Source organism: Vibrio sp. THAF64 (assembly GCF_009363455.1).
Classification (GTDB): domain Bacteria; phylum Pseudomonadota; class Gammaproteobacteria; order Enterobacterales; family Vibrionaceae; genus Vibrio; species Vibrio coralliilyticus.
The window spans coordinates 1210229-1267899 of sequence record NZ_CP045356.1 but is presented as its reverse complement, the minus strand read 5'-3'; the positions used below and the strand labels follow the sequence as shown (position 1 = coordinate 1267899).

The 57671-nt window shown below is 46.5% G+C and carries 50 protein-coding genes (2 of these 50 running past the window's edge); 24 read left to right on the top strand and 26 right to left on the bottom strand.

The annotated features are described in order from the left end of the window. Together FIU99_RS22255 and FIU99_RS22250 are read left to right on the top strand one after the other, a co-directional pair. Window positions 1-118: the final stretch of an alpha/beta hydrolase gene (locus FIU99_RS22255; protein ID WP_006961795.1), read on the top strand. The gene continues 752 nt to the left of window position 1, outside the view; the window shows 118 of its 870 coding nt (coding positions 753-870); its start codon lies beyond the left edge, outside the window; it ends in the stop codon at window positions 116-118. 141 nt (window positions 119-259) lie between these two features. Then, a complete protein-coding gene (locus tag FIU99_RS22250; RefSeq protein WP_038160401.1) occupies window positions 260-730 on the top strand; it encodes an N-acetyltransferase in 471 nt (156 codons plus the stop codon). Window positions 731-791: 61 nt separating this feature from the next. Here FIU99_RS22250 and FIU99_RS22245 read toward each other — a convergent pair whose 3' ends face one another. Further along, complete coding sequence (locus FIU99_RS22245) at window positions 792-1697, bottom strand: LysR family transcriptional regulator (RefSeq protein ID WP_236612191.1); 906 nt, start codon at window positions 1695-1697, stop codon at window positions 792-794. Between the two features lie 286 nt (window positions 1698-1983). On the opposite strand from FIU99_RS22245, the gene FIU99_RS22240 reads away from it, so the two are divergent. Then, entirely contained in the window at window positions 1984-3186 is a 1203-nt protein-coding gene (locus tag FIU99_RS22240) for a hypothetical protein (protein WP_006961798.1), read from the top strand. A gap of 52 nt (window positions 3187-3238) precedes the next feature. On the opposite strand, the gene FIU99_RS22235 is transcribed toward FIU99_RS22240, so the two are convergent. Further along, window positions 3239-3664 carry a VOC family protein gene (locus FIU99_RS22235; RefSeq protein ID WP_006961799.1) on the bottom strand — a complete coding sequence of 142 codons (426 nt, stop codon included), beginning with the start codon at window positions 3662-3664 and terminating at the stop codon, window positions 3239-3241. Between the two features lie 133 nt (window positions 3665-3797). Between FIU99_RS22235 and FIU99_RS22230 the strand changes: the two genes are divergently transcribed. Beyond that, window positions 3798-4433 carry an START domain-containing protein gene (locus FIU99_RS22230; RefSeq protein ID WP_006961800.1) on the top strand — a complete coding sequence of 212 codons (636 nt, stop codon included), beginning with the start codon at window positions 3798-3800 and terminating at the stop codon, window positions 4431-4433. A gap of 3 nt (window positions 4434-4436) precedes the next feature. Here FIU99_RS22230 and FIU99_RS22225 read toward each other — a convergent pair whose 3' ends face one another. From FIU99_RS22225 to FIU99_RS22185, 9 genes are all read right to left on the bottom strand, one after another. Beyond that, a complete protein-coding gene (locus tag FIU99_RS22225) occupies window positions 4437-5585 on the bottom strand; it encodes a DUF1501 domain-containing protein (protein WP_006961801.1) in 1149 nt (382 codons plus the stop codon). 11 nt (window positions 5586-5596) lie between these two features. Next, window positions 5597-6955, bottom strand: coding sequence for a DUF1800 family protein (locus FIU99_RS22220; protein WP_006961802.1), 1359 nt, complete (start codon window positions 6953-6955; stop codon window positions 5597-5599). A 128-nt stretch (window positions 6956-7083) separates the two neighbouring features. Beyond that, window positions 7084-7398, bottom strand: a complete 315-nt coding sequence (locus tag FIU99_RS22215; protein ID WP_006961803.1) for a DUF2834 domain-containing protein — start codon at window positions 7396-7398, stop codon at window positions 7084-7086. A gap of 17 nt (window positions 7399-7415) precedes the next feature. Then, window positions 7416-8420 carry a S66 peptidase family protein gene (locus FIU99_RS22210; protein ID WP_086026965.1) on the bottom strand — a complete coding sequence of 335 codons (1005 nt, stop codon included), beginning with the start codon at window positions 8418-8420 and terminating at the stop codon, window positions 7416-7418. A gap of 98 nt (window positions 8421-8518) precedes the next feature. Continuing rightward, window positions 8519-9160: an alanyl-tRNA editing protein gene (locus tag FIU99_RS22205; RefSeq protein ID WP_006961805.1), complete on the bottom strand. Its 642-nt coding sequence runs from the start codon at window positions 9158-9160 to the stop codon at window positions 8519-8521. Window positions 9161-9162: 2 nt separating this feature from the next. Then, on the bottom strand, window positions 9163-9627 hold the full coding sequence (locus FIU99_RS22200; protein WP_006961806.1) for a GNAT family N-acetyltransferase: 465 nt from the start codon (window positions 9625-9627) through the stop codon (window positions 9163-9165). 110 nt (window positions 9628-9737) lie between these two features. Next, the gene (gene glgB, locus FIU99_RS22195; protein WP_006961807.1) at window positions 9738-11918 is read right to left on the bottom strand and encodes a 1,4-alpha-glucan branching protein GlgB; all 2181 of its coding nucleotides are present in this window, start codon (window positions 11916-11918) and stop codon (window positions 9738-9740) included. 253 nt (window positions 11919-12171) lie between these two features. Next, window positions 12172-14352 (bottom strand): 4-alpha-glucanotransferase, encoded by a 2181-nt coding sequence (gene malQ / locus FIU99_RS22190; protein ID WP_006961811.1) that lies wholly within the window; start codon window positions 14350-14352, stop codon window positions 12172-12174. 100 nt (window positions 14353-14452) lie between these two features. Next, complete coding sequence (locus FIU99_RS22185; protein WP_006961812.1) at window positions 14453-16906, bottom strand: glycogen/starch/alpha-glucan phosphorylase; 2454 nt, start codon at window positions 16904-16906, stop codon at window positions 14453-14455. A gap of 556 nt (window positions 16907-17462) precedes the next feature. Between FIU99_RS22185 and malT the strand changes: the two genes are divergently transcribed. Further along, window positions 17463-20171, top strand: a complete 2709-nt coding sequence (gene malT, locus FIU99_RS22180) for an HTH-type transcriptional regulator MalT (protein ID WP_039952207.1) — start codon at window positions 17463-17465, stop codon at window positions 20169-20171. Window positions 20172-20218: 47 nt separating this feature from the next. Here malT and FIU99_RS22175 read toward each other — a convergent pair whose 3' ends face one another. Next, a complete protein-coding gene (locus tag FIU99_RS22175; protein WP_006961815.1) occupies window positions 20219-21142 on the bottom strand; it encodes a LysR family transcriptional regulator in 924 nt (307 codons plus the stop codon). A 15-nt stretch (window positions 21143-21157) separates the two neighbouring features. Then, window positions 21158-21655 carry a GNAT family N-acetyltransferase gene (locus tag FIU99_RS22170; RefSeq protein ID WP_039952209.1) on the bottom strand — a complete coding sequence of 166 codons (498 nt, stop codon included), beginning with the start codon at window positions 21653-21655 and terminating at the stop codon, window positions 21158-21160. 319 nt (window positions 21656-21974) lie between these two features. On the opposite strand from FIU99_RS22170, the gene FIU99_RS22165 reads away from it, so the two are divergent. Beyond that, window positions 21975-24851 carry an alkaline phosphatase family protein gene (locus FIU99_RS22165; protein ID WP_006961818.1) on the top strand — a complete coding sequence of 959 codons (2877 nt, stop codon included), beginning with the start codon at window positions 21975-21977 and terminating at the stop codon, window positions 24849-24851. Window positions 24852-24918: 67 nt separating this feature from the next. On the opposite strand, the gene FIU99_RS22160 is transcribed toward FIU99_RS22165, so the two are convergent. Continuing rightward, the gene (locus FIU99_RS22160) at window positions 24919-25275 is read right to left on the bottom strand and encodes a YibL family ribosome-associated protein (RefSeq protein ID WP_006961819.1); all 357 of its coding nucleotides are present in this window, start codon (window positions 25273-25275) and stop codon (window positions 24919-24921) included. 73 nt (window positions 25276-25348) lie between these two features. Further along, entirely contained in the window at window positions 25349-25987 is a 639-nt protein-coding gene (locus FIU99_RS22155) for a CatB-related O-acetyltransferase (RefSeq protein ID WP_006961820.1), read from the bottom strand. A 257-nt stretch (window positions 25988-26244) separates the two neighbouring features. Here FIU99_RS22155 and FIU99_RS22150 point away from each other — a divergent pair, with 257 nt between their 5' ends. The 3 genes from FIU99_RS22150 to FIU99_RS22140 all read left to right on the top strand — a co-directional run bounded on the left by FIU99_RS22150 (window position 26245) and on the right by FIU99_RS22140 (window position 29315). Further along, window positions 26245-26994 carry a DUF4344 domain-containing metallopeptidase gene (locus tag FIU99_RS22150; protein WP_236612194.1) on the top strand — a complete coding sequence of 250 codons (750 nt, stop codon included), beginning with the start codon at window positions 26245-26247 and terminating at the stop codon, window positions 26992-26994. Between the two features lie 38 nt (window positions 26995-27032). Next, window positions 27033-27419, top strand: a complete 387-nt coding sequence (locus FIU99_RS22145; protein ID WP_006961822.1) for a thiol-disulfide oxidoreductase DCC family protein — start codon at window positions 27033-27035, stop codon at window positions 27417-27419. A 234-nt stretch (window positions 27420-27653) separates the two neighbouring features. Continuing rightward, window positions 27654-29315 (top strand): methyl-accepting chemotaxis protein, encoded by a 1662-nt coding sequence (locus FIU99_RS22140; RefSeq protein ID WP_006961823.1) that lies wholly within the window; start codon window positions 27654-27656, stop codon window positions 29313-29315. A gap of 43 nt (window positions 29316-29358) precedes the next feature. On the opposite strand, the gene FIU99_RS22135 is transcribed toward FIU99_RS22140, so the two are convergent. Then, window positions 29359-30276, bottom strand: a complete 918-nt coding sequence (locus tag FIU99_RS22135) for a GlxA family transcriptional regulator (RefSeq protein ID WP_006961824.1) — start codon at window positions 30274-30276, stop codon at window positions 29359-29361. 106 nt (window positions 30277-30382) lie between these two features. Here FIU99_RS22135 and FIU99_RS22130 point away from each other — a divergent pair, with 106 nt between their 5' ends. The 3 genes from FIU99_RS22130 to FIU99_RS22120 all read left to right on the top strand — a co-directional run bounded on the left by FIU99_RS22130 (window position 30383) and on the right by FIU99_RS22120 (window position 34489). Then, window positions 30383-30901 (top strand): cysteine hydrolase family protein, encoded by a 519-nt coding sequence (locus FIU99_RS22130; protein ID WP_006961825.1) that lies wholly within the window; start codon window positions 30383-30385, stop codon window positions 30899-30901. Between the two features lie 344 nt (window positions 30902-31245). Beyond that, window positions 31246-32826 (top strand): S8 family peptidase, encoded by a 1581-nt coding sequence (locus FIU99_RS22125; protein WP_021455271.1) that lies wholly within the window; start codon window positions 31246-31248, stop codon window positions 32824-32826. Window positions 32827-33058: 232 nt separating this feature from the next. Continuing rightward, on the top strand, window positions 33059-34489 hold the full coding sequence (locus FIU99_RS22120) for an amidohydrolase (RefSeq protein ID WP_006961827.1): 1431 nt from the start codon (window positions 33059-33061) through the stop codon (window positions 34487-34489). Between the two features lie 60 nt (window positions 34490-34549). Here the strand turns inward: FIU99_RS22120 and FIU99_RS22115 are convergent, their stop codons facing one another. After that, complete coding sequence (locus tag FIU99_RS22115) at window positions 34550-35455, bottom strand: helix-turn-helix transcriptional regulator (protein WP_006961828.1); 906 nt, start codon at window positions 35453-35455, stop codon at window positions 34550-34552. A 190-nt stretch (window positions 35456-35645) separates the two neighbouring features. Between FIU99_RS22115 and FIU99_RS22110 the strand changes: the two genes are divergently transcribed. The 3 genes from FIU99_RS22110 (at window position 35646) to FIU99_RS22100 (ending at window position 38121) form a co-directional block, all read left to right on the top strand. Further along, window positions 35646-36620 carry an alpha/beta hydrolase gene (locus FIU99_RS22110; protein ID WP_039952212.1) on the top strand — a complete coding sequence of 325 codons (975 nt, stop codon included), beginning with the start codon at window positions 35646-35648 and terminating at the stop codon, window positions 36618-36620. Window positions 36621-36631: 11 nt separating this feature from the next. Further along, window positions 36632-37183 (top strand): nuclear transport factor 2 family protein, encoded by a 552-nt coding sequence (locus FIU99_RS22105; protein ID WP_006961830.1) that lies wholly within the window; start codon window positions 36632-36634, stop codon window positions 37181-37183. Window positions 37184-37473: 290 nt separating this feature from the next. After that, window positions 37474-38121 carry a hypothetical protein gene (locus tag FIU99_RS22100; protein ID WP_006961831.1) on the top strand — a complete coding sequence of 216 codons (648 nt, stop codon included), beginning with the start codon at window positions 37474-37476 and terminating at the stop codon, window positions 38119-38121. Between the two features lie 49 nt (window positions 38122-38170). On the opposite strand, the gene FIU99_RS22095 is transcribed toward FIU99_RS22100, so the two are convergent. Beyond that, complete coding sequence (locus FIU99_RS22095; protein WP_006961832.1) at window positions 38171-39400, bottom strand: RNA polymerase sigma factor; 1230 nt, start codon at window positions 39398-39400, stop codon at window positions 38171-38173. Between the two features lie 3 nt (window positions 39401-39403). After that, complete coding sequence (locus tag FIU99_RS22090) at window positions 39404-39763, bottom strand: YciI family protein (protein ID WP_006961833.1); 360 nt, start codon at window positions 39761-39763, stop codon at window positions 39404-39406. Window positions 39764-39990: 227 nt separating this feature from the next. Here FIU99_RS22090 and FIU99_RS22085 point away from each other — a divergent pair, with 227 nt between their 5' ends. Beyond that, window positions 39991-40620 (top strand): helix-turn-helix domain-containing protein, encoded by a 630-nt coding sequence (locus FIU99_RS22085; protein ID WP_050778641.1) that lies wholly within the window; start codon window positions 39991-39993, stop codon window positions 40618-40620. Between the two features lie 58 nt (window positions 40621-40678). On the opposite strand, the gene FIU99_RS22080 is transcribed toward FIU99_RS22085, so the two are convergent. Then, entirely contained in the window at window positions 40679-41074 is a 396-nt protein-coding gene (locus FIU99_RS22080; RefSeq protein ID WP_006961836.1) for a hypothetical protein, read from the bottom strand. 166 nt (window positions 41075-41240) lie between these two features. On the opposite strand from FIU99_RS22080, the gene FIU99_RS22075 reads away from it, so the two are divergent. Further along, on the top strand, window positions 41241-41456 hold the full coding sequence (locus FIU99_RS22075; RefSeq protein ID WP_006961837.1) for a TIGR02450 family Trp-rich protein: 216 nt from the start codon (window positions 41241-41243) through the stop codon (window positions 41454-41456). An 86-nt stretch (window positions 41457-41542) separates the two neighbouring features. Here the strand turns inward: FIU99_RS22075 and FIU99_RS22070 are convergent, their stop codons facing one another. Continuing rightward, a complete protein-coding gene (locus FIU99_RS22070) occupies window positions 41543-42016 on the bottom strand; it encodes a peroxiredoxin (RefSeq protein WP_006961838.1) in 474 nt (157 codons plus the stop codon). Between the two features lie 388 nt (window positions 42017-42404). Between FIU99_RS22070 and FIU99_RS22065 the strand changes: the two genes are divergently transcribed. The 6 genes from FIU99_RS22065 to FIU99_RS22040 all read left to right on the top strand — a co-directional run bounded on the left by FIU99_RS22065 (window position 42405) and on the right by FIU99_RS22040 (window position 50465). Next, window positions 42405-43136 carry a GntR family transcriptional regulator gene (locus tag FIU99_RS22065; RefSeq protein ID WP_006961840.1) on the top strand — a complete coding sequence of 244 codons (732 nt, stop codon included), beginning with the start codon at window positions 42405-42407 and terminating at the stop codon, window positions 43134-43136. A 312-nt stretch (window positions 43137-43448) separates the two neighbouring features. Continuing rightward, the gene (gene xdhA / locus FIU99_RS22060) at window positions 43449-44894 is read left to right on the top strand and encodes a xanthine dehydrogenase small subunit (RefSeq protein WP_006961841.1); all 1446 of its coding nucleotides are present in this window, start codon (window positions 43449-43451) and stop codon (window positions 44892-44894) included. Then, a complete protein-coding gene (gene xdhB, locus FIU99_RS22055; RefSeq protein WP_006961842.1) occupies window positions 44887-47277 on the top strand; it encodes a xanthine dehydrogenase molybdopterin binding subunit in 2391 nt (796 codons plus the stop codon). The genes xdhA and xdhB overlap by 8 nt, the downstream gene beginning before the upstream one ends. Before the next feature lie 37 nt (window positions 47278-47314). Continuing rightward, entirely contained in the window at window positions 47315-48166 is an 852-nt protein-coding gene (gene xdhC / locus FIU99_RS22050; protein ID WP_006961843.1) for a xanthine dehydrogenase accessory protein XdhC, read from the top strand. A gap of 30 nt (window positions 48167-48196) precedes the next feature. Next, on the top strand, window positions 48197-49534 hold the full coding sequence (guaD, locus tag FIU99_RS22045) for a guanine deaminase (protein ID WP_006961844.1): 1338 nt from the start codon (window positions 48197-48199) through the stop codon (window positions 49532-49534). 196 nt (window positions 49535-49730) lie between these two features. Further along, the gene (locus FIU99_RS22040; RefSeq protein WP_006961845.1) at window positions 49731-50465 is read left to right on the top strand and encodes a bifunctional 2-polyprenyl-6-hydroxyphenol methylase/3-demethylubiquinol 3-O-methyltransferase UbiG; all 735 of its coding nucleotides are present in this window, start codon (window positions 49731-49733) and stop codon (window positions 50463-50465) included. A 10-nt stretch (window positions 50466-50475) separates the two neighbouring features. Here FIU99_RS22040 and FIU99_RS22035 read toward each other — a convergent pair whose 3' ends face one another. The 3 genes from FIU99_RS22035 to FIU99_RS22025 form a co-directional block, all read right to left on the bottom strand. Next, window positions 50476-52578, bottom strand: a complete 2103-nt coding sequence (locus FIU99_RS22035) for an ATP-binding protein (protein ID WP_039952213.1) — start codon at window positions 52576-52578, stop codon at window positions 50476-50478. A gap of 5 nt (window positions 52579-52583) precedes the next feature. Next, the gene (locus tag FIU99_RS22030; protein WP_039952214.1) at window positions 52584-53084 is read right to left on the bottom strand and encodes a hypothetical protein; all 501 of its coding nucleotides are present in this window, start codon (window positions 53082-53084) and stop codon (window positions 52584-52586) included. Window positions 53085-53207: 123 nt separating this feature from the next. Then, on the bottom strand, window positions 53208-53660 hold the full coding sequence (locus FIU99_RS22025; RefSeq protein ID WP_006961848.1) for an Lrp/AsnC family transcriptional regulator: 453 nt from the start codon (window positions 53658-53660) through the stop codon (window positions 53208-53210). A 122-nt stretch (window positions 53661-53782) separates the two neighbouring features. Between FIU99_RS22025 and FIU99_RS22020 the strand changes: the two genes are divergently transcribed. Continuing rightward, window positions 53783-54448 (top strand): glutathione S-transferase family protein, encoded by a 666-nt coding sequence (locus FIU99_RS22020; protein ID WP_006961849.1) that lies wholly within the window; start codon window positions 53783-53785, stop codon window positions 54446-54448. Between the two features lie 43 nt (window positions 54449-54491). Here the strand turns inward: FIU99_RS22020 and FIU99_RS22015 are convergent, their stop codons facing one another. Both FIU99_RS22015 and FIU99_RS22010 read right to left on the bottom strand, forming a co-directional pair. Next, a complete protein-coding gene (locus FIU99_RS22015; protein WP_006961850.1) occupies window positions 54492-56414 on the bottom strand; it encodes a methyl-accepting chemotaxis protein in 1923 nt (640 codons plus the stop codon). 344 nt (window positions 56415-56758) lie between these two features. Then, a protein-coding gene (locus FIU99_RS22010; RefSeq protein WP_006961852.1) for a urate hydroxylase PuuD crosses the window boundary here: on the bottom strand, window positions 56759-57671 show its 3' portion. Its footprint extends 398 nt past the window's final position; 913 of the gene's 1311 nt are visible here — the last part of the coding sequence; its start codon lies beyond the right edge, outside the window; it ends in the stop codon at window positions 56759-56761.

The window sequence follows — 57671 nt, the reverse complement described above, 5'->3', positions numbered from 1 at the left end:
TAACGTAAGTGCTATTTGGTTGGAGGGCGTTTCGCAATTCGATTTTTATGATGTGCCCGAGCATGTAGAGAAAGCGACTCAAGCAGTCGCACAGCATTTCCGCAGCCACATTAAGTAAATTCAGCACGACTTCCACTGCATCAAGCCCTGAACTTATCCGGCGGGGCTTTCTTCTCATCTAGTATCACAATTACGACACATCCGAGTTGCCTTTTCTAAGCCAACATCGCTTACTATCAACTCTAATTAAATCAAGGCGTTGAAATTAGTGTCTATTCAGCTACTGCCTATCTCCGAGCAAGAGTTTCCAGAGGTTTTTCCTGTTGTAAAACAGGCGCTTTATGAGCATGTTGATTCTGTGTTTGGCTGGGATGATCAGTTCCAGCAGCATCGGCTGTCTACCGACTATCAACCAGAATGGTTTCATTGGGTCGTTAGCAAACAGAACAAAATCGGGCTAGTGTGCTTCAAACCTTACGACACCGCTTACCACATTCACTTGTTGATCCTCTTCCCTCAGTATCAAAATCAGGGCTTTGGACACATAGTCATGCAGCAGATCAACACTCTCGTTAAAAGTGAAGGCCGCAACAAAATCACGTTATCCAGCTTCACTCGCAACACCAAAGCGATCCAATTTTACACTCGATTAGGCTATCAAGTCACTGAAGAAGATGAATGTTTTGTCTCAATGACATTAGATCTTGAACAGCAAAAAATGGATTACTGATATGCAGATAGAGACCACAAGACTAGTCCTGCGATCACAACTATCCAAGGTATACAATCAATCAATTACCAAGCAGCCGCTCTTTCATTTGCTTACTGTTGAAGTCGTCGATGAGCCGTTCTTTGAACGCACGCAAACGCGCCACTTCTCTCTGCTCTGATTTTGATAACATCCAGATATCGTGTTTGATTTCCGGTTCACATTTGGGAACACGAACCAATGTCGGTTCTTTGTCGGCAATAAAGCACGGCAAGAGCGTAATCCCCATGCTCTGCTTAGCGGCTTCTAACTGCATCGCGCTATGGTTCATTCGACACGAAATAGATAAATGACGCAGAGGGGAGTCATTAAAAATAGGGCTTTCTTTGCCTAGCTCTCCCCAACCTATCAGTTGAGCGCTGGAATCTGACATCCAAGGATCGTGTTGCTCAAGGTAGTGTGGTGTAGCGTAGTAACAGATGGCAATTTTACCTATGATCCGCCCCACTAAGTGCTCGGGAGGCATTTGATTCATTGGCATAATCCGCAGCGCGATATCGACTTCATGATCACCCAAGTCCAGCACCTGACTCGACAAAACCACTTCGGCGTTGATATCAGGATACTGCTGACTGAACATAGCGATCGTCGGCATCAATAAATGGTTGGCAATCGCATCTGCAGTGGTGATACGAATTTCACCGCTGTATTTGGCGTCTTTCCCTTTGAGCTCGATCTCTGCTTGTCGTAGTGACATTTCTGCTTGCTCAGCATAACGCTGCAAGCTCTCCCCTTCAGGAGAGAGTGTGTAACCTGAGGTATCTTTACGAAATAGAGATACTCCCAGACTTTTCTCTAGGCTAGCAATTCTACGAGTAATGGTTGAATGGCTGACATTAAGACTTGCTGCTGCCGAGCGTGCACTGCCAGCACGCATAGTCTGGAGAAAAATCGCCACATCGCTCCAGTCCATGGATGAATTTTGCACCAATATATTCCTAACTAAACGTAACTCATCAATCTATTAACTATAATGCTTTGTTAATAAATTCAGCTAGAACATACTGATGTGATATTGATCCAAGTCTGAATTATCTTTCTCTCCTTGGTTCAAATATGCACCACAGACGTGCATTTTTCTCTCTACTCACTCTCCACAATTATTCCTAATATCAAAAAGCATCAATAAAAACACTCGTTCACTGGCGTATTCGTTACCTAAGAAACTAACTGTTTCCAACCCGCCACAACTGGTCGATATTCAAGGGGGAGAGATGTTCCAAGATTTTTCTAAAGCGCTACTGGATGAAATTCAGCGCCGAGAGATTGCAAAAACTAGAGCTAAAAGCAAGAAATTCCTAGCGCAAATCAATAAGCAAAAAAACCTTAGTCAGGGTTTTCTATTAGTCAATCAATCCCAATACAAACGTGAATTGGCTGAACTGAAAGCAAAACTGAAAAACTCTACTTTCCAACAAACGCCTGAAGGTCAAATGTCCAAACTCACGCTGGCGATTTTGGAGAATGATACTGAGCTGGAAAAATATCTTGATAAAGATGTTGTCGAAGAAATTCACCATAAGGACTTGAGATGGGGTAGTGAAAAGCCTAAGCCAAATACTTCGAAAACCACAAAAGTGGGGACAGGTATACGCTACAGCGATCGCACTCGGAATCAGTTAAGTAGTTTACGTTTCAAGCGCAAACAGTTATTTCTGTTTTACAAACGCATTATTGAAGCTCAGGTTGCTCTGCGTGTCTTATGTGATGATGTTGTCTCAACCGTAGGAGGTAAGGTTTGCGCACCTCCGGGGGCTTTCAACGGTATCAAGAGCTTTAACGGCGCCCTCAACAAAATCACCCAACGTGAACGTAACGATGAGGTTGGAGACCTAAAAGACTGCGCGCGTATGACAATCGAGTTTGATAACCAGAAACAAATGTTATTGGCGAAAGCAAAAATTGCTCAATCTCAGGAGTTCTTGGCCGTCAAGAGCTACCAGAAAGCGCTCAAAGACCGATATTCAAGTGGCACACAGGAAGACGGCCTGCTCAAATTCAACTCCTCTGCACAGAAGTCTGGCTACAAGGATATTAAATTTTTCCTCAAAATGAGCAATGGCGTCATCGGCGAGCTGCAACTTAACACCAAAGACATGCTGATTGCGAAAGAGAAAGAGCATGTGATTTACGATATTTTGCGTGAATCGAAAGATCAAACCAAGCCCTATACCATCAGCAATCCCGACGTGGTGATAAAAATCCGAGAGCACATGAACGATGGGTGGTTCTCATTTATTGAAACTAAAGTCCCTGAGGTAAAGGAAGCATTAGTGCAAGTTAAGCAAATGGTGAAGAATATTCCCATGGGGATCAGCCCGACACTGACTGTGATGCCCAAACAAGCAGAAGCACTCAACAAAGTCAGCCTCGGCTTGTATGCCAAGGGCGAGCTGCCTGGTGCGCTAGTCGTTTAATCGCTTATAAAATAACTCAGCCCATAGCTTTCACTATGGGCTTGTCGTTCGATCAAATCACCAAACTGCCATCTTCATTAAACTCCCAGCAGTCTCCATAAGCGACTTCCCACAAGTACCCATCTGGGTCTGAAAAATAACCGCTGTATCCACCCCAAAAGACATCTTGTGCAGGTTTCTCAAGCTTTCCTCCTGCCTCAACGGCCACACGCAGCACTTCATCCACTTCGTCTTTACTTCGCGTGTTGTGCGCTAAGGTTATTCCGCTAAAACCTTCCCGCTTAGCGGCAAAAGCCGGCGAGACATCGTCAGCTAACGCCTCAAGAGGGTATAGCGCCAAACAGGTTCCACGTGTTTTGAAAAATACGATCCCCTCTTCTGGCGTTTTAGCCGATTCGAGGCCGAGCTTAGTATAAAAGTCGAATGAGGCTTTGAGGTTACTGACGCCAAGCGTAATGATGCTGATTCTAGGTTCCATCGCAGAGATTCCTTTTATTTGTTTGTTCTATAGTAGCGTGGTGAAAACAAATACCCCCAAATGAATCCCATTTTTGTGTTTTCTGTAGCCCAAGTTTATTTTTAATTTATTCCGTGCCTATTTCTAAACAACAATGAAATTCTACCTAGCCACTCTCGCCATCGTTGGGTTTTCAACACCAGCTCAATCTGAGCCTATTCAGCCATGGCAATTTGATAGCAGTGATAATGGCATTTCTATTTACATCAGAGAGCACACGGATGGGTTGGTTGAAGTGCGCGCAGAAATGTTTGCTCCCACCTCCTATGGCGCCTTTCTAACCTTATTGGAAGACAGTGACAATGTTCCAAACTGGATTGATAACGTTAGTCACAGCCGAGTGCTGCGGCAAATCAGCGAGACTGAAAACATCGTCTATACCCAGTTCGCAGCGCCTTGGCCTGCCAAGGATCGCGACATGGTGACTTATTCCAAATTCGTAATCGACGATGCCAGTTTTACATTACGTATCAAGGATGCGCCAAGCAACACCTTAGCTGAGCAGGAGGATTACATTCGGATCACCCGGGTTAAAGCCACTTGGACGCTACAAAAGCTTACTAATGGGACGACTCACATCGAGTACATCGCATTTGCCGATCCCGGAGGTGCGCTACCTGATTGGTTGGCCAATGATCTGGCAAAAGAGAGCGCTCGTAATACTTTCGAAGGCTTACGGCAGCAGCTCCCTCACTACCAGACTGCGACTCATCCAAAAATCAAAGAGTAACACTTAAACGAAATCAAACTTCCACGGTGGTGCCTGCTCACTTTGCGGAAAGATGGTCTCAAGTTTATCAGCACTGACCGATAGATGTTGGCCCAGCACGCCTTTAATCACAGAACGCATGTCAGTGGTTGGCTTGAGGTCTCGGCCTTGATACAGCTCGGCTTCTCCGAGCCCCGGCCAGTCACCAAGCACCTGACCACCATTGATGGCTCCCCCTGCCACCAGCATGACATTGGCTGTTCCGTGATCCGTCCCTTTGGTCCCATTTTCACGCGCGGTTCGGCCAAATTCACTGGCCGCAATGACGACTGTACGTTGCCACTGCTTACCCAAAGCTTGCTTAAGAGCCGCTAAACCGCTGTCCAGTAGTTTCAGTTGATTACTCAACCTTCCATTCACGCTGCCTTGGTTAGCATGAGTATCCCAGCCGCCAATTTCCAAGGCTGCGATGTTAGGCCCTGTTGGGTCAGCCAGAATTTCTCCGGTCTTCTGGGTCAAAGACTTGAACTGCTTACCGACGCCTTCATCGCCGACTAGCTTGTCAATTTTCATCATGCTTTCAAAGTTGGCAGACAAAGTAGCGTCACTTTGAAATAGCTGCTCCAGAAGCTCGGTTTGCCGTTCTCGGGTCTTAAGTCGGTTCGGATACCAGCTATCAACACTCGCATCGCCTTGCATGATAAGCGGTAAGCCCGAATCAATCGCAATACCTTGATTCTGGCTTTCGAGGCTGAGTAATCGGTTTAGCCAGCCTTCACCATAAAACGGGTCTAGAGTGCCGTTCTCTAGTATCTTCTGACCATCAAAATGAGAGCGCTCACGATAAGGTGTGGCACAAGCGTGGACAAAACTGATTTCCCGCTCCTTAAACCACAGATGACATTGATTCAAAGAAGGGTGAAGGCCAAAGTAGGAAGTTAGATTGAGTGACTGCTCCGGCTTGAGCCCAATCGAAGGTCTGAGCGAGGTATACGACTTATCACCATGAGGCACGACGACATTCAATCCATCCATTGCTCCACGCAAAGATATCCAGACAAACAGGTTATCTGAGTTCGTCTTAGCAAACACAGGCATTGGTAACAGTGAACTAATGCTCAGCGCAGCGGCACTCCGGAGAAAACGGCGACGATTTAGCTGTAAATTCGACATCAAACTTCTCCTTAGCGATATTGAAACTGCGGGCTGAGCCAAAGTAGCGACAGCTGTATCATGGGATTCTTGGTTTTATTGAGCACTAAACGCGTGTGCTCATCCAAGTCAGAGTGATAAAGCCGTTTGATCACTTCATCGACCACTTTTTGCGGCTTGATGCCTTTGGTTTTGGCATTTTTTACCGTTTTCGCTGCCAGCATATTGGCGATTTGTAATCGCTGCGTGAGAGCAGATGGGCTGTTGTAATCTTTATCTCTGTCCGGCCACCCCGCCGGAGAGCCTGGTTTGAATGGAGCTTGGCCTAAAGCATTCAGCGCATTAAACGCCTGCTTATCATTGATATCAATTTGTGCGCTCCGCAATACGGCAAACATCCACTCTTTAGGCATCCTGTATCGCATCGGTTTGGCTGATTTCGCCTGCTCACTGTCAATCAAAATCCGATAAACGGGTTGTAAATCACCCTTTGATTTCAGGTAGGCATCCACCATTTTGTCTTGCAGCGAGGGGGGCGTTTCACCAAAGAAATGCTGGCACAGTTTTCGGGTAAGATGTTTCGCCGTATCAGGGTGCAACGCTAACGTTTTTAGGCAAGCCTCACCTTGCTCTGTCCCTTTCTGCGCATAAGTTTTCCCCATGACTGTCACGGCTCCGGGTTCATGCATATTGGGCACAAAGCGGAATCCAACATTGGGGGCTTTTAGCTTAATACTCCAGCCCGAAATGGCCTTTGCTAGCTCAATCACATCCTGCTGGGTGTAACTGCTATCGACACCTAAGGTATGAAGCTCAAGAATTTCTCGCGCTAAGTTCTCATTGAGCCCTTTGCCTCTTCTTTTACCTAGTTTGGAATTGGGCCCTGCTGAAACCTGATTATCCAAGTACATCAACATGGCAGGGTGTTTCGCCACCCTCATCAGCATATCGCTGAAGTTGCCATTCCAGTATTGGCGGACTACATCATTTTCGATTCGAGAAGCGAGTGGCATTAAGCGTCGATTATCCACTGAGATGGCGAAGTGATTACTCCAGAATTGGATTAAGCGTTCTTGAAAGCCGTAAGGGGTATGCAGGCTCTGCTGATGCCTCGCTTCAACCTGCTGTCGATAGTGCTGGCGAAAAAATGCCTGAGTCTGTTTTTGTAGCTCACGCTTTTTCACATCGTCATTTTTAACTTTGGCGCGTTGGATTTGATTGTGACCAAACTGCGCCAGAATCTCTTCGGTGGTTGGCAGTGCCTGAATAGCAGGGTGAATATAGCCTGTTTCATCAAGCTGATTCGCCAGTGGCACCGTCTGTTGACCGAGTCGGGGGCCAAAACCAAACCTTTGTTCCGCAAGGATTTTCGCGTCTGGGTAATAATTCATAACGTACTTCCTGATACGACATACAGTAAGTGTAATCAGAGTCCGTCAGAGAATAATGAGCTTTACATTGTTTTACCCTACGCAATGTAAAAGTTTCGTCTTTTGAAAACGACACCATACCGGTGTCGTTAATCAACCTTTAGCTGGCGCTCACGCAAATAAAGGTAAAGAGGTAAGCCGCAGGAAACACCCACACATAGCGTCGCAACAATAGCCCAATTACGCCCTTTTACTTTGAGACGTTTACCATCAACAAGAATAAAAACAATCAGTGCGATCGCTGCAATGATGACGTCTAGCCAGGCGAACTGACTGAGAGGGTATGCCATTGCCTCAGATATCAACTCTGGAATATTCAAACCATGATGCAATAACCATGGTGCAAAGGCTGCATAGGGAACAGCCACTCCAATAACAGCTAGCACAAGATACAGCCTTGCCATTACTCTTCTCCTGTCAGTTAGTTAACTACCCAAGGAGACGTGAGAGATATAGTTCCTTGATCAAAATCGAGCTCTGCTTCAACACCTAATGGTGTGACCAGCATAGGGTGCGTGTGGCAACTGTCGAAGCTATAAAGGATCGGGACTTTTTGACCGTTCAATACCTCATACAACACATCAAGAGGCGTGCGACCTGTCCCTTTGTCATCAAACAGCTCATGCTTACCAAGTACGATAGCAGCGACACGGTCAAACACACCGCAGAGCTTGAGTAGGTTGAAACTGCGCTCTACCACAGCAATGTTATGAAGAGAATCTTCGATAAGCAGAATGTCGCCTTTACTAATGTCAGGCATATAGGGACTTCCCCAAATCCCATTCATGGTGTTCAGGTTTCCACCAATAATACGACCTCGTACTTTCCCGTCACCAATAAACTGCCATTCATTGGCTGTCACAGGTTTAGCATTCACTTGGGATTCCCAGTCAATCATGACATCTGTCCAGACTTCTGGCATCTGATAGCGATACGGTAGCGAAGGTGCGGAGCATAGTATGGATTCAAACGAAGAAAAAGTGTCGTCAACCAGAGGTGGAAACTCGCCAAATGATGCAACCAAAGCAGGGCCATAAAAGGTGATGAGCCCTGTCTGAGCATAAATCCCCAATAAAAGGGCCGTAACGTCAGAGTAACCAATGATGATTTTCGGATCAGCTTTCAGGGCCTCATAGTCAATATAGGGCAGTAATGCGTTGCTGTTAGAGCCGCCAATGGTCGAAATAATACAGCGGACTTCTGGGTCACGAATCAAGACATTAAGTTCCTCGGCACGTTCTTGAATCGAACCCGAGCGATAGTGATCTGACTTTCCGGTTAACTTCCCGCTTTTGAGCCTGAATCCTTTGCTTTCGAGGTACGTTTTAGCTCGTTGAAACCGACTCGGGGCAAAATAAGTAGCTGGTGACGAAGGTGAGAAAAATCCTATGGTGTCACCTTTCGATAAACGGCGCGGCAATAATATAGACAAAGCGGGTACTCCTTAACCCTAAATAATTTATGCCGAGTGTAACCAATCCTTGTGTTAATTAGCCACCGTTCAAGATAAAAATGTATGATAGATCAAACCACTAGGCGTATTTCTACCCGCTCTTTCCCTCGGCCAATATTCTTACGTTTCAACGCTATTTTTCCCACCTCAGAGGTTCTTCTCAGGTGTGTACCGCCGCATGCTACCTGAGCGAACCCTTCGACGCGCCAAAAGCGCCTTTCACTCGCTTTGTCCTCAAACTGACTCTCAATTAATTGACCTTTATTAATCAGGGCTTGAGCTTTATTTTCAAACTCTGGAAGTAGAGGGGAGAGACTCTCGGGCCAGACGAAGTCAATTCGGCTTTTGTCTTGACCAATATGCGCCCCAATCTTTTCGATATCAGGATAACTTTGTGTAAACAATTCAAGTATCACCTCTGCTGCAAAATGGAGCTTCATCAGAGCGTAGCGACGAGTCCAATTAATCACGGTAATAACCTCGTCACCAACCTGAAATGGCGGTTCTGCTGCTAGAGTGTAGGTAATCTCTGACCCCTGCTTTTGTGCACACTCAACCTGAATGCCTGCGATTGTACCCTCATCACTTTCCTGACCGCCTGACTCAGCATAGAATATGGTTTTATCCAGTCTGAGATTACGGCCCTCAATCCAACTGACGGTAGAAAGCAGCTCAGTTTGATAAGGATTTTCCCAGAATACTTTTACCGTCATGGTTATCGCCTCCATTCATATAGAATGTCCGGCAGTCCTTCTTCGTTTTCTGCATCGCCGCCAATCGCAACAAAACCATGTCGCTCATAGAATTGCTGAGCTCGAATGTTGTTTTCGAACGTTCGTAAACTCAGGCGTCCTGACGACTGCTGTTTCGCCATTGCCAAAAGCTGGCTGCCGATCCCCATTGACTGAAACTTTCGATGGACATAAAGCTGATTGATTTCACTGTCACTAATGGCAACAAAAGCTACCGATAGACGCGTCTCGTTGCTTAGCGCCACATAGATTTTATGCGTTTCAGGTAAGATGTGATTGAGGAAAAATGCTTGTGATTCAAAGGTATGTACCGGGGGGATACCAATCGCCTCCTGCATTGAATCTCGCCACAAAGACACGACATCATGAGTGTGGCCTGGCTTAAAAGTTGTCACTTCAAAGCGCTGTGTGGTTTGCGTCGTCTCCATTCGCTCTCGCAGTCCCTTTAACTATTCCATTCCCCCTACCTTAACGATTTAATCGCCAAAAACAAAAGGGCCAGTCGATTGACTGGCCCTTTCTGTTATCTGCATCAGCATTACTTCAGTTTATAGAACACCGTAGCTAATGGTGGCAGACTGAGGTACAAGGATTGAGGCTGACTTTCACTCTCAACCTCTTCTGTCACCACACTCTGTTTCACCTCATAACCACTGCCGTTATAGCGCTGGTCGTCCGTATTAAGCAGCAGTTCATATTCACCAGCCAATGGTACACCTAATCGGAACTGATCGTGAGGAACAGGGGTAAAGTTGGTGATAACCAGGATACGCTCACCATTATCGCTTAAACGTTCGTGGGCAAGAATCGAAGACTCAGCAGCATCCTGCAAACGCCATTCAAAACCTCGTGGCTCGCAATCCAGTTCATGCATCGCGCGTTCAGAGGTGTAGAGCTTATTGAGATCTCGAGTTAGCGCTTTCACACCTTGGTGGCGTTCAAACTCCAGCAGGAACCATTGTAGCTGATCGTCATGATTCCACTCCGCCGTCTGACCAATTTCAGCCCCCATAAAATTGAGCTTCTTACCTGGCTGAGCGTACATGTAACCAAGGTAAGCACGTAAATTAGCCGTCTGCTGCCACTCATCGCCCGGCATCTTATTGTGAATTGAACCCTTGCCGTACACCACTTCATCATGTGAGAGAGATAACACGTAGTTTTCACTGTGTGCATACACCAGTGGGAAAGTGATGGTGTCATGATGGTACTTACGGTGGACAGGATCTTCCTGAATGTATTGCAATGAATCGTGCATCCAGCCCATATTCCACTTAAAACCAAAGCCTAGGCCACCCATAAAGGTAGGGGCTGAAACCCCTGGGAATGCCGTCGATTCTTCAGCAATGGTCATCGCATTCGGGAAGTATTTGTACACTTCCTCATTCATCCATTTCAGAGTCGCGATGGCATCGTAGTTTTCGTTGCCACCATCGACATTTGGAATCCACTGGTCGTGACTACGCGAGTAATCGAGGTACAACATGGATGCGACCGCATCGACTCGAATACCATCAATATGGAATTGTTCAAACCAGTACAGAGCATTGGATACTAAGAAGCGGCGTACGTGCTCACGGCCTAAGTCGTAAATGTAGGAATTCCAGTCCTGATGCCAGCCTCGGCGTGGATCAGGGTCATGGAAAAGCGGTGTTCCATCGAAATTAGCCAGCCCGTGATCGTCGGAAGGGAAATGAGCTGGAACCCAGTCCAGCACCACACCAATTTCAGCTTGGTGACACTGGTCGACGAAATATTTAAAGTCATCCGGCGAACCAAATCGACTCGTTGGTGCAAACAACCCAACAGGCTGATAACCCCAAGAGCCGTAGAAAGGATGCTCAGAGACTGGCATCAACTCAACATGGGTATAACCCATATCCACCAGATAAGGAATAAGCTGATCAGCCAATTCACGGTAGTTCAAGAAATCGCCATTATCATTGCGACGCCATGAGCCCGCGTGAAGCTCATAAAAAGACAACGCTTCCTTACGCTTTTCCGTGACTGGTCGGCTTTGCCACTGATTATCCTGCCAGTCGTAGCGAGAGTGATCATAAGTCACCGAGGCAAAGGAAGGGTATTGTTCTGCATACGCTCCCCAAGGGTCTGCCTTATGCGGCAGTCCTTCACCATTTGGCCCTTTCAGCTCAAATTTATACTGAGTCCCTTCTTCCAGACCTGGAATGAAAATGCCCCAGATACCGTAATCGAGACGCTGCATCGGTGTGCGTCGGCCGTCCCACTGGTTAAACTCACCGACTAAGCTACAAGCTGAAGCATGGGGTGCATAAACGAGGAAACGAATGCCCGAAATCTGCTTGCCATCGCGCTCAAGCGTAACAAATTGCGACCCCATATGATGGTACATATCTTTAGGCGTATGCAGGTCATCGTACTCTGCGTAGATAGTGTGATACTGATATGGGTCATCGATCAGTTGCTCTTCGCCTCCCCAGTGAACAGCTAACTGATAGTGAGTAAATTTCAGATCGCGTTGTTGCTGCATGATAAAGCCAGACGCATCTTCGCGTACCAGCTCAACACGTTCTTCTCCTTCAATCACCAGCTCTACTTTGTCGGCACCGGGCATCCATACCCGAAGAGCACCGTGTTCCGGATCTAAGAAAGGCCCAATAAACGAAAATGGATCCGCATACGACGCATGTGAAAGTTGGTTATACACTCTGGTTTTTTTGTCTAGTGTTGCCGCTTTCAAGTTATTCTCTCCCTAACCTAACTTTCTAAAAAATCCCGAAAGTCTGCTTACTTTTGAGGTGGATAATTGCGGACAGGAACGCTGGTTGATAAGCGTTAAAATCGAGGCGCAACGTAAACAGCTTCTAGTTTTATAAAACAAAGCCCGCTAATGATTGCGGGCTTAATATAGCGTTCTGAAAGTTTACCGAATTCCGGTTTCACATAGAGTGATAGAGTCGATATTTTTCTATGTTATTCGAGATAAGATCCTGTTATTTACTGACCTTAGCACGCACTTCTGTCAACTTATGCGCAATGCGATTCACCCCTTCCTGAGCAAATACTTCATCTAGATTCATCGACAGTTTACGACGCCAGTTTGGATACTCCTCAACGGTGCCAGGAATGTTGACTGGCTTGTCCATTTCTAGCCAATCTTCTAGCTGAACACTGAGCAGAGTGGAAGAACCCGCAGCAACGTGCAATTGCAGCGCTTCTGCAAGATACGAATCCATTGGAACGTATTGAGCATCACGCCCTACGCCTTCTGGCAGATAACCATGCCATGCCACAGAGTCTAAAATGCCCTGCTTACATTCAAGACGATCAGCAAACAGGCCTTTTAACTGCTCTGGATCTGGGTACAGACCCAGCTCTTCGCCCATCTTTAAGTCGTCACAGTGCCAGAAGCCACGTAAAGTCGGCATATCATGCGTACATAGCGCAGACATAGATTGCTCCGCGTAGTGCGCTGGTGAAATAAAGCCACCATCTTCCTCAGACGTTTCGAAGAAGAATACCTTGTAAGAATGCACACCTGCTTCACGCAGAATTTCGACAATCTCGTCTGGCACAGTACCTAGGTCTTCACCGATCACGCTACATTGATGGCGATGAGATTCCAGCGCAAGAATTGCTAGCATATCTTCAACTGGGTAGTAGATGTACGCGCCTTTCGTTGCGTTTTCACCTTTCGGAATCCACCAAAGTCGTAGCAAACCAAGAACGTGGTCAATGCGCAGCGCACCACAATGCTTCATATTGGCGCGTAACAATTTGATGTACGCATCATAACTGGTTTCCTGAAGCACTTGAGGGTTCAATGGCGGCAGACCCCAGTTTTGACCCAACGGGCCAAGAATATCTGGCGGTGCACCAATGCTGGCATCCATCACAAGGTTACCGTCATCTGCCCAAGTTTCCGCACCTGAGTCAGCGACACCAACCGCTAAATCACGGTATAGGCCAACGGACATGCCTTTCTCTTCAGCTAACGCCTGAGCTTCATTAATTTGGATATCCGCTACCCACTGTAGGTACATGTAAAGGTGTACTTGGTCGTGGTTCTGTTCAATAAACTTCTGAACCGCTGTATTTTCAAAACGACGGTACTCATCAGGGAACACAGGCCAACCCCAGACGTTGGAATCTTCAGCGTGCAGAGAAGCATGCAGAGCATCAAACGCTGCTTGATGCATCAGGCTGTCACCGCCTTCCTCCACAAACGCAAGGAACGCTTGAGCGCGCTCAGTGTTCTTGTCTAAGTGGCGCTTTTTGAATTCACTGAACAGCAATGGTAATACGCTCAGCTTGAGATCCGCCACTTCGGTGTAATTGACCCAATGCGATTCGCGAGCTTTTTGCAGACGTTGCTGGAATTCCGCGCTGCCGACACGTTGCTGAGCTTCAATACTCAATGCAAACTCAGGAACAGAACTGACATCAATGTACATGATGTTCAACCAACGGCGTGAAGACGGGCTGTAAGGGCTCGCCCCTTCTGGGTTCGCTGGGAATAGAGAATGAATCGGGTTCAAACCAACAAAATCACCGCCACGGGACGCAATATCAGCCACCAACTGTTTCAGATCACCGAAGTCACCGATACCCCAGTTGTGCTGAGTGCGTAAGGTGTAAAGCTGAACACTCGGGCCCCACATTTTTTTACCACTGTCGATCTCGTCTTGCTTGAAACAAGATCTCGGCGTGACAATCAGAGTCATCTCATAAGGGGACTTACGACGCTTACGAGTGATGGTTAGCTTGTGGTAACCCCACGCTAAATCACTCGGCAATGCAAACACTAAAGGGCCACCCTCTTTACGCTCATCACGAACGATTTGAGACTGAAGATAGCCTTCAAGTACCTCTCCCTGCTCGGTATCTAAACGCCAGCTGAACTCGCTTTCACGAGCGCTAGCACCAAGATTTAGTGCCACTTCAACCGGATCACCATCACGTACTACCAGTACCGGATCCAGGACATCCTTCTTGTGTTTTTTCTCTGCCGATTGCAGAAGAGTTTCATCATTTGTCGTGTCGTAGCCTAAAGACGCCAGTAGGTAACGAATCGTTTCATCGTCAACTTTTGCCTCATCTCCCCACGCGCTAACGTAGCTGTCGACAATTTTTGCCATTTCAGCGACTTGTTTTAATGCGTTTTGTTCTTTCATCGCTCTCTCCGAAGGACTGAATACCTTCAACATGTAGGGTTTTTATTAATATGTAATTAAGAGAGCCAAGGCTTTGCAGCCTTGGCTTTATTGTTAGGAATTAGCGTTTAACGCTTTCTAATTTCCAGATGTTATTGACGTAATCTCGAATAGAGCGGTCGGAGCTGAACTTGCCAACTAATGCCGTATTCAGAATCGCTTTCTTCGCCCAACCCGCTTGGTCACGGTATTGCTTATCCATGTCTTCGTGCGCCTTCACATAAGATGCAAAGTCGGCCAGACATAGGTACGGGTCACCACCATCAAGTAGGCTATCGTATGTTGCACGCAGTTTACCTGGTTCACCCGGAGTGAATTCTTCACCTAGCAATAGCTCCAGAGACGCTTTCAGTAGTGGGTCTGCGTGGTAGTAATCAAATGGGTTGTAACCTTGTGCTCGTAACGCTTCAACACCATCAACTTCTAGACCGAAGATGTAGATGTTGTCGTCGCCGACTTCTTCACGGATTTCAACGTTTGCACCATCCATAGTACCGATAGTCAGTGCACCGTTTAGAGCCATCTTCATGTTACCTGTACCTGACGCTTCTTTACCCGCAGTAGAGATTTGCTCTGATACGTCAGCAGCAGGAATGATGATCTCTGCCATGCTCACACGATAGTCAGGGATAAACACAACTTTTAGCTTGTTGCCGATACGAGGATCGTTGTTCACCTTCTCAGCAATCTTGTTGATCGCATAGATGATCTCTTTCGCTAAGTGGTAACCTGGTGCCGCTTTAGCTGCGAAGAACACAACACGTGGCGCCATATCGAAATCAGGATCGTTCAATAGACGGTGGTAAAGTGACAGAATGTGCAGCATGTTTAGGTGTTGACGCTTGTACTCGTGCAGACGCTTGATCTGAACATCGAAAATCGCGTTGGTATCAAGTTCGATACCCATGTTTTCAGACACCCAGTCCGCAAGACGCTGTTTGTTCTCTTTCTTCACAGCCATGAATTCTTTCTGGAACTTCGCGTCATCCGCAAACTTAGCGATTTGCTCTAGCTGTTCCAGTTTTGCTGGCCATTCTGTACCAATCTTTTCTGAAATCAGTGCAGACAGACCTGGGTTACAGAATTTCAGCCAACGGCGTGGCGTGATACCGTTAGTCACGTTGTGCAGACGAGTTGGATACAGTTCATCAAACTCAGGGAACAAGTCACGTTTAACCAGTTCAGAGTGCAGCGCAGCTACACCATTCACCGCGTAGGAACCGATCACACACAAGTTCGCCATACGCACCATACGGTGGAAACCTTCTTGGATAATCGATAGCTTTTGCTGTTTAGCGACATCACCCGGCCACTTCTGACGTACTTCCTGCAGGAACAGGTGGTTGATGTGGTAAATGATTTCCATATGACGAGGAAGCAGACGTTGAATCAGAGACTCACTCCACGTTTCCAATGCTTCTGGAAGCAATGTGTGGTTGGTGTAAGCAAACGTCTTTGAGCTAATATCCCAGGCTTCATCCCAACCTAAACCTTTTTCATCGATCAGGATACGCATCAGTTCAGGAATCGCGATAGTCGGATGAGTATCGTTTAGCTGAATGGTTTCGTATTTTGGAAGCGATGCCAGTGTGTGGCCAGCTTCTTCGTGGCGACGAAGAATGTCACGTACCGATGCTGCTGAGTGGAAGTACTGCTGCATCAAACGCAGCGTTTTGCCTTTCTCGTGGTTGTCGTTCGGGTATAGAACTTTAGTGATGTTGCCTGCATCGATTAACGAGTGCTGAGCTTCGAAGTAGTCACCATTGTTAAAGCTCGCTAATGAGAATGGCGCAATAGCCTGACATTCCCAAAGGCGCAGTGGGTAAACCGTATCAGATTCATAACCCACAATTGGCAAATCCCATGGCATTGCTTTTACAGACATGCCTGGAACCCAACGACGCTTCTCTTTGCCGTCCTCATGGTAAACTTCAACGTGACCGTAAAAACCAATTTCCTGAGCTAGCTCAGGACGTGCAACTTCCCACGGATAGCCTTCAACACCACGCCATGCGTCTGGCGCTTCTTGCTGATGACCTTCTTGGAACGACTGTTTAAACAGGCCGTACTCATAGTGAAGACCGTAACCTACGGTTGGGAATTCTTGTGCCGCTAGAGAGTCCATGAAACACGCAGCCAGACGACCCAGACCGCCATTACCCAGTGACGGGTCACGCTCTTCTTCAAGCAGGTCTGTTAAATTTTGCCCCATCTCTTCCATTGCTGCTGTGATTTGCTCGTACAAACCAAGGCTGATCAAGTTGTTGCCTGTCAAACGGCCAATCAAGAACTCAAGAGATAAGTAGTTAACGCTTTTTGCGTTAAGGATTTTGTCATCCTGCTCCGTTTGCAGCATATCAAACGTAGTCAGCTCAGCCAGAGCTCGGCCCATTGCCAGATACCAAGCGCGGCTGTCAGCTTTTTCAACCGTCGTAGCGTACGTCGCGGTCAGATGCTTCTTGACGCTTTCCTGGAATGACGCCTTATCAAAATTTTTCTGTTGCGTAGGTTTCATTAGAGAAATCTCACTTATTGGGTTTAATCCATCTGAGACATATCGTGCATTGACACGACAACCAAAACATCCTCCCAAATACACGGCTTATTAGGAGGAGGATGAAGGGCGTAGAGGGCGTATGACCAGAGGCTCAGTGATCTAACTCTCAAATCAATTGGGCTCACACCTAAGCTCTGGTGATAAAGATCACACCATCAACGGATTTCACCTTAACGCTGATGTATGAATGTTAGGTGTCTGGATTCTCAATAAAATAATCAATATGTTCATCTGATCACATATTGAGCGGAAGATTTACGCAACTTTCATTGTTTTTGGTGCAGAAGGAGCGATAACTCTCACTTATAAAATCAACATAAAGTGACAAACATCACAAATAAAGGGCGTAGAGGCAGGCAAAGTGTGAAATACGCGAAAATCTGGTGGTTGATCAATAACTGTCGCTATTGTTCTCAAGTAACATCCCTGTCATTAGGTCTGATTGACTAAGTTTTAATCAACACACTCCGAGTAGAATCTGGATTCGAGAGTGTTTAAGAACAGGGAAAAGAAGATGTGGATTCCTTCGAAATTAACCCGTCCGGGACGTTTACACAACGCAATTGTCCGCCCAAGAGTTCTCGATTTATTACAGCAAGCCCCCTGCTATAAACTGGTCCTATTCCGCTCGCCAGCGGGTTACGGGAAGACGACTATGGCCTCGCAATGGCTGGCTGATAAAGCCAATGCGGGCTGGTACAGTATTGATGAAAGCGACAACGATTCGTTCCGCTTTATCAACTACCTGCTACAGGCATTGAATAAAGCTACACATAACGCTTGTCCAAATTCTCAGAAGCTGGCTGAAAAGCGCCAGTTCTCTTCACTTCACTCCCTTTTCAGCGAAGTGTTTGCCGAGTTCGCCAATTTTCATCAAGAGTGTTATCTGGTCCTGGATGACTACCATCTTATCTCTAACGATGATATCCATGAGGCGATTCGCTTTTTCCTCAAACACATGCCAGACAACCTAACTCTAGTTGTCACCAGTCGTGCGACACCGCCGCTCGGTACGGCTAACTTACGTGTTCGCGATCTGATGATCGAGATTGGTGACGAATTACTGGCATTCGATACAGAAGAAACCACCCGCTTCTTTAATCAGCGAGTCGCAGATGGGATTGATGATACGACTGCTGACAACTTAAGAAACTATGTCGAAGGCTGGCCTTCAGCATTGCAACTGATCGCGCTTCAGGCTCAACACCAGCACAAAACACTGGCTCAATCCGCCGAGTCATTCTCTCAGTTTAATCATGCCCATCTTTGGGATTATCTGGTGGAAGAGGTGTTTGACCTACTGGATGCAGAAACACGCCTGTTCCTGCTGCAATGTTCTGTTCTCGATCACTTCAACGATGTGTTGGTTTCTACTCTGACAAAACGTGATGATGCGCTTAGCATGATTGAGTCACTCAATCGCTACGGCCTATTCATCCACCCACTTGAAGGCGAACAGAACTGGTATCGCTTCCACAACCTGTTTGCTGAATTCTTATCCCATGAGCGCTCGGCACGTATTCCTCAGCAAGAGCAAGAACTGCATCAAACCGCTGCCAAGGCGTGGTTGAATTTATCTTCTCCACATCAGGCGCTTCGTCACGCACAAAAAGCGGGGAACCGTCAGCTTACTGCAGACATCTTGAGCCAATATGGCTGGAAAATGTTTAACGGTGGTGAGTTACAAACGGTAGAAAAAGCGATCAACACCCTCGCCCCTGAGCAGCTCTATAGTGAGCCAAAATTGTGCATGCTTCAGGCATGGTTAGCGCAAAGTCAGCACAGATATAATGATGTTGGCGATCTGCTATCCAAAGCGGATGAGCAAATGAAAGCGCTCAATGTAACGCTGAGCACTAAAGAACAGGGCGAATTTAACGCTTTACGTGCGCAGGTAGCCATTAACCAAAATGAACCGGAAAAAGCGCTCGAGCTCGCTGAGTTATCTCTAGGACAACTTGATAGCACGGTTTACCGAAGCCGTATCGTAGCAACGTCCGTTGTTGGTGAAGTAAACCATGTGCTAGGTCATCTTAGCCGCGCATTGCCTATGATGCAGCAGACCGAAAAGCTGGCACGTCAGTATCAGGTTTACCATCAGGCGTTATGGGCGATGCTTCAGCAAAGCGAAATTCTAATTGCCCAAGGTTATGTCCAAGCAGCCTTTGAAGTGCAGGAAAATGCCTTCAAGCTGATCGAAGAACAGCAGCTGCAGCAAGTTCCAATGCATGAGTTTCTGCTACGTATTCGTGCACAGATTTTCTGGTGCTGGAATCGTCTTGATGAAGCTGAGGAATGCGCCTATAAAGGCTTGGATGTACTGGGCAATCACAGCCCAAGTAAGCACCTACATAGCTACTCTATGCTGGCACGCATCGCTATTGGCCGTGGTGAGCTGGACAAAGCCAACAAGTTCATTGAGCAAATTGTTCACCTACAGAAGCAGTCTACCTACCATGTTGACTGGACGGCTAACGCTTCGTTGTCTCTGATTCTGTTCTGGCAGGCACGAGGCGATATGGAAGCCATCCAACATTGGCTGGAAACCACACCTCGCCCAGAAAAAGCGTGTAACCACTTTACTCAACTGCAGTGGCGTAACATCTCCCGTGCACAGATCAATCTAGGTATGTTTGATGAAGCGGCTGAAACGCTTAAATTCCTTCAAGAGCAAGCGAATCAAAACAGTCTGGTCACGGACAATAACCGCAACCTGATTGTTGAAGCTGTACTGGCGACCACACAGCAAGATGAAGAGCGCGCTAAGTTACTGCTCAAACAAGCACTGGAACTGACAAATCAGACGGGTATTTTGGGTAACTTCCTCGTTGAAGGCGGCAAGATCGGTCATATTCTCGAAAAGCTGGTCAACAAAAATGAGTTGGGTGATCTTGAACGCCATCGCGCTCAGCAGCTGCTCAAAGATATCTCGACAACTCAACGTAGCCGCTCGGTTCACTTTGATGAAGAATTTGTTGAGAAGCTGGTTAACCACCCGAATATTCCAGAGCTGGTGCGCACCAGTCCACTAACTCAACGTGAATGGCAGGTACTTGGCCTGATCTATTCTGGCTTTAGTAACGAGCAAATTGCTCAGGAGTTGGATGTGGCGGGCACCACGATCAAAACTCATATTCGTAACCTGTACCAGAAGCTCAATATCGCTAACCGAAAAGAGGCGATAAAAACAGCAGAAAACCTACTGCAATTAATGGGTTACTGACACTAGACCCTCAATCTCAGCAAAAAGCCCTGACTATCAGGGCTTTTTTACATCTGCTCAACGCCAGAAGCGTGCATCAGCTTCAAATGCCGCTGTAATGCCGCAAAGCTCTGCTCCCGAAACCATCGATGGGCAGGATCTTTTTGATACTGACTGTGCCACAGCAGATAGTAACTATGCTTGGGCAAGTCGAAGGGCAATGGTTTTACAACATAGTCAAACCGATTGGAGAAATAGCCCGCCAGATGCAAAGGCGCGGTAACCAGCGCATCACTCTGACAGACCAATTCCATTGCCGCAGTAAACGATGGCACTCTGGCGATCACCTTACGGCGAATCTGGCGCTGTTCAAACTGCTCGCCCACATACTGACGCATCTCTCGCATACCATGCACCATCACGTGAGAAGCATTAAAATAATCATCCATTTCAAGGCTAGCCTGAGCCAGCGAATGACTACCAGACATCAGCACCACATATTCGTCTTCAAGCAATTTTTTGCCGTAGATATTCTCAGGAAAGTAGTCGAGTGTGGTCGCCAGTACATCAATCGGGCTGTCACCGAGAACGCTGACATTCTGATCTTGCCACAGCTCTCCATTTACCCCTGCGTTTGGCGCCAATTTGAATAGTTCAGAAGACACCAGAGGCACACTCGATTCAGACAGAAATGCAGTGTAGGCCAGTCTAAACTCTCGCTGACAAGCATGAGGCGAAAACTCTTCCGCCGCATAAAGCTCATCTAATGCCCCAATCAACTCAGGCAGTTGAGCGAGCAACTGCTGGCCTTTAGCACTGACCACAAACTGTTTGCCTTCCCGAATCAAAATCGGGTCGTCAAAGGCCGTCCTTATCTGGCTCAAGGTTCGGCTCATCGCAGACTGGGTGACGTTGAGCTGCAGTGCCGCCTCGGTCAAGCTACGAGTTTGGAGCAGTACCAGCAATGGGCGCAGCAGTTTGTAGTTATTCATATCACCTTCTTAGCATCACAAAATTTTAAGCATCCAAACATCGCAGCCATTGTGCAAGGTACCTTCTAGCGGTGCAGTGAGGTGTTCGAATTCCAAGCTTTCGTAGAGACGCACCGCCGCAGACATATTGGATAAAGTGTCCAGATAGCAACGCTCAAAACCTTGTTGCTTAGCAAATTCTAAACAGGCCAACGACAAGGTTTTCCCCAAGCCAAGCCCTCTACTCTCTTTGAGTAAAAAGAGCTTCTTCAATTCACACGTTTGCTCATCTTGCCCAAAAGGCGCAACACCACAACCGCCAACCACCTTGTCATCCAGGAGCGCAACTAAGTACAAGCTTCGGTTCCGTTCATGATAATGCTGACTCATATTGTCGACCTCAGCATCAGACGGCCCAAACCCTTCTCCCACAGCACCATACTCTTTGCCGACCTGCTTGATTATCTGGCAGATCGCTGCATCGTGTTGCGCTGTGATAGGCACTATACGAAGGTTTTCTTGGCTCATAGTCATCTCTCTTCAATATCATCTTGAACAGCTAATAAGGTAAAGCCAATCAAGAATGAATTAAAATCACTTTAAATCATATTCACCATGATAAAAAGTCATCATTTGAGACTGGGAAATCCCTTCCCATCTCTTAGGGTTTACATTGTAAATTAATCTGAATTACAGCTTTTCTCACTAGGATTAATTATCTAACAGCAACGACAACTGGAACCAAGTCACATTCTGACGCTATCAAATCGAGGCTTTGGTCAGCCTGTTCTTGCACTCTCCCATAAGCCTGCCAGAATGAAAATCATCAGTATAATGAATGAGATAATAAGTAATGGCTTGGTTGAGAAAACGGCTTCTTCCTGCTGCAATTGTGGCAGCAGTTACCCCTTTAAGTTCGGCTTACGCCGATATCGGCGATACCCCAGTGATCGGTGGGCTATTTAACTCAACAGAAGTACTGAAAAATCAAATCACCTCGTCATTGTCCTACTCCACGCGCTTTGCTCGTGACATGACCCTGTTTACCATTGGCGGTCTCACTCTAGAGACCTACCTACTGACATTACCACTTGATGCAAGCACGAAAAGCCGGGTCATGACACAGCTTGCCGATCCGACGTATTCCATTCCTCTCGGCTATTTTCTTTATCAGTTCTACGATCGCTACACAGGAATAAGCAGTGACGATGAATTTAAAACCTACCTGCAAACTGTGTATGACAAACAAGCTCTGAAAGGCTTTGAGCACTCGCTCTTTGCTCTAGAGGAGAAAGCCAAAAAAAAGCCTAAGCAACACGCTAAAGATCAGGCTCACCACGAAGGCATCCAAATTAATGGTCAGTTTATGGCGGCTATGGTGACCGTATATGACGCTTTGGTTCAGATTGGCGAATGGCAAGATATGGATCGACTGCCTGAGCAATACACATATCTGACCAAGTCACCTGAGGATTTAGCACTGGTCGCCAAAATTCAACCTATCGTGGTTGGCATCATGCAACAAGCCGCCTCGGGGATGGAAGAGAGCGACATGAAACAGGCCATACTCGGCATTGTGGCCGATGGTGCAGCCGACAGAGCCAGCGAACCGAATAACAAAGCACAAGCGTTAACCATTACCTTAATTGATTTTGTGCGTCTCAATGTGCTGAAAGCCTATCGTCAGTTTGTCTATCAGGATGAGAGACAAGAACGCCTCAATGACTGGCTACAAAACGCGTTTGATGATCACCCTCAACAAGCAATTGAGTTTCTCGAGTCACAGCAGAACCGCCGCTTTGCTGTTCAGATAACGGTCGACGGGTTGCAACAAGGGTTAATCGAAGGGTTGGTTGATCCAGATAAGCCTTTTCTCTCCCACGCTTACCAACAACATCTTAAGAGTACTGAGCTCGGCAGCCCTGTCGCAACAAGCAGCCCAGAACACGTTCAATCCATGCGTTTTCTTCAGGTTCTATCAGAACAAACGTATCGTGACCCTTATTACTTACCGTTCTTCAAACGGCTTTACCAAAACCATATCGACTCCATTGCTCGGGTCGGAATATCTTCCACACCGACGATCAGCGTAAGAAACCTGCCTATCATCAAAACAGGGGCAAAAGTCTCTGGCGAACAGGGAACAGGAATCCCGAATTTCCACTTTGTCGACCGAAACGAAGACAGAGCCTATTACTTCTTTGGTAATGATGCCCTTCAACTCGATCGCTTAATGCAGGCCAATCAGGTTCAGACGATGTTTGACCGACTGGTTCACCTGAAAACGCTTAACTGTAACGCCCAATACGACTGGAATGCTCACACCAGTTACGACGGTCTGGTTAACCTTGGCGCAGGCGAAGCACTGCGTGACTTTGGTGAGAAACGTTGCTTGAGAGAACTGAATGAAAGAGCCGAAGTGGAAAACGTGCTAACGAAGCAGCGTCAGTCCCTCATCGATAACATTCAAAGCTATCAACAGATACCGCTATGGGACTTCTACACTAAGCTGACCCGCAAATGGAAGATTGAACAGGACATCGCTACTTATGCAGAGCTTGATGGGCAAGGGATGCCAGATTACGCTCTGATCTACAATCCGTGGCCGGATCATTTTGCTCACTTTGTTGGCCCTTTTAGCGATGAAATCATTATGCCAACAGGTGAACTTAACCGTCTCGATTACTGGATACGTCAAATTGAACAAGCGTACAAGGACGCCGGTATTTACCAGCAGACACTTTTGGGAATGGCGGGGGACCATGGTTTATCTCCGGTCTACTACACCTTAAATCCGGAGAAAGCGATCTTTGAGCCACTTTCGGAATCACTCGACTACCCTCTAGTGATCAAGAAAATCTCATCTGATGAAGGCGAAGGACCAAAGATCACCAATGCATTAAATTATCCGAGTAACAAAGGTGTTGATGTGGTGGTAGCCTCTACCGCTGGCGGTAACTTCATGATGGATATGTTTAATTCGCAATCGGGTTGGCAAACACAACCTGTCTATTCGGAGCTGACCAACTGGACACCGGTCAATGCACCACAAGGGGAAAAGCTGGACATCATTGCAGAGTCAGTAGAAAAGCTTTCAGATAGTCTCGACTACTTGGTCGTCAGAGAATCAACCTGCGATGAGACAGAGTGTCAGGTACGTTTGGTCGCTCAGCGTGACGGCAAACGAATCGATGAGCTCATCATCAAACAAGGAGAGCGCTATTTCTACAAAGCCAATTGCAAAACAGCGTTACTGGAAGTCAACAAACTCAACCCTTATCTGCCTTCACCAAATCAAGCAAAGCTTGAGAAGTTTGCTCAGTTGATCAATCAATGTGTCAACCGAGCAGACATCGACAACCCACAAAGCTGGTGTGATGAAATGCAATGGCGCGAACTGACTCAGTTTACGCCTAGGCCTGATTCAGTGGTACAACTCGCTAAGCTTTACGCCGAACCGCGAGCAGGTACAGTGAATTTGTTCCCTCGGGAAGGCATTGGCTACAATACGAAAGTTCCGGGCCGTCACGCAGGCGAAAGCTATTTGGAGAAGGACGCCTTTATCGGATTTTGGGGCGCTCCAATTGGCAAACAAGCTACGCCACTGAGTAGTGAGGAGAACGGCTCTCTGGCTCCGACTCTGTATCAATACCTGACCGGAGATGACGTCAAAGCCGGAGAAAATGGCTGGGGATATCCATCATTGCTTAGCAAACTCGATATTCACTAAGCCTCCTTCAATAACAGAAAGCAATAACAAAAAAGCGCCTTACGGCGCTTTTTCAGCTATCTGGAAATCAGAATTTCTTCGGTGCGTAACCAGTCATGACTTCAAGTCTCAGCTCTTTACCCAGCTTAGTCATTGGGTGAACCACGATTAGACCTTTGACTGACCTTTTCAGCTTACCCATGTCTGCTTGTTCTTCTTTAGTAATTGCACGTGAGAACGGCATGTCAATCAAGCTCTTACGCTCTTTGTTCATGTCGTATTTCTGTTTGCTTTTCATCACGTGAATTTTTTTGCTTAGCTTATCTGCTTCATCAGTGAACTTAGTCACCATTTCCTGATCACCACGAGATTTCGCCGCATCCAGCTTACGCTGACACTTGTCCAGACGATTGTGAAGGTTTTGAAGTTCTTGCTTAGTACTCATGGTATTGATCTCATTGAAACAGAAAAGGGCGGCGAGTGTAGCACAAGCTGACTCGCTGCCCTAATTTTAGTCGTTAGACATGTTTTTGGTCGTAATCTTTCATGGCTTTTTCGAGCAATTCGAAGTCTGGTTGAGTCAGAAACTTACGCATCGCAGCAAATTTCTCTTCAGGCCACTGGTAGATTTCCAGTGCCACCAGCTTCTCTATCAGCTCAGGGGCAAAACGATGCTTAACCAATCTGGCAGGGTTTCCGCCGACAATCGAGTATGGTTCCACATCTTTGGTCACCACACTGTTGGCCGCTACAACCGCACCTTCACCTATGGTCACGCCCGGCATGATCATGGCACGCATGCCTATCCATACTCCATCATGAATGACGGTATCGCCTTTACCTTGATAAGAGCGCTCAACCTCTTCCATAAATGGATAGAGACAAAACCAGTCCGTTCTATGGTTGTGATTTCCACCCATCAAAATAACGGCTTCTGCTGCAATGCAAACATAGTCACCGATATAGAGCTGATCAATATCCCATCTCGGCTGCCATTGCTTACTGATTTCGTCACCATGCAAATAGCGGACGACGGACTGTTCAAAACCGTTATCCCAACAATCGCTGTAGTAGCTGTGAGTCCCTTTGATATGAATGTTTTTGTTCTGTACCACTTGATGCAGTAACTGAAATGTCGACCAATGTTTTTGTGACATGACAAAATCCTCAATGTTTAATTCAGATTTGCCACGGAACGAATTTCGTGGCGTTGCTTAGACGTTCAGCTAAACAACGCTTATTGGATGCGCGGCTGCTTAAGCAGCGGGATGATTTTCATGGTCAGGTCTCCTTTCGAGGTGCAACTTTACGCGAAAAGGCGGTTTTTATGTCAATATTGAGTCAGCATATTAAATATACAGATAGATTGAGTTTGCCTATGTTTAAACACCTTTTCCCGCTGGCAATTGTTGCTATGACGACAGCGATCACGCCGGCGGCATATGCCGCTGAGAAGAACATTCAGATCCAATACCTGCCTCCCGCTAACCAAGCAGAAGAGCAAATGAAAGCAGACATTGAAACAAGCGGAGTCAACGATACCGTAATAGAGTTGTCAGATACGCTGTTCCCGTTTAACAAGACGCTAACGATTCAATATGGTAGCGAAGACGGGCCACTTTATGACCCAGAAAAGCACACGGTGCATATGCCTTATCACTTCTATCAAGAGGCACTGGATTACTTTATCAAGAACAAGTACGACGAAAAGTACGGTAAAGAGGCCAAACTTGGAGCGATGGACACCGTTTTACACACGCTGCTCCACGAAGCAGGGCATGCATATATCGCCGATCAAAACATTCCTATTCTCGGTAAAGAAGAAGATGCGGTGGACAATCTTGCTGCGATTTTAATGATCGAATATTTAGACGATGGTGATGAAGCCGCTATCAGCGCTGCTGATATGTTTGCTTTTGAGTCCGACGACAGGCCAGATTACTACGACTTTGGTGAATACATCGATGAACACAGTTTTGACTTGCAACGCTACTTCTCAACTTTATGTTTGGTTTACGGCAGTAACCCTGAAAAGCACAGCAACTTGCTGGATGAAGTAGAAAATGATTACTTGGCTGATCGAAAAGATTTTTGTGTTTTCCAGTACCAGTCGCTCAGCGATATCTGGCACACTTATTTAAAAGAGCCTGTGGCTGATCAATGAAGTCGTGTATACGTAGAAGATGAAAAAAGGATAATCCTATGACTCAACTTACGATTTTCTACGATGGTACCTGCCCACTGTGTGTGAAAGAAATGGAGCGCCTTGCACACTACGACAACCAAGAGCATTTGATGCTGGTTGATATTCACTCCGAAAACTTCCTCAATTATCCTGAGATTGACGCCAGACATGCGACTAAAATTCTTCACGCATTGGATAACAACGGGACGCTTCTGCTTGGTTTAGATGTGACTTATCTCGCATGGAAACTGGTCGGAAAAGGCTGGTTGTACGCTCCATTGCGTTGGAAGCTCATCCGTCCAGTTGCAGATTGGTGCTATCTCAGATTTGCAAACAACCGATATACCATTTCTAAGCTGCTGACTGGAAAGCGAAAATGCGATTCCGGTCAATGTTTCCGATAAAATAGGACTAATGTCTAACATCGAACACGAATTAACCTATCAAGATTCACAGTCCTACGTCGATAAATTGGCTAGTCTTATAAAATAAACGTTTGGAACAATGCCCTTCTTTTACTCACAAACTCGAGCAGAAGAAGAACGCGTGAACCAAATTAATAACAACAGGCGTTTCATACCAGAAGCAGCTCTGACAATGTAAAAACGCCAAAGACCTTTCAAAGACAGGATGTTTGTATGAGTCTAACTATTCGAAGTCGCCTGTACATTTTGGCGCTTGTTCCTTTACTGGTAATTGCACTGGGCATGCTTGGTTTTACTTACGTAAAAACCAGTGAACTCAATGACCAACAAATCGATGTAACCCGCACTAACATGATGAACATGAAGAAAGCGGAACTGAGAAACTACCTTCAAATGGCAAAATCTGCCGTCCAACCTTTTCTTGATAGAGGCGCCAGCCTAGAAGAAGCCTACCCAACCCTAAAGACTTTAGAATACGGTAAGACAGGTTATGTGTTTGGCTACGACTCTAAAGGCATACGAAGAGTCCAAGGTCAAAGTAGCAAAGGGATTGGCGACAGTTTCTGGAACCTACAGGACAAACAAGGCAATTACTTAATCCAAGATCTGATACGTAACGCCAAAACAGGTGAATTCACCACATACTACTTCCCGAAACCGGGAGAAACCGAAGCATTACCTAAGCTGAGTTACTCTATATTTATTCCTGAATGGGATTTGATGCTAGGTACTGGTTTCTATACCGACGACATCGATGCCATTGTGGCTGAAATGGAAAATGCGACGACGGAAGCGCTACAGGAAACCCTCTCTGCCATCATTTTGTTCTGTATCGTGATCGCTGGTATCGTTGCTGCCTTTGCTGTGGCTGTTAACCGAACCATTCTTAAGCCATTAGAAATGTTCGATGCTTCGATCAGTTCTTTTGCCAGCGGCGATGCGGATCTGACCGCCCGTATGGAAGATTTCAAAGCGCCAGAATTCTCCCAACTTAGCAAAAACTTCAATGCTTTTGTCGCTAGTCTGCAAACCATCATTCGAAGCGTCAGTGATGTAGGTCAGCAAGTTGTTTCCGAGACCAGCGACATGACGGGTCGCGCAGCGAAAGTAGATGAGTTGGCCTCAGGTCAACGTCAAGAGACTGAGCAAGTAGCAACCGCGATGACCGAGATGACCACAACAGCATCTGAAATCTCGAACAATGCCAGCCAAGCGGCGCATTCTGCCAAAGAAGCTGATGACAATGCCAAAGAAGCACAAGGCATCGTCAATTCTGCCGCCCAATCGGTGGAAGCGCTTGCCGAAGAAGTCTCTCAGGCGAATGGCGTTATTTCTCGTCTTGAAGGTGATGTGCAAAACATTTCTTCCTCTTTGGAAGTGATTCAAGACATCGCAGAACAAACTAATCTGCTGGCACTGAACGCAGCCATTGAGGCCGCTCGTGCTGGTGAGCAGGGTCGTGGATTTGCAGTTGTTGCCGATGAAGTTCGTAAACTGGCGAGTCGTACCCAAGACAGTACTGGTGAGATTCACCAGATGATTGAACAATTAAAAGCTGCATCGGACGACGCGGTAAGAGCCATGGAATCAAGCCAGAAGCGTGGGGCCAGCACGGTAGCAGAAGCCAATGCTGCTGCTCAGGCGCTGATTCAGATTCAGGAATCCATCGGCACCATCATGGATATGAACTCCCTAATCGCAACCGCGACCGAAGAGCAAAGCTTGGTAGGCCAGGAAATTTCACAGCGCATAGTGGTGATTTCTGACCAGAGCTCTCAATCGGCTGAACTGGCCAACGAAAACCGTTCAGGCAGCCAAGAGCTGAATCAACGCGCCAATGAGCTGTACGAATTGGTAGACAGATTTAAGGTGTAAGCCTCCAACTCCCAGAAGCCCGCAATCATTGCGGGCTTTTTATTTATCGTCTAAAGCGCCGACGAAACTCCCCCGGGGTCAGCCCCATTATCTGACTGAATACCTTGCGACATGCACTCGCGTTTTCATACCCTACCTGATGGCTTATCCACTCAAAAGAATGAGTTGAACCTTCCAGGTAGTCACAAGCCTTCTGCACCCGTACTCGCTGCAAATACTGGTTTGGATTCATGCCTGTGGCTTTCATAAATCGACGCTGAAAAGTTCTTTCGGTCAAGTTTGCTTCAACAGCCAATTGTTTTACCGACACTGTCCGAGAAAAGCAGGCACTGATTCTGTGCTGAATTTCAACAATTGCAATATCACCATGAGAGAATGATGGCGTGAATTGCTGATAAAACCTCTGTTCTCTTGGCGCAGTATCGATGACCAACATCTTACCCAGTTGTCGCATGATTTGTGGTGAAGCATACCTGGATACCAACTCCAGTCCGAGATCCAACCAAGACATCATGCCACCAGCTGTAATCACATCGCCATGATCAATTAAAATTTGATTTATCTCCATGGGCTGCGATGGGTACTGTGACTTAAAGGTCTCAGCTAGCCCCCAATGGGTAGTCAGAGTCCTTTGTCCACCAATCCCTGACGCCGCCAAGATAAACGCGCCAGCACACGCCGACGCAATCACACTGCCACGTCGGTGTTGCTCAACCAGCCATTCGAGTACTGGTGCTTCTGGTTTTCGGTAGAACTGATCGTCAATGCTGGGCGGGAGCAGCACGACATCAAATTGCTTGGGAGGCATATTACACGCGTCAATAATGTGCGCTTTGAACTCCGTCTCAAGTTCACTCTCACGGCATGCTCGGTTGGCTAACTGAAAAAGCTCTTCAAAACCAAATACGGCCGATTTGAGAGCAAAAGGATAGTTAAATACGGCAATATTAATCTTAGGCATACAATGTCGTTTTTAGCATTATTTGTGTCATTTTAGACTCTAAAAAGCCAAAAAATAAAGCGCCATAATGACTCTACTTTGAACGATACCAAACAGGAGAGACAAAATGAGCCAGAAAGCACTACTCGTCATCGATCTACAAAACGACTACTTTCCAACCGGGAAATTCCCTCTTTGGAACACAGAGAACACGTTAACCAATATCAAAGCAGCGATTAAAAAAGCCCAACAGAAACAGATTCCTGTGATTCACATTCAGCATATTGCAGACCCTGCTATGGGTATCGCCCCCTTTTTCAACAAAGGTAGTACAGGTGCAGATATCCACTCAGAGATCCTCGCAAGCGCACCGGAAGGGGATATTGTCGTTAAATCTTTCGCAGACAGCTTTGAACAAACAGAGCTAGAAAATGTGCTCAAAAAGCATGGGGTAACTGAATTGATTGTTTGCGGCATGATGACGCAAAACTGCGTGACTCATACTGCGATTTCCAAAGCAGCAGAGCAATATGAAGTATCTGTGCTGGCCGATTGTTGCACCACCACAGATGAAATGATTCATAATATCGCCCTTCATGCCATCTCTACACGTGTTCCGTTGATAAACACTGAGCAACTGATTTAAGCCTCAGTAAGGCCTCTTGTCTAACAGGGGCCTTCTGCAAACCCGTCATCCAAAATAAATCACTATTGCCTTAGCACGTAGATTCCACCACATAGAGCAAAAGCTCTCATTTATGATTCTTATCCCACGATTCAAGAAATAGTAATAAGTCAATTTCAATAATCTTATAAACCACGCGCAGATTTATAGACTAACTAAAACAACAATATGCAACATATTGGATATATGCATAGTGTGAATTCTGTAGTCAGGTTCTCTTTGAACCACGAGAACCCACCTGACATGCTTGATGTTTGTAGTAGGCCATGTTCAACAATCTCTTTTACTATTCAAAGGAAGACAGTATGTTTAAGAAATTATTAAGTTGTTGTATCGCCTCGACTCTTTCAGTGATCTCAACCTCGGGGCTTGCGCAACAGAACGAAGGAGGAGCCATTGCATCTGAGGATCAAATGCTTGCGCCTTTAATGACGGCGTCGGCAGAATCTGCGATTAAAAATCAATACATCGTTGTGCTAAAACAGCCATTAACGATGAGTAACGACCAACAAGCCCTTCAGCAGTTTACGCAGCAAACCGTTTCTGGTTTAGCTAGCCAACACGCCTTTAAGATCGATAAAGTTTATGACCGTTCGTTAAGTGGTTTTGTAGCGACTCTTTCGGCTGAACAACTGAAAGCACTTCGTGCAGATCAACAAGTTGACTTCATTGAGCAAGACCAAATCATCTCACTTGATCCTGTCGTCTCCGCCAACGCGACTCAGACTAACCCAGTTTGGGGATTAGATCGAATCGATCAACGTGATTTGCCACTCAGCAACAGCTACACCTACAACTACGATGGTTCAGGTGTGACCGCTTACGTTATCGATACTGGTGTAACAAACACTCACGTTGAGTTCGGTGGCCGCGCAAGATCAGGTTATGACTTCGTCGATAACGATAGTGACGCAACCGACTGTAACGGTCATGGTACTCACGTAGCGGGTACCATTGGTGGCTCACAATATGGTGTGGCGAAAAACGTCAATATCGTAGGTGTACGTGTACTAAGTTGTAGCGGTTCAGGTACAACTTCTGGCGTCATTGGCGGTGTTGATTGGGTAGCAGCAAACGCTTCTGGCCCATCAGTAGCCAACATGAGCTTGGGTGGTGGCGTTTCTACAGCGCTTGATCAAGCGGTTGCCAGCGCGGTTCAATCAGGCATCAGCTTTATGCTAGCAGCAGGTAACTCCAACGCTGACGCTTGTAACTCTTCTCCAGCTCGCGAGTCTAGCGGCGTAACTGTAGGCTCAACAACCAGCAGCGATAGCCGCTCAAGCTTCTCAAACTGGGGGAGCTGTGTTGATGTATTTGCGCCAGGTTCAGATATCAAATCAGCTTGGTACGATGGTGGTTACCGCACCATCAGTGGTACATCAATGGCAACACCTCACGTAGCAGGTGTCGCGGCTCTGTATCTGCAAGAAAACAACTCTCTGTCACCTGCTCAAGTATCAACGCTGATCAGTGAACGTGCGAGCGTAAACAAAGTCAGTGATACTAAAGGTACCGTGAATAAACTGCTATACAGCCAAACCGACAGCGGTTGTGACCCAGATTGTGGTACACCTTCTCCAGATGGTGAACTCACCAACGGCACACCTGTGACTGGTATCAGCGGCAGCCGCGGTGAACAGAAGCACTACTACATCGACGTGACTGCTGGCCAGACACTAACTGTAAGCACTAGCGGTGGTTCAGGTGATGCCGATCTTTATGTTCGCTTTGGCGCCAAACCAACGACTAGCTCTTGGGACTGCCGCCCATATCGCTACGGCAACACTGAGACATGCACAGTGTCTAGCACTCAAAATGGTCGCTACTACGTGATGCTTAATGGCTACACTAGCTTTAGCGGTGTCAGCGTTCAGGCTAGCTACTAACTTTCCCACTTTTCCTTAAACAATAATGCCAGTCAGCATTTGCCGACTGGCATTTTTTGATACTAAACACAGACAAATCTCTTTCTTCACGTCATGATACTTTACTCAATTCGGTAACTGCACTGACCTAAAACTGTCATATTTCGGTGTTAGGCTGGCGCGCTTTTTATATACAGATAATTTTTCTCTTGCTATCGATACGTTTCGAAAACCAAGAGGCTTCAGGGCATCCATGAAAAAGCAAACTCTCTCCATTGCTATAGCAGCAACATTCCTCTCTGGTTGTGCTCAACTTGCGCCAGAAAACCAGGTCGATCTGATGATCACCAACGGTCAAGTTCTGACCATTAACGCCGACATGGACGTGATCGACAATGGTGTCGTTGTCGTTAAAGATGACACCATTGTCGCGATTGGTGGACAGGAACTGCAAGATCAGTATCACGCTAAACAAACTATCGATGCTGATGATGGCATCGTATTACCCGGCTTTATCAACGCCCACAACCATTTGCCAATGATTGCCTTTCGCGGCCTTGGCGAAGAAGGGATTTCCAACCGCCTGTTTGCCTACTTCTTCCCTCTAGAGGGCGAAAAGCTCAGCCGAGAGCTGATTTATAACGCCACAAAACTCGGCACTATCGATCTCGCTCAAAGTGGCGTAACGACCTATGCGGACATGTATTACCACATGGATGAAATGGCCAAAGCGACCAAAGAAGTGGGGCTGCGCGCAGTACTAGGTGAGACCGTGATAAAGTTTCCCGTCGTTGATGCCAAAGAACCCTATGGTGGCATCGAATACGCGGAACACTTTATCGATACATACAAAAACGATCCACTAGTCACTCCAGCTTACGCACCTCACGCCGTTTACACGGTCAGCAAAGAAAAGCTGCAACAAATCAATCAGCTGTCAAAACAACATGATGTGCCTGTACTAATCCATGTTGCCGAGTTCCCGAATGAGCAGGAGCGCATCAAAGAGGAGCACAACGCCAAATCTCCGGTCGATTACCTGGCACAGATTGGCGCACTGGATGAACGCACCGTTCTGGCCCACGCCATCCATCTCTCAGAACAAGATCAACAACTGATCAAACAGGCTGATGCAGGTGTGTCATACAACCCAATGGCCAACGCCAAAGGTGCAACAGGTATTGCCCCAGCATGGGAGATGTATCGATCTGGTATACGTATGGGGCTGGGTACAGACGGGCCAATGAGCTCCAATCAAGTCGATCTCTGGCGTACGCTCAGCTATTCCGCCAACATGCAAAGACTGAAACATAACGACCGTACCATCATGATTCCTCAGCAAACTATAGAGCTGGCTACCATCGGCGGCGCAAGAGCCCTGCATATGGAAGACCAGATCGGTTCATTGGAGACAGGTAAAAAAGCGGACATTATTATTGTAGAAACACAGTCTGCGAACATGATGCCAAACTATGACCCGTACGCGACCTTGGTATACCAAGCTAACCCAAGCAATGTTTCAACTACCATCGTCAACGGACAGGTCGTCATGCATGAACGTGAAATGGAAACCGTGCAGTTGGACGACATTCGCCAGAGCGTTGAAGCCTTCGAAGCCGATATCAGTGAATTTGCTAAAGAGCTGGCCAAGAAAGCGATTAAATCTAAAAGTCTGATGGATTAATCAGGTTTAGAGGAGGGCCTCTATACGAAAAGGCCCTCTTTCCAATCTCTAATTCGTCTATTAGTTTTCATTCTGTTTTACGAATTGCCCTGGCGTCATGCCGAAATGATTTTTGAACGCACGCGTAAAATGAGACTGATCATTAAACCCAAGCTCGTGTGCCGTTAACGCAATATTCGCTGAACCTAACGAAAGTACCAATCGTGCTTGCTCCAAACGCTTGTTCATCAAGTATTGATAAGGCGTTACCCCGATGAGCTTTTTAAACTCCCTCAGAAAGTAAAACTTGCTGCAGCCGAGCAAGTCGGCGAGATCATCAACCGCGATATTGTTGCCGATGTTTTCTTCAATGTACTGGTCAATCTTATCGACTTGGTGTTGGTCGAACTTAGAGGCAGCAAGCTGGTTGTTCTTTAGATCAAAGTAGTTGGAATAGTTTTGAATGTAGTGAGTTGCCAGCAACGAGATCAAGTTATTGAGGTAGGTTTTACCATTTCGCCCTTTGGCTTTTGCTTCCAACATAAACAATTCAATGATGCCTTTGATGGTTTCATCTAACACATTGTAGTTGTTCAAAAATTGCAGCTCAATCCCGTCTAAATTTAATGGGCAGTATGAGAAAAACTCCTGTTCTTCAATCGCTAAGATAACGAAATAACAAGGCTCAGCTACATCGTGGGTAAATGGGGTTTTAGGCGGGTTAATCCAAATGTTGCCCGGGCTGGTTTTCAGGTCGGCGAACGTGCCATCCTTTTCGACGCTCCAATTCAAATCTTTTTCTAGCGCAAGCGCAAAGTAGAAGTATGGGGTGTAGACATTCTTTGGATAGAAGTAAGGAGACGATCCTTTTTCTACCAACACGCCGAGCCAATCTAATCCATGGTTTGAAAACTCAATATCCAGCACATCGCCGCAACCTGATAGCTCGTTAGATTCAGAGTCATAAAACTTTAGCTCGGACTTCATTTTCTTCCCTTAGTTATCTTCCACTTGCTAGCTGAAACTAGCTGAGTTTTGCACATTTCGTCAACTTATTGAGGGGCAAGAAAATACAAAAATTCAGGCAGGAATGTTCAATCTTCTCTCGCGCTGCAGCGCTAATCTATACCCAAGTTAGCCGCATAGCTCAGGCAATGCACCAGACAGAGAGGACGCCATGTTTAAGAAATCGCTTTTACTACTATTGAGTAGTTTACCGTTCGCCACTTTTGCTCACTCAGTTTCTGCAAATGATGACAACACGAACCTAGCTTTAGAGGAGACCACCATGAAACACATCGAACTTAATACTCAAGTAGGTCAACTTGCTGCAAACCTTTACCTACCAAAAGACGCGAAAGATGCTCCAGTTGTGGTTGTGACTGGCGCATGGACAACGGTGAAAGAGCAGATGCCAGCGGTTTACGCTCAAGCATTGGCAGAGCGAGGCTACGCCGCACTGACGTTTGATTTTCGGGGTTGGGGGGAAAGCAAAGACCCAGTGATGTATTTAGAAGATCCTGCACGTAAAACGGCAGACATTCGCGCAGTAATTGATGTGGTGAGTCAATTGGACGGTGTTGATGCATCACGTATCGCTGGTTTGGGTATCTGTGCGTCAGCGGGTTACATGCTAGATGCAGTGACAGGTAACGACAAAGTAAAAGCTGCAGCCGTAGTTGCTCCCTGGCTGCACGACAAAGCGATGGCGACAGAAATTTATGGTGGTGAAGAAAGTGCTAAAAACTTACTTGCATTAGCGGCAGAAGCAGCTCGCTCAGCAACGCCAGTTTACATTGAAGCGGCAAGCACGACCAATGAGAATGCATTGATGTTCCAAGCGCCTTACTACACAGAGACAGACCGTGGATTGATTCCTGAGTATGACAACCAATACAACGTTGCATCTTGGACAGGATGGTTAAATTACGACGCTCAAGCAAGCGCAGCAACACAAGATAAACCGGTACTTATGGTGGCATCTGAAGCGATGGCTCTGCCTGCTGGAGCTCACCGTTACCTTGAAAATGCTGGCAGCAATATTGACGCAGTATGGCTATCCGACATAAACCAATTCGACTTCTACGACCAACCAGAAGCGGTACAGCTAGCTGTCGATGAAGTTATTAAGCACTTCGAAGCGAATCTATAAGGGAGCACGTAATGAAACTAAAACAATACTTGTTACTGTTTATTGGAGTGATAACCATGAGTGTAAACGCCCAGACTATGACCTTAGATGAAGCTAAGATTCGCAGCAACATTAACAGTTTCTCAGCTTTGGCAGACCAAGGGGCATTTGAATACTTAGGTCGGTTATTCGCTCCCGAACTGACGGTCGATTACACCACGCTATTTGGCCGTGAGGCTCAACAAGTCAAACGCCAAGATTTGATGCAACAGTGGGCGGGATTCCTGCCGGGTTTTGACGCCACTTTCCATGACTTAAGCAATCTGAACGTCTTTATTAATGGTGATAAGGCGAATGCAACAGTCGACTTCACCGCAAGCCACTGGTCAGGTGAAGAAGGTTTCTGGTCCGTTTCGGGGGAATACGAGTTTGGTTTGCAACGAGCAGGTGATAATTGGCAAATCACTTCAGTAAAGCTAAATCGAAAAGCAGAGCAAGGCAGCCGAGATGTGTTAGCAGAAGCGCCTAAGCATGCAGCACAAAACTTAAAAACACGTGAAGCGCTAAAAGTGACATACCAATAACCACACTAGAGCGTCAAAAAGGCACCAACTGGTGCCTTTTTAATAATTAACTAAACTTCGATTCTCGGGTAACGCATTGCGCCACATGGTCCTTATCTTCCTTCAAGCCCCCTCACTTCAACAAACAAAACATACTTAAAGCAACCAAAAAAACTAATTAGATAGTCATTTTCATCATTTTACTAGGTATAACAAACATTTGGCACGTCAACCGCACCACGCATCTTGCTAGAAAAATTAAACCGTGGAGAATACTGTTATTATCTTCTTGTCCTAGAAAAGTAGCACCTATGAGACGTCACTCAAATCCCGTATTACCAACAACCACGCAAAAAACCACCAGAGAGCTAGCAGCAAGTCAACAGTCACAACGAATTACTGACTCAAAGTACACTCCAGCCGACTATGATCGTTGGCAAAAGCGGTGCAATGAGCAGAGTGAAGCGGCCGCAAAGACAAAGCGTCTAGTCGCTTTTTTACATATAGGAACTAGGTCTGTACACAGAAATACAGTCAATATTGTGGCTGAATTTGATAAGGACGGAAATCTTAAACCAAATAGCGAAGAAGCACTTAAAGGGCTTATCGATGGCAATAAAGATTATGTGATAGGTTTTTCTGGCCACTCAATTCCTATAAAAAATGGCACGCCAAATAAATATACCTATACGAAAGAAGTTAACGGGAAAATGGCTGGCAAAGTCGATACAGCTGGAGCTATGAGAAGTATTTCTGACTGCTTAAAAGTTAAAGGTTCTAGCATTGTAGGTTTGGTGGACGGGCATTGTTTTTCAAAAACAAGAAGCCTTAGTACAATGCTAAAAGGCTTGGAGCATGAGCTGGATGCGAGTCGTATACACAGCACCACAAAGAAAACAACTGCCGAAGAATCGCGAATGGAGGGCCTGAAAATGGTGATGAAGCTTAATAAAAGGTAATCGAATTGGCGATCTTTGAAGCGTTAAAACAGGTTAAGTAAGCCACACGTCAATGTGCCAGTTCTCGTAATCTAAACTCTAAAAACTTACGTGTCCCCGCACTTGGAGCCTTCTCAATCGCCAGTTTATAAAAAATGATCGCCTCTGCATTTTGCCCTAGCTTACTCAGAATATGCGCCCGCGCTGCATACCAAGGTTGGTAATCTTTAAGGTCCTCTTTAAATTCATCCAGCTTCTTGAGTGCAAGTTCTGCGCAATCAAGCTCTGCCATCACGACTGCCCAGTTCAAAGCGACAACCGGAGTGGGCTCGAATCGCCATAGCGATTGATAAAGCAGAGACATCTGAACCCAATCAGGACTGGGCTTCATCATGTGGCAGTCTGCAATTGCTGCCTTAATCTGAAAATGCCCAGGTTGTCTTCTTTCGACAGCATTAGAAAGGATGTGGTGAGCCTCATCAATATTGTTTTGCTGCCATAGCGCAGCGTCCTGTTCTTCGACAGGCACCATAACTCCATCTACATTTATTCGAGCTGCGCTTCTCGCATCGGTGAGTAACATTAACGCCAGTGCGCCTTCTATTTCCGGCTCATACGGTCGCAGCTTAGTGAGAAGTCTAGCTAAGAAGATCCCCTCTTGGCATAGGGTACGCGGGCACTCCTCTTCCAAGACATAGCCAGTGGTGAATATCAAATAGATGGTTGTTAGCACTGTCTCCAGTCTGTCATGCCATCTGTCTGCCTCGGGGAGAGAGAACCGAATTCCTTTGGCTTTAATCTTTGTCTTGGCGCGATACAATCGTTGCCCCATGGTTTGCTCGCTATCAAGAAAAGCGGCGGCGATTTCCTTGGTCGTTAAATTACAGACCGTACGCAGGGTCAAAGCAATACGCGACTTTTCTTCCAGGGCTGGATGACAGCAGGTAAAGATAAGACGTAGACGTTCGTCCGGAATGGTCTCGGGAACATCAAGCTCTTTACCACCGGTGAAAGTGTCAGCAAGGCCCTCCACTTTACGTTGCTCTCGCTGAACTCGACGAAGATGGTCTATACCTTTGTTCAAACCAACTCTAAGCAGCCAAGCTTCTGGATTATGAGGTGGACCAGATCGAACCCAGTGTTTCAATGCCGCCATCGATGCTTCCTGTAGGGCATCCTCTGCTAATTGAAAGTCATTAAGACGCGAAATAAGCCCCGCCAAAAGCCGCCCTCTGTCTTTACTCAAGACATCATTGATAGCATGACCGATAGCAATAGCTTTTGAAGAGGCGTTATTCATACGTTAATCGGCTTCGTTATAATCCAATAGAGGGCGGACTTCGACGGTGCCGAACTTAGCCACTGGGATGATTTCTGCGCATCGCAGTGCGGCGTCCAAATCGGGAACGTCAACAATATAATATCCACCCAAGTGTTCACGTGTTTCCGCAAAGGGGCCATCCATAGTTTCCACCTTACCGGACTTAATCCGCAGTGAAGTTGCCGTTTCAACCTCCTGTAGCCCTTCGCCGCCAACAAGCACCCCATCCTTTTCAAAAGTCTCACTGGTAAGGGCAAAGTCTTCCATCATCTTGTCAAATTCAGGGGTGCCAAACGCCGGTTCTTGATCTGGTGCAGCATAAAGCAAAAGCATGTATTTCATTTTAGGTTTCCTTCTGGTTTGTTGTTTCAAACTCAAGGACGTTTTCACTTCGTTATTTTCGACACGTACTCAAATTTTTTTTCAACCTTGTGAATGTACCGCAGAACAAAAACTAGTTAGCTATCCATGGCAAGATTTGTGTTGGGTGTCGTTCAACCAGGCTGTATGTCACCCCTTTGGCGCATGACTGGCGTTAAACTGTCATATAAGAAATGTTGAATTCATATATGCTTGAGTCTCAAACATTCGATGTTGGACGTGTAATGAAGGTTAATACTAAAAAAATATCAAATGAACGTAAATCTAGAGCATGGAGTCAACAACACTTAGCTGATGTAAGTGCATTAAGTTTAAGAACCATTCAAAGAGTTGAGAAAGAAGGCACAGCCTCACCCGAAACAGTCAAAGCACTGGCAGCTAGTTTTGAAATAGATGCCAATGAACTGCTAGTACAAGAAGAAAGCTCAGAAAATTCCATCGGCATAAGTTTCAAAACGAAACTCGCGGCGATGTGCTCTTCAGTTATCGTTATTTTTGTCAGCGTTATATTGTTTTTTGTACAGCCCACAATGGCTTCAAGTATTGAAATTAGTGCAGATCAGATAGAAAGTTCTGATGAAAACAACGCTCAACTCTTTAGTGGCAATGTAGAAATATTTGTGCCTGAAGATTTGACGTTTGAAGTAGAGTCAGATGAACTTTGGGGGACAGAAGCCGCTTCCGTTGTAACAGGAAGCGTAAAGGTAATGCTAGAGGATGCGACGTTAGTAGTAGGTGATGGTGTCCTTATCAAAGTCGACAATGGTATAAAGATTACTACCGACTACGCGGAGCTTAGTCCTTTAACACTGGAGTAGAATACTGAAACCATTGTCCGATTGATCGCACTAGACACAGAACAAACGTTGCATGATTTCACTGACAGTAGTCTTCGGGCAGAAGAGCATCGCCTGAATGCTCAGCAAGATAACTAAGTGCGTCAATCACTCGGATAGGCGTTAACAAGTTTTCTTCATGACATGGGTCGAGTTCGAATGTAAGGTGAATTTGGTCTTGTTCAATTTTAAGAAACAGGTTTCCTTGAGGAGCTCTATCTTGTGTGAGAGCGAAAATACCGATACCAATGAAGTGCGAACTCTTCAGGTTTCTCGTTGGGTAGATATCACAATTCAACTTGTGGGCTAGCGCTATGAAATCGAGAAGTAAGTTGATCTGTTCATCTGAGACGCTATCCAAGGCTTTGACATGTGGCGCTTTGCAGAAACGCTCTAAATAGCTAATCATCTCATCGATATCATTGTTAAATAGCATCTTGGCTCATCCTCGCTGGAAAGCTTGCGATTGTACCTTTCACACACAGCATAACAAGGCGTTAGGTACTTCTATCTAATTAAACGCGATGTGTCACTGAACTTATACCTTATCACCTGCGTAAAACCTGTTGTTTTTAATGCAATTAGATCGGTATGGCGTTGAGATGAATCGAATAAACCCAGCTAAATTACCTAACAGCAAATGGACAGCCTTAGAGCCTGTTAATCGAGAAAAGCATTTCTTAGTCTCTGAAGTCGAGTTTGACGAGGATGGTGTGGTCACCTCTTGTAAACTGGAGGCGGTGCTATCCAAAAAAGAATATGCCATTGACTGGCGAGACTTAAAACACCGGGAGAAATGGCTTCAAGGTTGGAAATGAATACCGCTTCCTCCTCCTTGCTAAGCATTCTCACTGAAAAGGGTTCAGGATGGACCATCCTGAACCCTTGGTGGCCTTAAAGGTTACTAAAGAGTCGCTAATATATTCTCAGCCTTACTCACCTCAAATTGCTTAGGTTCTTCAACATTTAACTGGGTCACCACACCGTTTTCGATAACCATGGCATAGCGCTGTGAACGAATACCACCGAAGGTCGCCGTGTCCATTTCAAGTCCCAAAGCTTTTGTAAAGCTCGCATCACCATCAGCCAGCATCATAATTTCCGTGGCATTTTGCACTTCTCCCCACGCTTGCATGACAAAAGCATCGTTCACCGAAACACATGCGATAATATCGATACCTTTTGCCTTAATGTCGTTAGCAAGTACAACGTAACCAGGCAAATGAGCTTCTGAACAGGTTGGCGTAAATGCGCCTGGAACAGCAAAAAGCACAACTCGCTTGTTTGCAAAAAGCTCCTCTGTGTTATGGGTTACCATACCCTCCCCACCTAGTTCGCTAAGGGTTGCGGTTGGTATAGCTTGGCCTTTCTGAATCATGTCTGCATTCCTTGTTTTGTTTGCCTGAACAGTGTAGCCGCCAAAGCAAGGAGGAACCACCCACACAAAATCCGGGTATCTTCGGGGGACCGAATACACCGAACAATCCACTCCAGCCGATTAGTAACCTTGTTTGGTGTCAGTGTTCCACGTGATATAGCTAGGTGTTGTGGTCGCGTCAATCATACCGCATTACTATGTGGTTAGAATCTACACTGCGCTGTTCAAAACACTTTATTAACAATAACGCTAGAAAAATGGGTGGCATTTTGCGCTTTATGTTTCACTTCTGTGCTCGCCCAGCTTGCCAACGCTAGCCACGTGTATACAAAGTGAAGTATCATTGTTTTATCAGGGAAATAAATAGGTTGAGGGTGACAAGCCGCCTATGGCAAATCTAAAAAATTCTGTGGCGAAAAACATTAAAACAAAAGTCGCCGGTCAAACGCAGGATGACGTGGTTTATTGCCACATCTTCGATGCGATACTTGAACAACGGTTGCCACCAGCGACCAAGCTGAATGAAGAAGCTTTAGCAGAGATCTTCAGCGTTAGTCGAACCATCATACGTCGAGCCTTGCTCCGACTGTCGATGGAACAGGTGGTCAGCATCAGGCCAAACCGCGGTGCGATGGTGTCTGCACCGACCAAAGAAGAAGCAAAACAAATCATCAAAGCGCGTGAAGTCATGGAGCTTGCCATTATTGAGCTTGCCGTTGAACATGCCACCACCGCGAAGATAGAAGAGTGCCGACGCTTGGTAGAGAAAGAAAACGAGGCTTTCGATAACGGTGATTACGGTAAAGGACTTCGACTATCTGGGGAGTTCCACATTAAGCTGGCCGAGATGGCAAACAACGCCCCATTGCTCGCATTCCAGAGAAGCTTAGTGTCGCAAACATCACTGCTGATTGCCCAGTATGAAACTGGCAACCATTCAAACTGCTCTCAGGACGAGCATACCCAGTTGCTAGATACGATTGAATCTGGCGATACTGAGCAAGCTATCAGCCTGATGGAAGAGCACTTATCTCATATACGTTCCAAGCTAAACCTTGATAGTAATGCTGCTTCAAACGACCTACATGTCGTCTTTTCGGATCTATTGAAGAACAAATAATCAGCTAATTTTGCACTACCTAAGTCCGGCGCCCTGCCGGACTTTTTGTTTCTCACCATCAAGATTGTACACAAAATAAAATACAATATTAAATTTCTTTACGTTAAAATTTTTTACGTCAAAACAAACTTTAACATCATTAAATTCATAGACTTACTTTGCCACCACTCTTGTTAATGACACCTTTATCGGTCATTTCATGTTGCAATATTGTAAAATTAAAGTTGACCTTATAGTCAAATTATCCAATTATTGACCCAAAGGTCAGAAAATTATTATTGGAACAATAGTGTCAATGCACAAGGAGGTCTCTTGATTACTTTCCTACTCAATCAAGAACTCAGACAAGAGAGTGAGCTGTCACCAAATATGACAGTGCTGCAGTACCTGAGAACACATGTACAAAAAACAGGTACTAAAGAAGGCTGTGGCTCAGGTGACTGTGGTGCCTGTACCGTAGTACTAGGCGAAGTGATCGAAGGCCAACTTCAGTATCGCTCGGTGAATTCCTGTCTGACGTTCGTATCCGCACTACATGGTAAGCAGCTGATTACCGTTGAAGACTTGCAGAACAAAAACAAGCTTCACCCAACTCAGCAAGCTATGGTCGATTTCCACGGTTCTCAATGTGGTTACTGTACTCCAGGTTTTATCATGTCGATGTTTGCTCTGAGCAAGAACAAACCTGCGGCGAACAAGGAAGATGTCATGGAGTCTCTGGCGGGTAACTTATGCCGCTGTACCGGGTACCGCCCTATTGTTGACGCCGCTTTGTCTCTGACTTCTGATGAACCGTTGATGGACCAGTTTGTTGAGCTGGAAAAAGAGACCATTGCTCGACTAGAAGCTCTTCAGGGGCAACCCGCCAGTCTGAGCCAAGGTAACCTAACAGCGTATATCCCTCGTAGCATTGACGAACTGGCTCAAATTTACACTGCAAATCCAAAGGCCAAGCTGGTTGCTGGCGGTACTGATTTGGCTCTTGAAGTCACCCAATTCCACCGCGAGATTGAAACGTTGATCAGCGTAAATCTGGTTGAAGACATGAAAGTGTGTGAAGAAAGTGACGATGCTCTGCACATTGGTGCTAACGTTGCGATCAGCGATGCCTACCAACTTCTGACTCAACATTTCTCTGATTTTGGTGAGCTGCTGCATCGCTTTGCTTCTCTTCAGGTTCGTAATCAGGGCACACTGGGTGGCAACATTGGTAACGCCTCTCCTATCGGTGATGCGCCGCCGCTTTTGATTGCACTGAATGCACAAGTGAAATTGCGCCGTGGTAAGCAGACCAGAATCTTGCCGATTGAAGACTACTTCATCAGCTATAAAGTCACCGCTCAGCAGGAAAGTGAATTTATCGAGCAAGTGATTATTCCTAAATCAAAAGCGAACGAAACCTTCCGTGCTTACAAGCTTTCCAAGCGTCTAGACGATGATATTTCTGCGGTTTGTGGCGCATTCAATATTGAGATTGAAGACAATAAAGTCATCAATGCCCGCATCGCTTTCGGTGGTATGGCGGCAACGCCAAAACGTGCAACGCACTGTGAAAATGCGCTATTAGGCAAAGAATGGACACAAGCAACCATTGATGCCGCGATGGCTGAAATCCATAACGATTTTGAGCCACTGAGCGACTTCCGTGCCAGCAAAGAGTACCGCTCAATGACAGCAGCGAACATGCTGCGTCGCTTCTACATCGAGCAGACTCATCACAACAACCAGATCGAAACAAGGGTAACGTCTTATGTCTAACGCACATCATCAGACCATGACTCAAGAAGAGATGGTCGCCATCGTAAAGCAGGATCTGAAAACCGGCGTTGGTAAAAGCGTAAAACACGACAGCGCCCCGAAGCAGGTCACAGGTGAAGCGGTTTACATTGATGACCGCTTGGAATTCCCTAATCAGTTGCACGTGTATGCACGTCTGAGTACGCAAGCTCACGCAAAAATCACCAAGTTGGACGTCTCGCCGTGTTACGAATTTGAGGGCGTTGCGATTGCCATCACCCACGAAGACGTACCGGGCCAGTTGGATATCGGTGCCATTCTACCGGGCGATCCACTGCTTGCTGACGGTCTAGTTCAATACTACGGTCAGCCCGTACTTGCCGTTGCCGCGGATGATATGGAAACGGCACGCAAAGCCGCACAAGCCGCCATTGTTGAATACGAAGCCCTACCGCCAGTACTCGACGTAAAAGAAGCGCTTGAGAAAGAGCTGTTTGTCACTGAAAGCCACCAGCAAAAACGCGGTGACTCAGCGGCTGCACTCGCCAAAGCAAAACACGTGATTGAAGGCGATCTAGAGATTGGTGGTCAGGAACACTTCTACCTTGAGACTCAGGTCAGCAGCGTGATGCCAACCGAAGATGGTGGCATGATCGTTTATACCTCGACACAAAACCCAACTGAAGTACAAAAGCTGGTCGCCGAAGTACTTGGGGTTTCGATGCACAAAGTCGTGATCGATATGCGTCGTATGGGCGGCGGTTTCGGGGGTAAAGAAACGCAAGCCGCAGCGCCAGCGTGTATGGCTGCAGTCATTGCACATCTAACTAAACGCCCAACTAAGATGCGTCTGCCTCGTATGGAAGACATGACCATGACGGGCAAGCGTCACCCATTTTATAACCAGTACAAAGTAGGATTTAACGATGATGGCGTCATTGAAGGGGCAGACATCATCGTAGCGGGTAACTGTGGTTACTCTCCGGATCTGTCGAGCTCGATTGTCGACCGTGCCATGTTCCACTCAGACAACGCATATTATCTGGGTGATGCTACAGTGACAGGTCACCGCTGCAAAACCAACACGGCGTCGAATACGGCTTACCGTGGATTTGGTGGCCCGCAGGGGATGATGACCATTGAGCATATCATGGATGAAATTGCCCGCTATCTGGGTAAAGATCCACTCGAAGTCCGTAAAGCGAATTACTACGGTGGTGAGGGGCGTAACGTCACTCATTACTACCAGACAGTTGAAGATAACTTCCTGCCAGAAATCACTGAGCAACTTGAACAAAGCAGTGACTATCACGCCCGTCGTAAAGCCATCGCTGAGTTCAACAAGCAAAGCCCGATCCTTAAAAAAGGTCTGGCGATCACACCAGTGAAATTTGGTATTTCTTTCACTGCGACTTTCCTGAATCAGGCTGGTGCGCTCATCCATATTTACACCGATGGCAGTATTCATTTGAATCACGGTGGTACGGAAATGGGTCAGGGTCTGAACATCAAGGTGGCGCAAATCGTTGCTGAGGAGTTCCAAGTAGATGTTGAACGTATCCAAATCACCGCTACCAACACAGACAAAGTACCGAACACATCACCAACCGCGGCCTCATCGGGCGCCGACCTCAACGGTAAGGCCGCCCAGAACGCCGCACTGACTATCAAACAACGTCTGATCGACTTCGCTGCCAGTCACTACAAAGTGTCAGCAGAAGAAGTGGTGTTCAAAAACGGTATGGTCGTGATTCGTGACGAAATTCTGACCTTCGAAGCCTTTGTTCAGCTGGCTTACTTCAACCAAGTATCGCTATCGAGCACAGGTTTCTACCGCACACCAAAAATCTACTATGACCATGAAAAAGCACGTGGCCGTCCGTTCTACTACTTCGCGTACGGTGCCTCTTGTTCAGAAGTCATCGTTGATACCCTGACAGGCGAATACAAAATTCTTCGCGCAGACATCCTGCACGATGTAGGGGCTTCTCTTAACCCGGCAATTGATATTGGCCAGGTCGAAGGTGGCTTCCTGCAAGGCGTGGGCTGGCTGACCACAGAAGAGCTGATCTGGAACGAACAGGGTCGTCTGATGACTAATGGGCCAGCCAGCTATAAGATTCCGGCGATCGCCGATATGCCTATCGAGTTCCACACTCACCTTCTGGAAAACCGAGCCAACCCAGAAGATACCGTGTTTAACTCCAAGGCTGTCGGTGAGCCGCCATTCATGCTCGGCATGTCAGTGTGGAGTGCACTGAAAGATGCCATTGCCTCAGTTGCCGTTGAAGGTGCTATACCTAAATTAGATACACCAGCAACACCAGAACGTGTGTTGATGGCAATCAATGAGGTAACGCAAACGCAACAACAAGTGGCAAAACAGAACACGCAAGAGGTTTAAGCGGTTATTCAAGGGTTTACCGTTCAAGGAGAGACGTATGTTTAAGGACAATTGGATTCATGAACTGGCACAGCTAGAGAAAAACAGTGAACCTTGCGTGATGGTGACCGTATTGGAAGACCGTGGCTCAGTGCCACGGGATGCGGGCACAAAAATGTTGGTCACTCGCGACCGTTTGATTGCCACCATTGGTGGTGGTCATCTGGAGCACATCGCCACCAAAATGGCGCGTGAAATGCTGCTTGCGGGTGAACGTTCACTGAAAGTGGAGCGCTTTAATCTCGGGGCTCGTTTAGGTCAGTGTTGTGGCGGAATGGCAACACTGAGCTTCGAACCAATTGGTACCGCGCAAAAACATCTAGTGGTATTCGGTGCCGGCCATGTAGCCAAAGCCCTTTTGCATATCGTCTCGACTCTCCCTTTCCGTGTCACTTGGATTGATGAGCGTGAAGACGTATTCCCTGACGAACTCCCTCGCAACGTAACCAAACTGGTGAGCGATGATCCGGTCGCTGAAGTGCGCGACATGTCACCAAACAGCTACTATCTGGTCATGACACACAATCATCAACTCGATTTTGAGTTGGCCAAGGCCATCATCGATCGCGACGACAGTGTGTATTTCGGCATGATAGGTTCACTAACCAAGCGCAAAAAGTTTGACATGCGTTTGGCGCAGCGAGGCTACAGCCAGCAACAAATAAATACGATGATTTGTCCAATTGGAATCAGCATGGTGAATGGAAAACATCCTGCTGAAATTGCGGTATCGGTTGCGGGTGAATTAATCGCACACTATCAGGGAATTTCGCTTGAAGAAAAACGCCCTACGCCACACAGTAAAGAAGAACAACTGAGCGATTCATCATTGGAAGAGAAAATCGCCTAGCCCCAAAGAGGGCCTTTAAAGGAAGTAAACATGACAACTCAACGTAAAGCTTATCGTGCAAGCCTTCTGCACAGTATTGCTGACCCAAAAGACGTCGGACTGGAAAACTCGTATCAGTTTTTCGACGACGGTCTTCTCGTAGTAGAAGACGGCCACGTCGTCGATATCGGTGAGACAGAAGAGGTGCTCAAAAGGCAGCCAAAGAACCTCAACATCACCGAATATGAAGACAAGCTGATCACATCAGGTTTTATTGACACCCATATTCATTATCCGCAAACAGGCATGATCGCCTCCTACGGTGAGCAACTGCTCGACTGGTTAGAAAACTACACCTTTCCAGAAGAAAGGCGTTTCAAAAATCCGGTTTACGCGCATAAAGTCGCAAAACTGTTCTTCAATGAGCTAGCGAGCAACGGTACCACCACAGCATTGGTGTTTGGCACAGTACATAAAGAGTCGGTCGACGTGTTCTTTGAAGAAGCCGAGCGCCGCAACTTGCGTATGATCGCAGGTAAAGTCCTAATGGACCGCAACGCACCAGACTACTTAACCGACACACCAGAATCCGGCTATGAAGCATCTAAAGAGCTGATTGAAAAATGGCATAACAAAGGTCGACTGCTTTATGCGGTTACACCTCGTTTTGCTCCAACCAGCACACCGGAACAGCTAGCAACTGTAGGTAAACTTCTGGAAGAATACCCAGATGTGTACATGCATACCCACCTTTCAGAGAACAAGAAAGAGATTGAATGGGTACTTGAGCTGTTCCCAGAACGCGACTCTTATCTGGATGTCTACGACCATTACGGACTTCTGCATAAGCGCTCTGTGTTTGCTCACGGCATTCATCTCTCTGATTGTGAATGCCAGCGTTTGGCAGAAACTGAATCGGCAATTGCCTTCTGTCCAACATCGAATCTTTTCCTCGGTTCTGGTCTCTTCAAGCTGCCTAAGCTGGAAGAGCATGGGGTTCGCGTCGGTATGGGCACCGATGTCGGCGCCGGCACCAGCTTCTCGATTCTTGAGACAATGAGTGAAGCGTATAAGATCATGCAGCTTCAACAGGAGAAACTGCACCCATTGAAGTCCCTGTTCTTAGCAACCCTGGGCGGCGCACGTTCACTCCACCTTGAAGACAAAATTGGTAACCTTGAAGTGGGTAAAGAAGCGGACTTTGTCGTGCTTGATTTACACGCAACTCAACTGATGCGTTTCCGCATGGAACAGGCCAAAACCTTGGAAGAGAAGCTGTTTGTGCTGATGAGCCTTGGCGATGACCGCACCGTTTCTAAGACGTACATCTATGGCGAGAAAGCCTATGACGCAGAAGGACGTATCGACGCAAAAAAGTTTGCTAGTTAACTCGGTCTTTTAGTGAAAACGCCCTTGCTTCGCAAGGGCGTTTTTTGTTTCTCGTATCTTATTGAATATCAAAATCAATCTCAAAATAATAACGTCTGCAATAGTCAAAATAAACACATATAAAACAGCGACTTAAATACAAAAAATATCGGCACAATAACTGCTAAGTTTCATCATAACAATGGAGGTGTTGAATATGAGTGAACAAGCTAAGTATCTTGGCCAGAATAAGATTGTTTTATCCAAGGGAGACATTATCGACAAGGAGCTGTTTCACCTTGTGTCAGATATTATTGAACGCTACATCCCAAACCCTAACCAAGCACATTTTCTCGATGTCGGTGGAGGCAACGGTAGCTACGCAGACAAACTCATCGGCCGATATCCAGGCTGCCAGGTCACTATCGTTGACCCCGACGAGAATGCATTGAACGAGAACAACCCTAATAGTCGCAAAAACCTGATCCAAGCCCATTACCAAAGCTTCGACTGCTTCTTCAAATACGACTTAATCCAGTTCAACTGGGTACTCAACCATTTTGTCGCGCCAACCTACTCCAAGACGCAGGATTTACAGCTGAAGGGGTTAAAAGATGCTTACGACATGCTAGCACCTGAGGGCATCGTTGTGATTTTTGAGAATCTGTATGAAGGCACGGACCACTCCAATATTCCAGGCAAAAGAATTTATCAGCTCACCTCCTCGACTCTGATTAAAACGCTTGTAGCCAAGTTAGGTTCAAATAATGCCGGAGTTGGAGTGTGTTTTAATTCAGAACTTTTCTGGCGAGAACAACTGATCAAAGCAGGCTTTAGCAGCGTTTTCTCAGCCCACTGCTACGACTTTGGTAACTTAAATCCCATCAAAAAATGGCTGCTAGGTATCGAGAACCAAAGAGTGGGAATGATCGTGGGTGTGAAATCTGATTAGAACTACAAACTCATGCGTGTTTCTCTAACATCCCTTTCAACCACTCTAACTTAAATGGTTTAGGAAGCACGTTATCAAAGCCTTGCTCTAGGTAGTTCTGTACATCACTTTCAAACGTGTTGGCGGTCAGCGCGATGATTGCGGTATCTGGTGCAAGGTTGTCACGCTTTATCTGTTTGAGTGCTTCTAACCCATCCATGACCGGCATCTGGATATCCATAAAGATAATATCGAAATGCTCATGATTAAGTAAGTCGACACATTCCTGCCCGTTGTTCACGGTGGTGACCTCTGCCTCCAAGGTTGCCAGCATTTTCTGAGCGACGATTTGGTTCATACGAATGTCTTCAACCAACATAACGGAGACCCCAGAAACGTCGTCCCCACCCACAGTGCGCTCTTGTTTTGAATCCGTTTTAGCCATCGCTTGTAAACAATCGAGCAAACTAAATAAGTCGTACGGCTTACTCAATAATGTCATATTTTCGCTCGGCGGAAGTGTCGTATTGATATTCCCATACACAATGAGTGTTTGGTCATCACGGCAGTGCGCTTGTTTGAGCGTATTTTCCAAAACATCATCACTGCGCAGATAACATAATACCGAATCCCCATGAGCGTCATACAGCTCCAGCTTGTTAAGCTCTTTGATAATCAATTCAGTCGCATAGCGGTTATCTGATACTACTCTCACTGATCCTGTCGCCAGCTTGTCACTGGCTAAAGGGGCGGAATCAGTAATACTCACGGGGACTTCAATTGAGAATTCACTACCCTCACCCAGCGAGCTTTCTACACTGATAGCGCCACCCAACAAATTCACTAAAGACTGACATATCGACAGCCCCAGCCCGGTGCCTCCATACTTTCGGGTAATCGAGTCATCTGCTTGGGTAAACTCCTGAAACACTTTATCCAATTGCTCCTGAGTCATACCAATCCCAGTATCCTTCACCACAATATGCAGCATCCCAGACTCTGAACTAAGAGATATGTGGATCTCGACATGACCTGATTCCGTAAATTTGAGCGCGTTGTAACCTAAGTTATTGATTATCTGGACGAGCTTAGTTTTATCCGACTTTATCTTATAGTTTCGATCCAAGGATACTGAAAAGAAGACATCTACCGCTTGCTGCTTATCGAAGTTAATAAACACGGTTTTAGAGACATCAATCAGCTCACTGATAAAGAACTCATCACTGTCCAATTTGGACTTACCTTGCTCAATCTTGCTGAGGTCTAACACGTTGTTAATCAGCTTAAGCAAGTGCTCACCAGAGCTGTTGATCATCGAAAGGAAGTGTCTGGTTTGCTCATCAGACGATTGGTAATACTCTTTCTGACTCAACCCGATAATTGCATTCAGAGGAGTTCGCATTTCATGAGACATGTTGGCGAGAAATCGAGCTTTCGCAATAGAGCTTTGCTCAGCGTTGCGCTTCGCCTCTTCCATCACCTTGGTTCTTTCCTCTAGGTCTTTACTTAACCGAATCTGGTGCAGATACATCCATGAAATCACACCAATCATCAGCATGGAACACAACAAAATGATGCCTAAATAAACATACTGTTTGTTATAGAAAGATTCTTTGAAATCGAGAAACTCGATCTGTTGACGTTGTACTTCGGCGACAAAGTCAGCTAGGTAAATATTGAGTCTCGAATAAGTACCATCAATACGATTTATCACTGTATCGATATTTTCCACATTGGTAAGGCTAAGCTGGTCTATCGAGTCGAAAACAGATCGAATATCCTCAACAACTTGCTGAAGTTCATCCACGTTACCAAATTTTTCATGAACACGATTGGTTCGTTCAGCGAGGAGGTCCTGCAGGATACTCGACTTATAAATTCTGGATTTAAATTTGAGTTTTGACAGGCTTTTCTTATCTCTAAGGGCGGAAAAGGAAAGCACTTCAGATTTTACGAACAGCAGTTTTGTTTTAGCTGAAATGTTGTTGCTGATGATCGTAACGTAAGGCTCAGAGGATACATTTTTGATTTCTGTTACAGAGTAAAAAACATAGGCAATGACCAACAAAAGCAGAGAGCACAATGCCGAAATAATCACAACAAAGTAACGTCCCCTATCCCAAAACCGTTCCATACTGCTTACTCGATAACAATCTCTCGAACTTGCCACACGGACAGGCTATAAAACAGATCGTTTTGGATCTTGGGGTTATCAGTGAAGGGGAATACAACGAAGAACGGACCTTTACCATCAATGGTCATTTTGATGCCATCTTCATGCGTCGCAAGCAAAACACCGTATTTTTTGATGTCTGACATCGGAATGCTGACCACATATTCATCCCAAGCAATGACTTTGACCGTCGAACCTTTAGCACCCACATAATCCAACAAAGCACTCATTTTCGGTCCTTTGTATTCGACAACATCAGAAACCACATGGTTATTGGTCTTAATCGTTCCTTGCTCAAGTTGCTTTATCATCGCGGAATCGAGCTCAACACCATCGGCAGTGTTGGATTTGGTAATCTTTCCCGATACCCAAAGAATTGGGTCACCTTCCGGAACCGGCAGAGCGTAAACCACATTGGATAACATCAAACCAACCACCAAAGTGCTAAACCAAGTTGTTCTGCGCATAGAGACCCCTCGAATATCCCGCTTCAATCATTCACACTATTTATCAGTGTTCAGAATCAGTATAGACAAGGATTCATTAAATGCCTTTTCAAGCCTTTGAAGTCAAAACAAAAGCTGCACATTTCACACAGGAAGTTCAAGACCAACTTTACCCGGTTGAATCACGACTTTGGTCGAAAACTTTTTGATATTTTGGTTGGACATAAACAGACGCCTCGATAGTGCATCATAGGCCTTCATATCCTGAGTGACGACAATGACGACAAAATCCACGTCGCCCGCTACGTAATAAAACTGCTGAACCTGAGACTCAGCTTCAAGCGCGTGAATAAACTCATCTAGCGCAGTTTCTCCACCACGCTCCAGAGTGATATCTACCAGTGTGGTGATGAATCCCGGCAGTTGACTAGCATCCAGCACCGCCACTTCTTGCTTGATCACCCCCTGTTGTTTGAGTTTTTTGATCCGCCGCTGACAGGCCGATGGTGATAAACCAATCTCAGCACCTAATACTTCGCTACTGATTCGACTGTTGTTCTGAAGAGCTCGAAGAATGTGATGATCAAAAGCATCCATGCCATTATTCCGCGTATAATTGAATTATACGCCTTTTTATAGGCGTTTACATGTCGATATTCAAGCGAACTAACAGCGGAGCAACCTTATAATAGGGCCATCATCATCAGAAAGGACGCAACATGAAACGCATTCTCTACAGTGGTAATCGCAATGCCTCTAGCTGGGCATTCAGGGCTTGGTTGGCGTTAAAAGAACAGGGGATTCCTTTTGAAGAGCGGATTATGGACATTCGCCGCCCGCAACGTTGGGAAAACCTGCAGCATATCGGCACCTTTTCTCCACCGGCAGCAGTGCCCGTGCTGGATGACGATGGCCTGATCATTTTTGACTCACTGGCGATCGCAGAATACGCCAGTGAACTCGGTGAAGGTAGTTTGTGGCCAGAGGACATTGGCGCACGGGCGAAAGCCAGATCGTTTGCCGCCTGGCAGCATTCCACTTTTGGCCGTGTCTGCTCAGCATTATCGTTTGAAAGTGCATTTTATCCAGACAAAAAAGCGCTGAGCCAAGATGAGACAACGCAAATTGAAGCCATTTATCAGCTCTGGAACGACACCATTAACGAGTACGGAGGGCATTACTTGGTAGGAGAGTTTTCCATCGCCGACATTATGCTGTTGCCTTCGGTGGTGCGTTTCTCTTCTCACCTTGAGGCCGATGAACGATGGCCTTATACCCAACGTTGGTTCAGTGAACTTCTCAATCGCCTATACGTAAGAGAATGGCTAGATGAAGCTTCCCAGCAGGAGCCTATCTATCTGCCTGGCTATCGCAACGATCCCTAGCCTCCAATAAAAAGCGGCCTTATGGCCGCGGCCGCCTTACGAGTTAGAACTTGAACTTCGCCACCAGCTGGCTGAGAGAATTCACATTCTCTTTCAGATCGGCACAATGATGGGAGGTTTGATTCACCATCTCAGTGTTGCTGCGTGCCACATCAGCAATACTCGATATATGCGGAGCAATTTCATTGATAACCTGAGACTGCTCATTGGTCGCAGTGGCGGTCTGGCTACTCAGTTGGTGAATCTCATCAACAAACTGATTGATAGACTCTAAGTGCTTCTCTGAAGCCTGAGCGGCGGTTAAACACGCTTTACCGGTACTGTGACTCTGGCCAACTTCTTTCACCACCGTATCGCTGAGGCCCTGAAGATTTTCGATAATGGTGCGAATTTCACTGGCTGAATCCTGCGTGCGTGACGCTAATGTGCGTACTTCATCCGCTACCACAGCAAACCCTCTCCCCTGATCTCCCGCACGAGCTGCCTCTATCGCCGCGTTGAGTGCAAGCAAATTGGTTTGCTCCGACACGCCACTGATCACATCCAGTACCGTATCAATGGCGTTGATATCATTAGAGAGTTTCTCAATACTCTGACTACTCTGATCCAACTGTCGACTCATCGCTTCGGTATGAGAAAATGTGTCACTGACCGATGACAAACCATGTTTCACTTCTACTGTCGCTTGCTGCACATTGTCTGACGTATTGTTGGCATTGCTGGCGATCTCTTCCGAGCTAGCGCTCATTTCATGGATCGCTGTCGCAACTTGGTCAATGTTCTGCTCCTGCCCTTGGATCTGATGTTTCATCTCACTGGCTTGAGAATCAATATGATCAATGGTTGCCACCAAATCAGCGCGCGAGCGGTCGATCTCTTGTAAGACATTGCCCATATAAGCAACGAACTGGTTGTAACCACGGGCAATGCTGCCGACTTCGTCATTACGGCTTTCGTCCAGCCTTTGCGTCAGGTCACCACCACCGCCGCCGATTTCCAGCAGCAAGTCTGCTGTGGTCGACAGAGGTTTAAGCAAAGCATTCGTCATATAAGCACTGATGACAATAAAGAGTAAGGCCACCACCACACCGATGTAAGTCATGGTCTGAATAAACTGATTCAGCTCCGCCAGCACTTCACTTTGGGGCTGAAGAGAAACTAGTGTCCAACCTAGCTCTGGCAAAGCAATAAACCCGACAATCATGGCGCTGCCGTTCACTTCAGCTTCAATAATGTGTGAGTCTGTGTCACTGAGTTTACCCAGCTCCGCTGCCAATTCTCGCAACTGTAAGTCGTTGAGTGATTTACCAACTAGATTGGCATCTGCGTGAATTTTCACTACTCCTTGATTGTCGACCAGCATCAGTTGACCTTGCTCACCCAGTGAGTAGTTGGCGACGGTTTTCCCCATATTTTGTAGCGACAAGCCAATCCCGGTAACACCAATACGCTTGCCTTGTTGCATCACCACATGGTTAACAAACACAGTCGCTACACCAGTAGAGTCATCGACATCAATCGATAGCTCGACTTTCTTGCCACTGGCGAGAAAGCCATAAAACCATTGGTCATCATTAGACTGCGCCGACATGTCTTTCAATTTGCCGGTCGGAATGTAGTAGCTACTATCAACGGTATTAACGTAGAACGCCGTCAGTGCACCGAACTGTTGCTTGATACGGCTAAGGATGTCGACGATTTCTGCACTGCCTTCTCCGGTAAATTCGGTCAGCTGGGAAAGCTCTGACATCACATCTGCGATAACCAGCGGTTTCTCCAGCTCAAGCTTAATTTTGTTACTCACTTCTCCCAACGAAGCCGGAAGCTGCTGTGAATAGGTTTGGTCGAGAATGATCTTACGACCTTGGCTCACGGTGGTACTGATCAGTACGATGATCACCAGAACCACTGCCAATACTGTCGCCAGTATGGTTTTGTGTCTGATGCTGATGGCTAATTTCGTCACATCTAAATCCTTTTATAATTGACCAATGTAGGGCGCATCTAATGAGCCCGTGAAAAGAGAAAGAAGGTAGAAATGTCGCTCTCAGCCTTTCATTCACAACTAATGCGTTACCTATCAATAGTAAACGTAGCACAGCCGAAATTTCTGCATGCGTTGATTGAAGGTAAACATCACAACTTCAACAACCTTGCATTTCTTGCTTCTTAACACCTATAAAAAACCCCGGAACACGTTCCGGGGAAAGGGAAATACACTGTCTGGAGACAGCTGGGAATGAGGAGTCTATGTCAGCCTGAACATAGGATGACAGGAAGTCAGGCTGACACTCAGTCCCGCAAGGACAGTTATTGGATAACTGCACCTTGTTCCACCCAAACTCCGATAAGGGATCGTTCCTCATCAGTCATCTGAGTAAGGTTGCCCAGCGGCATCACTTTAGTCGCAACGGACTGAGAAATGATGCGTGGAACGTTCGTTAAGATCTCTTCAGGGGTATCCAGTACAACTCCTCCAGGCGCAACCGCAAATGCTGCGTGCGTTGGCGTGGCAGAGTGACATACAGAGCAACGCTCCTGAATGACCTTGTTCACTTCGGCAAAGCTGACACCACCTGTTGCAGGTGCTGCTTGCTCCTGAGGAGCCGCCTGCTCAGCGGTTGATGCCGATGCGGTTTGATTTGCTTCTGTTGTTGCAGCTTCAGCAACAGGCGCAGCCTGCTGTTGTACAACCGGTGCTTTCGCCACTGGCGCTGCAGGTCGGTTCGCATAAGGAGAAGTCACAAATGCCAACGTGATCATACCCAAAGCCGCCACAGGGATCGTCCAGGCAAATTTCTGACTGCCATGACGTGTGTTGAAATAGTGTCGTACTAGGATACTGAAGATCGCCAAACCCGCTAGAATCGCCCAGTTGTACTCCGAACCGTAAGTGCTCGGGAAGTGGTTACTGATCATGATGAACAGTACAGGCAGTGTCAGATAGTTATTGTGACGAGAACGCAGTAAACCTTTCGCTGGCAGTGCAGGATCCGGTTCGCGGTTTTCTTCAATCGCACTCACCAGATTGCGCTGCGCTGGCATGATAACGCGGAAAACGTTACCCACCATGATAGTACCTATGATGGCACCAACGTGGATGTAAGCACCACGACCACTGAAGACCTGAGCCAGTCCGTAGGTCGCACCGACAAGCAGTACAAACAGAACCAGTCCCAGCAACATTGGGGTTTTGCCTAAAGGCGAATCACACAAGAGATCG

Excerpts from the sequence above, each read along its gene's own strand:
- FIU99_RS22240 (WP_006961798.1), top strand. The coding sequence starts at position 1,984 with ATGTTCCAAGATTTTTCTAAAGCGCTACTGGATGAAATTCAGCGCCGA.
- FIU99_RS22235 (WP_006961799.1), bottom strand. The coding sequence starts at position 3,664 with ATGGAACCTAGAATCAGCATCATTACGCTTGGCGTCAGTAACCTCAAA.
- FIU99_RS22230 (WP_006961800.1), top strand. The coding sequence starts at position 3,798 with ATGAAATTCTACCTAGCCACTCTCGCCATCGTTGGGTTTTCAACACCA.
- FIU99_RS22225 (WP_006961801.1), bottom strand. The coding sequence starts at position 5,585 with ATGTCGAATTTACAGCTAAATCGTCGCCGTTTTCTCCGGAGTGCCGCT.
- FIU99_RS22220 (WP_006961802.1), bottom strand. The coding sequence starts at position 6,955 with ATGAATTATTACCCAGACGCGAAAATCCTTGCGGAACAAAGGTTTGGT.
- FIU99_RS22215 (WP_006961803.1), bottom strand. The coding sequence starts at position 7,398 with ATGGCAAGGCTGTATCTTGTGCTAGCTGTTATTGGAGTGGCTGTTCCC.
- FIU99_RS22205 (WP_006961805.1), bottom strand. The coding sequence starts at position 9,160 with ATGACGGTAAAAGTATTCTGGGAAAATCCTTATCAAACTGAGCTGCTT.
- FIU99_RS22200 (WP_006961806.1), bottom strand. The coding sequence starts at position 9,627 with ATGGAGACGACGCAAACCACACAGCGCTTTGAAGTGACAACTTTTAAG.
- malQ (WP_006961811.1), bottom strand. The coding sequence starts at position 14,352 with ATGAAAGAACAAAACGCATTAAAACAAGTCGCTGAAATGGCAAAAATT.
- FIU99_RS22185 (WP_006961812.1), bottom strand. The coding sequence starts at position 16,906 with ATGAAACCTACGCAACAGAAAAATTTTGATAAGGCGTCATTCCAGGAA.
- malT (WP_039952207.1), top strand. The coding sequence starts at position 17,463 with ATGTGGATTCCTTCGAAATTAACCCGTCCGGGACGTTTACACAACGCA.
- FIU99_RS22175 (WP_006961815.1), bottom strand. The coding sequence starts at position 21,142 with ATGAATAACTACAAACTGCTGCGCCCATTGCTGGTACTGCTCCAAACT.
- FIU99_RS22170 (WP_039952209.1), bottom strand. The coding sequence starts at position 21,655 with ATGACTATGAGCCAAGAAAACCTTCGTATAGTGCCTATCACAGCGCAA.
- FIU99_RS22165 (WP_006961818.1), top strand. The coding sequence starts at position 21,975 with ATGGCTTGGTTGAGAAAACGGCTTCTTCCTGCTGCAATTGTGGCAGCA.
- FIU99_RS22160 (WP_006961819.1), bottom strand. The coding sequence starts at position 25,275 with ATGAGTACTAAGCAAGAACTTCAAAACCTTCACAATCGTCTGGACAAG.
- FIU99_RS22155 (WP_006961820.1), bottom strand. The coding sequence starts at position 25,987 with ATGTCACAAAAACATTGGTCGACATTTCAGTTACTGCATCAAGTGGTA.
- FIU99_RS22150 (WP_236612194.1), top strand. The coding sequence starts at position 26,245 with ATGACGACAGCGATCACGCCGGCGGCATATGCCGCTGAGAAGAACATT.
- FIU99_RS22145 (WP_006961822.1), top strand. The coding sequence starts at position 27,033 with ATGACTCAACTTACGATTTTCTACGATGGTACCTGCCCACTGTGTGTG.
- FIU99_RS22140 (WP_006961823.1), top strand. The coding sequence starts at position 27,654 with ATGAGTCTAACTATTCGAAGTCGCCTGTACATTTTGGCGCTTGTTCCT.
- FIU99_RS22135 (WP_006961824.1), bottom strand. The coding sequence starts at position 30,276 with ATGCCTAAGATTAATATTGCCGTATTTAACTATCCTTTTGCTCTCAAA.
- FIU99_RS22130 (WP_006961825.1), top strand. The coding sequence starts at position 30,383 with ATGAGCCAGAAAGCACTACTCGTCATCGATCTACAAAACGACTACTTT.
- FIU99_RS22125 (WP_021455271.1), top strand. The coding sequence starts at position 31,246 with ATGTTTAAGAAATTATTAAGTTGTTGTATCGCCTCGACTCTTTCAGTG.
- FIU99_RS22120 (WP_006961827.1), top strand. The coding sequence starts at position 33,059 with ATGAAAAAGCAAACTCTCTCCATTGCTATAGCAGCAACATTCCTCTCT.
- FIU99_RS22115 (WP_006961828.1), bottom strand. The coding sequence starts at position 35,455 with ATGAAGTCCGAGCTAAAGTTTTATGACTCTGAATCTAACGAGCTATCA.
- FIU99_RS22110 (WP_039952212.1), top strand. The coding sequence starts at position 35,646 with ATGTTTAAGAAATCGCTTTTACTACTATTGAGTAGTTTACCGTTCGCC.
- FIU99_RS22105 (WP_006961830.1), top strand. The coding sequence starts at position 36,632 with ATGAAACTAAAACAATACTTGTTACTGTTTATTGGAGTGATAACCATG.
- FIU99_RS22100 (WP_006961831.1), top strand. The coding sequence starts at position 37,474 with ATGAGACGTCACTCAAATCCCGTATTACCAACAACCACGCAAAAAACC.
- FIU99_RS22095 (WP_006961832.1), bottom strand. The coding sequence starts at position 39,400 with ATGAATAACGCCTCTTCAAAAGCTATTGCTATCGGTCATGCTATCAAT.
- FIU99_RS22090 (WP_006961833.1), bottom strand. The coding sequence starts at position 39,763 with ATGAAATACATGCTTTTGCTTTATGCTGCACCAGATCAAGAACCGGCG.
- FIU99_RS22085 (WP_050778641.1), top strand. The coding sequence starts at position 39,991 with ATGCTTGAGTCTCAAACATTCGATGTTGGACGTGTAATGAAGGTTAAT.
- FIU99_RS22080 (WP_006961836.1), bottom strand. The coding sequence starts at position 41,074 with ATGCTATTTAACAATGATATCGATGAGATGATTAGCTATTTAGAGCGT.
- FIU99_RS22075 (WP_006961837.1), top strand. The coding sequence starts at position 41,241 with ATGAATCGAATAAACCCAGCTAAATTACCTAACAGCAAATGGACAGCC.
- FIU99_RS22070 (WP_006961838.1), bottom strand. The coding sequence starts at position 42,016 with ATGATTCAGAAAGGCCAAGCTATACCAACCGCAACCCTTAGCGAACTA.
- FIU99_RS22065 (WP_006961840.1), top strand. The coding sequence starts at position 42,405 with ATGGCAAATCTAAAAAATTCTGTGGCGAAAAACATTAAAACAAAAGTC.
- xdhB (WP_006961842.1), top strand. The coding sequence starts at position 44,887 with ATGTCTAACGCACATCATCAGACCATGACTCAAGAAGAGATGGTCGCC.
- xdhC (WP_006961843.1), top strand. The coding sequence starts at position 47,315 with ATGTTTAAGGACAATTGGATTCATGAACTGGCACAGCTAGAGAAAAAC.
- guaD (WP_006961844.1), top strand. The coding sequence starts at position 48,197 with ATGACAACTCAACGTAAAGCTTATCGTGCAAGCCTTCTGCACAGTATT.
- FIU99_RS22040 (WP_006961845.1), top strand. The coding sequence starts at position 49,731 with ATGAGTGAACAAGCTAAGTATCTTGGCCAGAATAAGATTGTTTTATCC.
- FIU99_RS22035 (WP_039952213.1), bottom strand. The coding sequence starts at position 52,578 with ATGGAACGGTTTTGGGATAGGGGACGTTACTTTGTTGTGATTATTTCG.
- FIU99_RS22030 (WP_039952214.1), bottom strand. The coding sequence starts at position 53,084 with ATGCGCAGAACAACTTGGTTTAGCACTTTGGTGGTTGGTTTGATGTTA.
- FIU99_RS22025 (WP_006961848.1), bottom strand. The coding sequence starts at position 53,660 with ATGGATGCTTTTGATCATCACATTCTTCGAGCTCTTCAGAACAACAGT.
- FIU99_RS22020 (WP_006961849.1), top strand. The coding sequence starts at position 53,783 with ATGAAACGCATTCTCTACAGTGGTAATCGCAATGCCTCTAGCTGGGCA.